Here is a 55820-nt window from a genome sequence, read left to right on the forward strand (position 1 = left end):
TGACCGGGGCGCTGCTCGACGACCCGCTGATGTTCGGCTACTGCTACACCCAGCTCACCGATGTCTTCCAGGAGCAGAACGGGGTCTACCGCTTCGACCGGAGCCGCAAGCTGGACGTGGAGCGGCTGCGCGCGGCCCAGCAGCGCCCCGCCGCGTTCGAGCGGCCGGCCGGTGAGGAGGGGCGATGAGCGGACTGTCACGGCGTGGTCTGCTGAGAGGCGCGGTGTACGGGGCGGGGTCCGCGGCGTTGGCATCCGCGCTCAGCGGCTGCGGTTCGATCGCCGGAAGCGTGGCGAGCGCGGACGAGATCCAGTACTGGACCCTCTTCACCGGCCCCGACGGCGAGCTGATGAAGACCATGACGCGGAACGTGGAGAAGCGCGTCCCGGATCTGAAGGTCAGGACGACGGTGCTGGACTGGGGCCCGCCGTACTACACCAAGCTGGCGATGGCCTCGGCCGGCGGCCGCTCGCCGGATGTGGCGATCATGCATCTGACCCGGCTGGCGGGCTATGCCCCGGGCGGTCTGCTCGACCCCTGGGACCTGGATCTGCTGGCCGAGTTCGGGCTGAAACAGGAGGACCTCAACAAGACGCTGGTCAAACGGAGTCTGTACCAGGGCGACCCGTATGCCATTCCGCTGGACACCCACCCCTTCGTGGTCTTCTTCGACCGGGACGTCATGGACAAGGCGGGTCTCCTCACGGGCGACGGGCGGCTGGTGCCCTTCGAATCGCCGAAGCACGCCCTGGAGCTGATGGACAAGCTCCGCAAGGACAGCGGCAAGCTGGGGCCCGTCTTCGGCCACGCCAACGACGCGGCGATGGGCTGGCGGATGTTCTGGACGCTGTTCAGCCAGACCGGCGCCACCTTCGACCTCACGGGCGAACGGGCCGAGATCGACGAGGACACCGCCGTCGAGGTGGTGCGCTTCATGGCCGACCTGGCGCGCGACAGCCGCACCATGGACGTCTCGACGGCCATCGCCGCCTTCGCCAACGGCCGGTCGCCGATGATCTTCTCGGGCGAGTGGGACATGGCCACCTACAAGGCGGCCCTGAAGGACAGGCTGGGCGGCTCTCCCATCCCCACCTTCTACGACCGTCCGGCGGGCGCGTCGGACAGCCACGCCCTGGTGCTGCCGCACCAGGACAACCCGGATCCGGAGCACCGGCGGCGCACCCACCAGTTCGTGGCCGAGCTGGTCCGGTCCGGGCTGACCTGGGCCTCGGCGGGTCATATCCCCGCGTACACCCCGGCCGTCTCATCCGCCGCCTACGCCAAGCTGCGTCCGCAGTCGGAGTACGCGGACGCCGCCAAGCAGCTCGTACTCGACCCGCCGGTGTGGTTCGCGGGCTCCGGCTCGGACTTCCAGACCCGGATGTGCCAGGCGCTCGATCCCGCGCTCGGCGGTTCGTCGTCCGCCCAGAGCGCGGTGCGCACGATGGTCTCCCAGATCAACACCCTGCTGGCCCAGCCGAATCCGGCCTGATCGCGCGGAATCGCAATGGAAAGGAGCGATGTCATGGCTTCCGTCTCCACCCCCGCGCGGCAGGCCGCGACCGGATCCCGGCGCGCCGGATTCCGCCGGGCGACCGCCACGGACCGGCGCCGGTCCCCGGGCGGCGCGGGGTGGCTCTTCGCCACCCCCTTCCTGGTGTTCTTCACCCTCTTCCTCATCGTGCCGATCGGCATCGGCCTGTGGATGAGCTTCACCGACGCCAGTCTGACCGGGCACGGTGACAACGCCTTCGTCGGACTGGACAACTACACCGAGGCGTTCGGCGACAGCCAGGTGTGGCAGACCCTCGGCAACACGGTCTGGTTCACCGTTCTGACCACCGTCCCCCTCGTGGTCATCGCCCTGGTGATGGCCCTGCTGGTGTACACGGGGATGCCGGGGCAGTGGCTGTGGCGGCTGGCCTTCTTCGCCTCGCATCTGCTGCCGGTCGCGGTGGTCTACCAGATCTGGAGCATGCTGTTCCAGCCGGACCGCGGGATGCTCAACAGCCTGCTGGGGATCTTCGGCATCGATGGGATCGCCTGGCTGACGGACGAGAAGTACGCGATGTGGTCCATCGCGCTGGTGACCCTGTGGTGGACGGTGGGGTTCAACTTCCTGCTCTACCTGGCCGCGCTCCAGGCGATCCCCGACCATCTCTACGAGGCCGCCGCGCTCGACGGCGCCGGTGCGTGGCGCCGGCTGTGGTCGGTCACACTGCCCCAGCTGCGCCGGACCACCGCGCTGATCGCGGTGTTGCAGCTGATGGCCTCGCTGAAGGTGTTCGACCAGATCTATCTGCTGACCAAGGGCGGCCCGAACGGGGCCACCCGGCCGATCCTTGAGTACATCTACGACACCGGCTTCACCAACTACCGGCTCGGCTACGCCTCGGCGGTGTCGTATGTGTTCTTCGGGCTCATCATCATCCTCTCGATCGCACAGCTGAAGATCTTCTCGCGCAGGGAGGACTGATCGCACCATGACCACCGAAACACTCTCCCCCCGTACCCCCGGAAAACACCGCTCGACCATGCCCCGGGAGGTGGTCCGGCGGCGCCGCTACGGCGGCCATGCCTGGCATCCCACGCTCGGGACGGGCCCGCTCCCCCGGGTGCTGACGCTGCTGGCGCTGGCGCTGATGACCGTGGTCTGGCTGGTGCCGTTCGGATGGGGGGTGGACACCTCGTTCAAGACGGAGGTCGACGCCAGCGCGTCGGGCGCCGACTGGATCCCCAAGGCGGGCTTTACCCTCGAGGCATACCGGACCATCTTCGGTCAGGGCAATCTGCCAGTGTGGGCGGTGAACAGCGTTGTGATCGCCGTATGCGTCACGGCGATCACCGTGGCCGTCTCGGCGATGGCGGCGTACGCCTTCTCGCGCACCCTCTTCCGCGGCCGCCGTGTGCTCTTCGCCGTCACCGTCGCCTCCATCATGGTGCCGCCGCAGATCCTGATCGTGCCGCTGTTCCGGCAGATGCTCGCGATGAACCTCGTCGACACCTACGCGGCGGTGATCCTGCCGCAGGTGGTGGCGCCCGCGATGGTGTTCATCCTGAAGAAGTTCTTCGACGGCATTCCGCGGGAGCTGGAGGAGGCGGCCCGGATCGACGGGGCGGGCAGCTTCCGGGTGTTCTGGAGCGTGGTGCTGCCGCTGTCCCGCCCGATCCTGGCGGCCGTGGCGATATTCGTCTTCATCAACACCTGGAACAACTTCCTCTGGCCGTTCATCAGCACAAGCGATCCGCAGCTGATGACGCTGCCGGTGGGGCTGTCGACCGTGAAGGACTCCACCGGGCTGCGGAACGCCCAGGAGTCGGCCGCCTCGATCCTCGGCTCCATCCCGCTGCTGATCGTCTTCATGCTGTTCCAGCGCCAGATCGTCAGGTCGGTGGCCACCACGGGTCTGGGAGGTCAGTGAGCGACCCCGGTGACACCGCCCTCGGTGGACTCGCGGATGTGGAGCGTATGTCCGACGACGACCTCCTGGGCCGGACGGTCCGGTGCCTCGATCCGCTCCAGCAGCAGATCGACGGCGTGCCGGGCGATGGCGGCCTTGTCCGGCGCCACGCTGCTCAGGCTCGGTGTGCTGTAGCGGGCGGCCTCGATGTCGTCGAAGCCCATCACGGCCATGTCGTCCGGCACCCGCAGTCCGCGCTCGTACAGGGTCCGCAGCGCGCCGAGGGCCAGCGCGTCGTTGAAGCAGAACACGGCGTCCGGCGGCTCCGCGTGGTCCAGCAGAGCCGCCATCGCCCGTGCCCCCTCGGCCAGGTGGTAGCGGGGGGTCTCCCGCTCCAACCGGGGGTCGGGCGGCAGCCCGGCCTCCTCCAGTGCCTGCCGGTAGCCGGTCCTGCGCAGCAGCGGTGTGCCGATGTACGGCTCGGGCTGGACGCCGATGGCGGCGATCCTGCGGCGCCCGCCGGCCACCAGATGGCTCACGGCCTCCTTCGCGGCGGCGACGTTGTCGATCACCACATGGTCGGCGAGGCCGCCGCTGGGGCGTTCGCCGATGAGCACGAGCGGCACGGTGCCGAGGTGGTCCGCGAGCGCGCTGCCGTGCAGCGCGAGCGGGCTCACCACCATGCCGTCCACGACCTGGTCGCCCAGGCCGTGGATCACCGCGGCCTCCCGCTCGCGGTCGCCGAGGGTCTGCTCGATCAGCAGGGTGCGGCCGTGTTCCTCGGCCGTGGTGAGGAAGTGGCGCCCCAGCTCGGCGAAGTACGGGACGTCCAGCTCGGGCAGGACGAGACCGAGCATGCCGGTGCTGCCGCGGCGGAGGTTGCGGGCCACCCGGTTGGGCCGGTAACCGAGCTCTCTGATGGCCCGCTGGACCCGCTCCCGGGTCGCCGGGGACACATGCACAAAGCCGTTGATCACATTCGACACGGTCTTCGGGGAGACCCCGGCGAGCGTCGCCACGTCCTTGACGGTGGCGCTGCGGGCGGCACCGTCCGAGCGCTTCCGCCCCGGTGCCGCTTGGTCCCTGGTGGTCTGCTGCTTCACGGCGGTCACCGACCGATCCTAGAGCGTGACGGTGGCGGGCCGCACCGCCGGGCCCGCCGTGGGCCCCGCCGCCTCAGGTGACGGCCGGTCGCGAGGGCGCGGGCAGCGCCTGCTCCGTCCAGATGCACTTGCCCGTCGCCGTATAGCGCATGCCCCACCGATCGGAGAGCGCCGCGACCAGCTGAAGCCCGCGCCCGCCCTCGTCGGTCTCGGCGGCGCGGCGGATCCGCGGGGTGGTGAGGCTGCCGTCGGAGACTTCGCAGATCAGTGTTCTGCCGTACAGCAGGCGCAGCCGCGGTGGGCCCTTGGCGTGCCGGACGACATTGCCGACCAGCTCGCTGACCAGAAGCTCCGTGGTCATCGACAGCTCGTCCAGATGCCACGCCGACAGCTGTTCGGTGACCCGGCGGCGGGCCTCCGCGGCGGCGATGGGGCCGTCCGGGAGCGCCCAGCACACCACCCGGCCGGGCGCCAGCGACCGGGTCCGGGCAATCAGCAGCGCGGCGTCGTCGTGGGTCGCGGCCTGCTCCGGCACCAGTGCGCTGATGAGGGCGTCGCACAGGCGGCCGGGATCGTGCAGCGTGGTGGGGGCGGATTCGGTCCCGGGCGGTTCGGGCGGGGGTGCGACGACCCTGCTGAGGGCCTGAGCCAGGCGGTCCATGCCCTCGTCGATGTCGACCGTGGACGACTCCACCAGGCCATCGGTGTAAAGGACCAGATGGCTGCCCTCCGGCACCCGTACCTCATGCGTCTCGAAGGGCGGGCTGGCGGCGCCGAGCGGCGGATCGGCGTCCACATGGGGGAAGTGGGCCGTGCCGTCGGGGTGGACGATGGCGAGCGGTGGGTGCCCGGCGCTCGCGAAGGCACAGCGGTTGGTGACGGGGTCGTAGACCGTGTACAGACAGGTGGCGTAGAAGTCATCGCCGAGGTCGCCGACCAGTTCATTGAGGTGGCTGAGGAGCTCATCGGGGGGAAGTTCGAGATCGGCGAGGGTGTGGACGGCCGTGCGCAGCCGGCCCATCGTCGCCGCCTCGGACAGCCCATGGCCCATGACATCGCCGATGACCAGGGCGACCCGTTCACCGGACAGCGGGATGAGGTCGTACCAGTCGCCGCCGACCTGCACGCCCTCGGTGGCGGGCAGATAGCGCGCCTCGGCGGCGACCGCCGGGACGGCGGGCAGCGTACGGGGCAGCAGCCCGCGTTGGAGCTCCTGGGCGCGGGTGTGCTCGGCGTCGTACAGCCGGGCCCGCTCCAGCGCCTGGGCGACCAGTCCGCTCAGGGCGATGAGCAGGGAACGGTCCTCCTCGGAGAAGTGGCGCGGCCGTGCGAAGCTCACCACGCAGTAGCCGATCTGCTGGTCGGAGGCGATCAGGGGGAGGAAGGCCCATGCGTTCATCCCGCTGCGGTAGAGGTAGCCGAGGGCGTCGGGGTGCTGTTCGGCGTACTCCCGCGGGGTGGACAGGAAGTGCGGGGTGCGGGAGCTGAGCACCTGCACGATGGCGGACATGTCCGAGACCATGAATGTCTGGACGGTCTCCAGGAACTCCTCCGGATACCCGGCCGAACCGACCATCCGCAGCCGCCCGTTCTCGATCAGCTGGCAGATCAGGCCGGTGGCGCCGAACGGTGGAAGCATCCGGTCGGCGACCGCCTTCACCACGTCCTGGACGGTCAGCGCCTCGGCGAGCGCCGAGGTCAGCTCCCCCATGCGCATGACCCGCTCCGCCGCGGTGCGCTGAGCCGCGGACCGCTCGGCCTCCTGTGCCCGGCGTTCGGTGATGTCCGTGATGTGGATGACCAGCCCGTCGGGGACGGGGTCGAGACGTGCGTGGTACCAGCCCGCCCTCCCGGGCCAGCGGGTGTCGAAGCCGGCCGGTGCGCGGTTGGCCAGGGCCCGCCCGTGGCAGGCGGCCATCCCGGTGTCGCGGATCACCGGGTGGTCCCACAGCACGGTTCCCAGCGCCTCCTGGGCGGAGGCCCCCAGCAACTTCAGGGCCGCGGCGTTGGCGAAGGTGAGCCGCGCCTGATGGTCGAGAGCCAGCAGACCGTCGTTCATCCGCCATACGGCACTGCCGACGGCCTCGCCGCCGAGCGGCTCCCCCGCCTGCCCGGTGTCCGTGGCGGCGGGGCTGACGGGCCGCAGGTAGTCGGCGGCCCAGTCGGCCACCATCCGCAGGAAGGCACGTTCCGCACCGCCGATCTCACCCTGCGCCTCCACCAGGACGGACAGCGCACCCACCGGCTGCCCATCGGCCGTGAGCACGGGCACGGACGCCACACCGCTCCCGGGCGGCAGCGTGCCGGCGCGGGGCGAGAAGTCCTCAGAGGAGGACCGGCCGGACGACGGGGGAGGCGCCCGGTGCGGCACATCGGGCGGGGGCGGCGACCAGACGTGGGTGCGGTAGCGCAGACAGGACACGGGGGCCGCGCTGTCCTCTTCCGTGAGGACCTCCCAACCCGCGATCAGGTGGTCCGGGAGCCCCATACTGGCGACGAGGCACATCTCTCCCCGGCGCGGATCACGCACATGGATCATGCCGCCCAGAGCGCCGGATCCGGCCACCGCCTGCCCGAGCGCGAGTCTCAGCGGCCCGGTGCCACTCAGCTGGCCGCCCGCGGAGCCCAGCAGCCGAAGCCGCGTCCGCGCCGACCGGGTGATCCGGGTGTCCGCGCTGTGTGGGTGCTGCTCATCCACACCCATGGCGCCACCTGTCATCTCCCTGGGAGCCCGGTGTCGTACGGATCGCAGGCCGGCCGCGTCCCATATAGCCCGAATATAACCCTTACCCCGAGGCGAGTCCCGCCCGATGCGTGCGGCCCCGGCGCATATCGCCGGAGCCGTCACCGAGAGCGGAAGGGCCGTGCCCCTACGCGGCGATGCCGCCGACGCGGACGGGTCCGCCGGTGGTCACCGACTCGATGGCCGCGAGCGCGACGGACAGGGCGGCGCGGGCGTCCTGTCCCGTGACGGACGGGGCGCGTCCGGTGCGCACACACTCGGCGAAGTCGGCGAGCTCGGCCACGTAGGCGTCGTGGAAGAGATCCTGGTCGTAGCTGACGCAATCGGCGGCGATGCCGTCCGGGCCGTAGGCGGTCAGATGGCCGCGGCGGATGTCGCCCATGGTGAGCATCCCCGCCGAACCGAACACCTCGCCACGGACGTCGTATCCGTACACCGCCTGGAAGTTCGCCTCGGCGGTGGCGAGGGCGCCGTTGTCGAAGCGGATGGTGACCACGGCGGTGTCCAGCAGTCCGCGGTCCTTGAAGTCGGGGCGGACCAGGGCGTCGGCGAACGCGAAGACCTCCACCGGCGCGGCGCCGGGGTTGAGATGGCGCAGGGTGTCGAAGTCGTGGATGAGGGTCTCCAGGAAGATGGTCCACGGCGGGATACGGCCCGGATCGGCCGGCTTGGGGTCGCGGGTGAGCGAACGCAGCAGTTGCGGAGTGCCGATGGCGCCCGCGCGGATCTTCTCGTGGGCGGCGTGGAAGCCGGCGTCATAGCGTCGGTTGAAGCCCACCTGGAGAGGGACACCGGCGTCGGCCGCGGCCGCGATGGCGCGATCCGCCTCGTCGAGGGTGACGGCCATGGGCTTCTCGCAGTAGACGGCCTTGCCCGCCCGGGCCGCGGCCTCGACCAGCCCGGCGTGGGTACGGGCGGGGGTGGCGATGACCACCGCCTCGATCCCGGGGTCGGCGAGCAACTCGGCTATCTCGGTGTACGCCGTGGTGCCGCCCAGCCGGTCGCCGAGCCCTCGCGCGGCTCCCGGGGCCGGGTCGGCGATGGCGGCGAGACGGACGCCGGGGAGACGGCGGGCGAGGGTCTCGGCGTGGAAGGAGCCCATGCGTCCGGCCCCGATGAGACCGATGGGGAGGGGGTGTCGCGTGGTCATGCGGATGCTCCGTTGGTTACCTGGTTCCGTGGGGTCTGTGGGTTCCGTGGGTTCCGTGGCCCCTGGGCGAGATCGGGTGCGATCGGGTGCGATCGGGTGCGATCGGGGTGGGGCGGCGGCGCGGCCGCGCGCTCAGCGGGCGAAGGCGGAGCGGAAGCGCTCCAGGGCGAGGTCGCTGTCACCGGAGGCCCACGCCTCCATGGCCACCGTCCCCGCGTAGCCGAGGTCGGCCAGGGTTCGGGCGAGCGCCGGGTAGTTGATCTCCCCGGTTCCGGGTTCACAGCGACCGGGTACGTCGGCCACCTGGATCTCACCGATCAGGCCCCGGCCATGGGCGCGGCGGACCAGCTCGATCAGGTTTCCCTCGCCGATCTGCGCGTGGTACAGGTCCAGGTTCATCCGCAGCCCCGGCCGGTCCACGGCCTCGACCAGGGCCAGGGTGTCGGCGGCCGTCGCGAACGGCACTCCGGGGTGGTCGACGGCGGTGTTGAGGTTCTCCAGGGTGAAGGTGACCCCGGCGCGTTCGCCCAGCTCGGCGAGGCGGGTGAGGGTGCGGTGGGCCGCCATCCACATCGGGCCCGTGGCCGCGCCCGCCACCGGCACCACCGGCAGACCGTGGCCGTCCAGCCCGGTGCCGTGCAGATTCAGCCGGGGGCAGCCGAGCCGTTCGGCCACCTCGACCGACTCCTCGGCGGTGCGCAGGAGTTCGGCCGCACCGTCCTCGTCCGTCAGGCCGCCGCGGAGATAGCCGGTCATGGAGGAGAACACCGCGCCGGTCCGCTCGAGGGCGGTCAGATCGTGTCGGCTCCAGTCCCAGATCTCGACCTGGAAACCGGCGTCGTGGATGCGCCGTGCCCGTTCATGGACCGGCAGATCCCGGAAGACCATCTCGGCGCAGACCGCCAACGTGTACATCGCTGCTCGCCCTCTCTCCGGCCCCAACTGGAACGTTCCGGCCATGAGCCTTCCGCGATCACTAGAACGTTCTAGTAGTGAGCAGCAGTACGCCAGCCGTCGGCCACCCCTGTCAAGGGCCGGCGGCCGAACGACTAGAACGTTATAGAAGCGCGGACCACCACACATCGCGCCCTGGGCTACGATCGTCGCCCGGAAGGCGAAACCCCCGACCGTGGACGACTCGACCAGGGAGACCAGTGGTGCCATCGACGCCGGCCGTCCCCCATGGGAAGCGCCCCACCCTCGCGGACGTGGCGGCGCGGGCAGGTGTGTCCACCGCGCTGGTCTCCATCGTGATGCGGGACGCCAAGGGCGCCGGCGCCGCCACCCGGGAACGGGTCCTCAAGGCCGCCCAGGAGATCGGATACCGGCCGGACGCCAGGGCCCGGCTGCTGCGCAGCCACCGATCCCATCTCCTCGGGGTGCAGTTCGGCCTTCAGCACCCCTTCCACTCCGATCTGCTGGAGGGCATCTACGCGGTGGCCGAGCCCGCCGGGTACCAGATCGCGCTGAGCGCCGTGGCCGCCGGACGTGGTGAGCAGCGTGCCAGCGACACCCTGCTCGCCGACCGCTGCGAGGCCCTGATCCTGCTCGGCCCACAGGCCCCGGCCGCGCGCCTGGCCGAACTCGCCCAACAGCTCCCGGTGGTCTCCGTGGCCCGCCGGCTGCGGGGCTCCGCCCCGGGTGTGGAGGTGGTGCGGACCGCCGATGACGAGGGCGCCCGCCAGGCCGTGGACCACCTGGTCGCCCTCGGCCACCGCGACATCGCCCATATCGACGGCGGCCGGGCACCCGGCGCCGCCGACCGGCGCCGGGGCTACCGCACCGCCATGAACCGCCACGGCCTGGCCGACCGCGTCCGCGTCCTGCCCGGCGGCCTCACCGAGGAGGACGGCGCCGCGGGCGCCCGCGCCTTCCTCGACGCCGCCACCCGGCCCACCGCCGTCCTCGTCTTCAACGACCGCTCGGCCACCGGCGTCCTGGACACCCTCCTCCGCGCCCGGGTGGCCGTCCCCGGCGAGATCTCCGTCGTCGGCTTCGACGACAGCCATCTCGCGCGCCTGGCCCATATCGACCTCACCACCGTCGGCCAGGACATCCCACGCCTCGCCGAACTCGCCGTCGGCCGGGCCATCGCCCGCCTGGAGGGAGCGCCGACACCCACCGGGGAGGCCGTGGTCGCCCCCCACCTCGTCGTCCGGGGCACCACGGCCACGCCCGCCTGAGGGGCAACGCCGAGGTCAGACGCGGCCCCGTTCACCTGAGGCGGTGACGACGGATCAACCGAGCTGCTTGAGCAGTTCGTCCGCGAGCGGGCCGGAGGAGGCCGGGTTCTGGCCGGTGACCAGGTTGCGGTCGACTTCCACATGCGGGGCGAACGGCTCGCCGACCCGCACCGTCAGGCCCGCCTCGGTCAGGCGGTCCTGCAAAAGCCACTTGGCCTTGTCGGCGTTGCCGGCCATCTGCTCCTCCTCGTTGGTGAAGGCGGTGATCCGGTAGCCGGCGTAGGCGTGGGAGCCATCTTCCGCGACCGCCGCCAACAGCGCCGCGGGGCCGTGGCAGACAACGCTCACCGGCATACCGCGCCGCACCGCCAGGGTGAGGATCCGGCCCGAGTCGGCGTCGACCGCGAGGTCCTCCATGGGGCCGTGGCCACCGGGGACATGGACGGCGTCGTAGTCGTCCAGGTTCACCTCGCCGAGCGCGACGGGCGCATGGAACTCGGCGGCGGTCTCGGCGACGTTCCTGATCCTGGCGGCGTTCTCCGGGCCGCCGTTGACCTCGGGGCTGAGGCTAGCGGCGTCGACGGGCGGGACGACACCTCCCGGGGTGGCCACCGTGATGTCGTGGCCCGCGGCCTTGAACGCCTCGTAGGGGACGACGGCCTCATCGGCCCAGTAGCCGGTGGGGTGCTTCGTACCGTCGGCCAGTGTCCACTGGTCGGCACCGGTCATCACAAACAGGATCTTCGCCATGCTCACTCCTCGACGCGATCACACGCCGTGTGATCGCCTGCTTCTCCGGGGCGTGGTCGCCGCCCCGACGTGGCGCCGCCGTCCTGACGGCGTGGTCGAAGGTAGATCCACTGGGCATCGACATGCCAATAGGTGAGTCGATCGACGGCATCGGGATTCCGATGGAAGGAAACGCCGTGGGGCTTTCTATGCTGGCCGCATGGAGGACGGGACACAACGAACCGGCGATATCGTCATCGGTGGCGGGCGGACCCCGCCCCATGCCGATCTGAATCTGCTGCGCACCTTTCTGGCCGTCTACCGCTCCGGCTCGTTCACCGCCGCGGCGCCGTTGCTCGGACTCTCCCAGCCGACCGTCACCGCCCAGATCCGCGCCCTGGAGCAGCAGACCGGGCGGGAGTTGTTCACCCGGCTTCCGCGCGGGGTGGAACCCACCCACCTCGCCCATGATCTGGCCGGACAGATCGCCGGGCCGCTCGACGCCCTCGCTTCCCTCGGGGGCCGGAGTACCGTACTCACCGGGCGCACCACCCCGGTCCACCTGGCGGGCCCGGCCGAGTTTCTGTGCACCCGCGCCCTGCCCGCACTCGCCCCGCTGGTCGCGGAGGGGGTACGGCTGCGAATCACGATGGGGCTGACCGATCCGCTGCTGGAGGCGCTGCGGGCGGGCCACCACGACCTTGTGCTCGCCACCAGACGCCCCGGCGGCCGCGCGCTGACCTCGCTGCCGCTGGCGGACGAGGACTATGTGCTGGTCGCCTCGCCCGACTGGGCCCGGCGCATCGGGGGGCGTCTGGCGGCGGACGGGCCGTGTGCCGCGGTCCGTGATGTACCGCTGATCACCTACGCGGAGGACCTCCCCATCGCCCGCCGGTACTGGCGCAATGTCTTCGGCAAGCGGCTCACCGCCCAGGCCGCGGTGACCGTGCCGGATCTGCGCGGGGCCGTGTCCGCCGTCGCCGCCGGCGCGGGCTACAGCGTGCTCCCCCGCTATCTGTGCCAGGACGAACTCGCCTCCGGCGGGCTCGTTCTGCTCCATGAGCCCGAAGAGCCACCGCTCAACACGCTCTTCCTCGTACAGCGGCCGGGGGCCGACGCCAATCCGGACGTCGCCCGGGTCCGCGAGCGGCTTCAGCGCGCCGCCCGCGCCTGGTGACGGGCGCACATCTGCGGAAACCCGCACACCTCAGCGGATCTGCCGGGTCACCGCCCGCCGTTCGGCGAGGACTCGTCCACCATGCCGTGCTCCCAGGCCCAGGCGGCGATCTCGACGCGGTTGCGGGCGGCCAGCTTGCGCTGGACGTTGCCGAGGTGGGTCTTGACGGTGGACAGGGTGACATGCAGATCGGCGGCCACCTCCTCATTGGTACGGCCGCGGGCGACCCGCCGGACGACCTCGGCCTCGCGCTGGGTCAGCGGCTCGATCAGATCCCCCGGCCCGCCCTTCCCCCGGCGGGCCGGACGGGCCTCGGAGCGGGCCGGCCGATCGCGGTGGGGTGCCATATGCGCGAGCAGACGGACCGTCACCGACGGGGAGATCAGCGAGTTGCCCGAGGCCGCGGCCCGTACCGCTTCGGTGAGCAGACCGGGCGCGCCGTCCTTGAGCAGAAAGCCGCACGCACCGTTGCGCAGCGCGCGGTAGACGTATTCATCGAGGTCGAAGGTGGTGGCGATGAGGACGTTGAGCGGATCGGGCACATCGGGTCCGGCGAGGAGCCGGGTGGCCTCCAGACCGTCCAGCTCGGGCATGCGGATGTCCAGGAGGCAGACATCGGGCCGCAGGCGGCGGGCCTGGTCGACGGCCTCGAGGCCGGTCGCCGCCTGGGCGATGACCCGCATGTCCGGCTGGGAGTCGAGGATCATGCGGAAGGCGGCACGGACCATCTCCTGGTCGTCGGCGATGAGTACCTGGATCGTCATGTCACGCATGATCGCAGGCGGGCCGGCCGTCAGCCGGAGGAGGCCACGTTCGGGGCCGCCTTGCCGAGGGTGACCTCCGCCGGGGCCTTCTTGTCCGGTGTCGCTTCGTCCGGTGTCGCATCGTCCTGGGTCGCCTCGTCCTGGGTCACCCTGGCCGAAGCCGTGTCGGGAGCCACCTTGTCCAGGGGGAGGACCGCCAGGACGTGCCAGCCACCGCCGTCCCTCGGCCCCGCCGTGATACGCCCGTTGGCCTTCTCGACGCGCTCGGCCAGGCCGATCAGACCGTAGCCGCTCCCCTCGGCCGACCGTTCGGCGGCGGGCGAGGCGCCGCCTTGTCCGTCGTCGACGACCGACACCTCCAGCCGCTCCGGGTCGCCGGGCCGTACACCGATCCGCACCTCGATCCGGCCGGCCCCGGTCGCGTGCTTGCGGACGTTGGTCAGGGACTCCTGCACCACGCGATGGACCGTGGTGGTGATACCGGGTGGCAGCGGACGGTCGGCGACTTCGGGGGCGAGGATCAGCTCGGCGGGCGGCCCCGCCTCGGAGAACTCCTGGATGAGGTCACACAGACCGCGAAGGCCGCGCAAACCGTTCAGGCCCGCCGGATCACCCGTGGGCCGGGTCGTGGCGGCGGCGGTGTGGTCGCGCAGGCTGGAGACCATGGCGCGCATCGAACCCAGCGCCTGGGATCCGGCCCGCTCGATCTGGGCGAGCATCCGGTCCAGGTCCTCCGGGGACTGGGTGTGTCCGGCCGCGGCCGTGAAGCGCGCGGCTTTGGTCTGCGCGACGATCGCCGTGACGTGGTGGGCCACGAAGTCGTGCAACTCCCGGGCGTGCTCAAGGCGTTGGGACTGCCGGATGGCCTCCCGCTCCCGCTCCCGCAGCGTGTCGTACAGACGCAGACACAGCCCCACCAGCACCATGAACGGCACGGCGCAGACCGCGATGACGGCGATCAGATTCTTGAGGTGGTCGTCCCACACCTCGATCCGCAGGGGGAGGACCACGGCGGCGAGTGCGGGTCCCGTGGCCAGTCCGACCGCTCTCAGCGGCGAGCAGCGCCGCACGGCGCGGGTGATGAGCAGCAGCAGCGCGATCAGCTCCACCATGCCCGGGGTGTTCGGGGGACGCTCGGACAGCTGTGCCTCCGTGAAGGTCAGCGCGCATGAGACGGCCGCCGAGCCGATGGCGCAGGGCAGAAAGCGGCGTTCCGGCACGGCGAGCGCGGCCAGACACACCACGCCGGACACCGTCGTCGCCGCGGCCATCGCCGGATGCGGCGCGTTCAGCCCCTCCAGGACCACGAGGACGACGAGGCTGACGCCGACCAGGCCCAGCCGGAGGTGGCGGAGGCGGAAACGGGACCGGAACTCGGAGATCATGGCAGGTCACGCTACGGCCCGGCCGCCGTCGCCACATCAGACTTTCGGCCGAGGAAACCGGGGAAGGGGCACGGACGGCTTCGGCATTCCGGTGGATCCGCCACTCCGCGCCGCCGCGAAGGATGACACCAGGGGCGGCCGGAGAGCGCTGGAGCGCGCCGCGCCACGCCCCTCCCCGACCGTTCCCCCTTCCGAAGGCCGTCGATGCTCCGCACCGCCCTGCGCACCCTCCGATCCCATCGGCTCCGTTTCGCGATGCCCGCCCTCGCCGTCGTACTCGGCGTGGCCTTCGTGACCGGTTCGCTGCTCTACGGCGACTCCGTCAGAGCGGCCGTGAACCGCGCCCAGTCCAACTCCCAGCCCGACACGTCCGTCTCGATCACCGCGGACCCCGCTGACTCCGACCCGCACCGGCTCGATGACACGCTGCTGCGGCGACTGCGGGCGCTGCCGTCGGCGACCGCGGCGCGCGGTGTGGTGGAGGGCCGCTCGTTCCTCGTCGGCTCGGACGGCACTCTGGTGGGCGATCTGTTCCAGGCCGCGGGCGTCAACTACGTGCCCGACGCCAGCGGTAAGGACATCCGCTATCCGCTCATCGCGGGCCGCGGCCCCCGTGGCGCCGCCGAGATCGCCGTGGACCGCAGGACCGCCGAGCGCGCCGGGTACCGGGTGGGCGCCCGGGTGCGCATCGTCGTGGGCGGCACGGCCCGTGACGCACGGCTGGTCGGTGTCTTCACCGCCCATGACAGCCGGGTGGACTCCGGCGGTACGCTCACCGCCTTCGACACCGCCACCGCCCGACGGCACTTCGCCCCCGCGTCGATGAGCTACTCGGCGATCACACTGACCGCCGCCGATGGCACGTCGGATGCCCAACTCGCCCGGCGGGCACAGAAGTTGCTGCCGACAGGACTTCGGGCGGTCACCCGCGCGGACCTGGAGTCCGGTGCCGCCTCGGACGGGGACACGGACAAGCTCACCACACTGTTGCTGAGCTTCGCCGGCGTCGCCCTGTTCGTGTCCACCTTCCTGGTCGCCAACACCTTCACCATGCTCAGCGCGGCCCGCGCCCGGGAACACGCGCTGCTGCGGGCGGTCGGCGCCACCAGGAGCCATGTGCTGCGGATGGTCCTGGCCGAGGCCGCCCTGGTCGGCACCGCCGCCTCGGCCATCGGCTACGGGCTGGGCATCGGCGTGGCGCACCTGCTGGGCAGCCTGTTCGACGCCTCCGGGGCGGGGAGCGCCGATGTACCGCCGCTGTCCGCCGGGCCGCTGCTCGCGGCCTTCACCGTGGGCGTCGGGGTCACCGTACTCGCGGCCTACGTCCCGGCCCGCCGGGCGGCCGCCGTACCGCCCGTGGCGGCGCTGCGGACCGTCCAGCCGTCCACCGCCACCTCGCTGCGCCGCCGCAACACCATCGGTCTGATCGTCACCGCGGGTGGCGCGCTGCTGGTCGCCGCCGCCGTCGGCGCGCCGGACCTCCTGTTCGGCGCCGCGCCCCTGCTGCTCGTCGGCCTGATCGTCCTCACGCCGCTGCTCGCGCTGGGCGTCACCGGGCTGCTGCGCTCGCCCCTGACCCGGCTGGCGGGCGTCCGGGGCAAGCTGGCGGTGGAGAACGCCCGCCGCAATCCACGGCGTACGGCGGCCACGGCGACCACCCTGATGGTCGGTCTGGCGATGGTCACCGCCGTCACCGTGGCCGTCACCTCGGTGAACCGCTTCGACGAGGAGGAGGCCGACCGCTCCATGACCTCGGACCTGCGCATCACGGCCGTGGACTTCGGGGAGATCGGCGAGGGCACGGCCGCCCGGGTGAGGCGGCTCGCCGGCGCCGAGGCCGTCACCAATGTCATCCACACCTATCTCGACCTCGCCGACAAGAGCTCCTTGGCGGTCACCGCGGTCGACCCCGCCGCGGTGGAGCGCGCGGCGTCGCTCACCGTCCGCGAGGGGTCGCTCGACCGCCTCGGCGAGGGCATCGCCGTCACCGAGGAGCTGGCCGCCGCCCACGGCTGGCGGCTTGGCTCCCGTGTCACCGGTGCCTTCACCGGCCCCGGCACGGACACCTCGGGCAGCCGTATCCGGCTGCCCGTCGTCGCGATCTACGACGGCCCGGAGGATCTGACCCCCGCCCTCGTCTCCGATCGCGCCCTGCCCCGTCCGGCCAGTGCCGAGGACCGGCCGAACATCGACTCGGTCCTGGTCAAGGCCGCCCCAGGCCGCACCGCAACGCTCCAGGAGGAGATCCGGCGCACCCTGGACAACCCGGCGCTGCTCGTCCAGGACCGCGCCGACGCGAGGGCCGCCGCCACCGCGCGGACCGCGCCGTTCCTCAACATCATGTACGCCATGCTCAGCGTCACCGTGCTGATCGGCGCCCTCGGGGTGGTCAACACCATGGGCATGGCCGTCTTCGAACGGGTGCGGGAGATCGGGCTGCTGCGGGCCATCGGGCTGGACCGCGGTGGTGTCGGGTCCGTGTTGCGCCTGGAGTCGGTGACCATCTCCCTCTTCGGCTCCGCGCTCGGGGTCGCCACCGGTACGGCCATCGGCGCGGCGGCCGTCCTCGGCCAGGAGGTCGTTCCGCTCGTCATCCCCTGGGGCAGGACGGCCGTCTTCTTCCTCGCGAGCGCCGCGATCGGTGTCCTGGCCTCGCTCTGGCCGGGGCGTCAGGCGGCGCGCATGCCGATGCTGAAGGCCATCGGCGCGGACACCGAATGACGGTCGTGGGGCAACCGACCGGCTTGCCCCACCACCCGGCGTGTCGCGACCGGGAAACCACCGGAAGACGACGGAGGTGGGTAAAGGTGTTTTTTTCGGGAGGGGGTCTCAGCGACGAGTGAGGAGCGCCCGTGCCCGCTGTCGACCAGCATCCGTGGCAGCCGGCCGCGGCCGTGGTGAGGGATTGGCTGGCGGGCCCGGCCACGTCCGGCGATCTGTCGGCGGCCCGCGCCCAGATGGGTTTCTCACTCGCCTGGCACATCATCCTGGCCTGTCTGGGCGTGGGGCTTCCGCTGCTCACGCTGATCGCCGAGTGGTGGGGGGTGCGCACCGGCGACCCCTCGTACCGGCTGCTCGCCCGGCGCTGGGCGCGGGCCATGGGGGTGCTGTTCGCCGTGGGCGCGGTCTCCGGCACGATCCTCAGCTTTGAGATGGGGCTGCTGTGGCCGGGGCTGATGGGCCGTTACGGGCAGGTCATCGGGCTGCCGTTCGCCATCGAGGGGATCGCCTTCTTCATCGAGGCCATCTTCCTCGGCATCTACCTCTACGCATGGGACCGGCTGCCGCCGCGCGTCCATATGCTCACCGCGGTCCCCATCATCGTCGCCGGTATCGCCTCGGCGTTCTTCGTGGTGTGCGCCAACGCGTGGATGAACGAGCCACGTGGCTTCACCGTCCGCGACGGCCGGGTCGTGGATGTCGATCCGCTCGCCGCGATGTTCAACCCCGCCAGCCCGCCGCAGACCGTCCATATGATCCTCGCCGCGCTGATGGTGGCGGCCTTCCTGACCGCGAGCGTGTACGCGGTCGCCCTGCTGCGCGGCCGCACCGACCGCTACCACCGCGCGGGGTTCTTCATCCCGTTCATCCTCGGCGCCGTCGTCTCGCCCGTCCAGCTCGTGGTCGGCGACTGGATCGCCCGCTTCGTGGCCGACCACCAGCCGATCAAGCTCGCCGCCATGGAGGGCGTGTTCACCACCTCCAGCCATGTGCCGATCACCTTGGGCGGCATCGCGGGCGACCACGGCATCAAGTACGGTCTGGAGATCCCGAACGGCCTGTCGCTGCTGGTCGGTTTCAGCCCCAACACGGTCATCGAGGGGCTGAACCAGGTTCCACCCGCGCTGCGGCCCCCGGTCACCGGCACCCATCTGTCGTTCGACCTGATGGTTCTCGGCGGACTGTTCCTGCTCGGGCTCGGGGTCTGGCTGCTGCTGGCCTGGTGGCGCACCCGGCGCCGGGGCGAGACCGACCCGCTGGCCCGCCGGGGCACGCGCCTGTTCCTGTGGCTGGCCTCCCTCAGCGGCCTGGCGTCGGTCGTCTCGCTGGAGTGCGGCTGGGTCGTCACCGAGGAGGGCCGCCAGCCCTGGGTGGTGCAGGGGATCCTCAGTGTCCGGGACGCGGTGAACCCCGCCCCCGGCCTGATGATCGGGCTGTGGCTGCTGCTCGCGGTGTACGCCGCGATGACGGTGGCCACCGTCTATGTGCTGCGCCGGCTCGCGGGCGAGCGCCCGGTCCCGGTGGCCCCGCAGGAAGCCGATGTGACCGGCTATCCGGTCACGTGAACCGCTGGAGGTCCTGATGCTCGCGGACACCGTCCTGGTGGTGATGTGGCTGGGTCTGATGTGCTACGCCCTCTTCGCCGGGGCCGACTTCGGGGCCGGGCTGTGGGATCTGGTGGCCGGTGGCAGCCGTCGTGGACGGCCGCAGCGCGCACTGATCGAGCACGCCATCGGACCGGTCTGGGAGGCCAACCATGTATGGCTGATCTTCGTGCTGGTGATGTTGTGGAGCGCTTTCCCCGAAGTGTTCGCCGCCGTGATGTCCACCCTCTATCTGCCGCTGACCCTTACGGCGCTCGGCATCATCGCGCGCGGCGCCGCCTTCGCGTTCCGCAAGGCCAGCACCGAGCTGTGGCAGCAGCGGCTGTTCGGGGGCTGCTTCGCCACCTCCTCGGTCATCACGCCCTTCTTCCTCGGCGCCGTCGCCGGTGGTGTGGCCTCCGGGCGCGTACCGTCCGGGCTGGCCGCGGGCAGTACGGTCACCAGCTGGATCAATCCGACGTCCATGCTCGGCGGTGTGCTGGCCGTGGTGACCTGCGCCCATCTGGCCGCCGTCTATCTGTGCGCGGACGCGGCCCGCGGCGGCGGGCCCGAGCTGGTACGGGCGTTCCGGCTGCGCGCCCTGGTCAGCGGGCTGGTGGCGGGCGCCGTCGCACTCGTGGGCATCGCCGTGCTGGACGCCGACGCGCCCCGGCTGTTCCACGGACTCACCCATCGCGCCCTGCCGCTGGTGGTGCTGTCCGCCGTCGCCGGAGTGGCCGGACTGCTCCTGCTGCTGCGGTCGCTGTGGGGATGGGCAAGGGCCGCCGCCGCCCTCGCCGTGGCCCTCATCCTCTGGGCCTGGGGCGTGGCACAGTACCCGCTGGTGCTGGAACCGGACCTCACCGTGGCACGGGCGGCCGCTCCGCCGTCGGTGCTGATCGCGGTGCTGATCGTGTTCCTGGCCGGAGCGCTGCTGCTGATCCCGTCCCTGGGGTGGCTCTACACGCTCTTCCAGCACCCGAGGACCGGTGCCGCGGCGGGCGCCGAGGAGGCGCGCTGAGCGGTCAGGCGGCGTCGATCAGCGCCAGGTCCGGGGGGACGAGCGTGGTCGACATCATCAGGGCGCGGATCAGATGGTCGTTGAGCGCGTTCCCGACCGGTTCGCCGACCTCCTCGCGGGTCAGCCAGGGCACTCCGTCCCGGGAGAGCATCATGCGGACCCGGTTGACCAGGTGCTCGACGCGCTTTTCCCGCCAGCCCTCATCGGGGCGCAACTCCGCGAGCTGGGCGGCCGTCTGCTTCCAGGTGAGGGGCTGCGGCCGGGGTTCGTGGAGCAGATACCGCTGGCCGAGGACGACGAGCGCCAGCTTCTCCTCGTCGGTGAGCACCCATACACGAGGCGGGCGGGTGACGTCCCCGGGCAGCGGTACGGGCCGCTCGGCCTCGGGGCCGCTGACGAAGACCTCCAGCAGATGCTCACGGTCGCGCGAGCCCCGGACGAACAGCGGGGTGTAGCCGGTTTCGAGGGGCAGTGGCTCCTCGCCCGTGAAGAGCAGCCGCGACGGGAAGCGGAGGGGCAGCCGGCCGTTGTTGGCGACCCACCACCGGCCGTGGCGGTGGGTCAGTCTGCCCTGGCAGCGGCTGACCTGGGGGTCGTCCTCGCCCACACAGACGTGCACCTCGGGGCGGTTCCGCCCGAAGAGCAGTTCACGCCCGTCACCGGGGCCCAGGGTGATGCCGCCGGTCAGGGCGAGGGCGAAGGCGGTGCCCGGCACCGGCGCGGTCACACCGCGGGCCAGGCTGCCGTGCGCGGCGGGCAGGAGACGGCCGCCCGCGGCGGGGCGGCCGGGGGCGGGGCGACGGGCGGCGGGGGCCCGTCCGGTGGCGCGGCGGTCGCTGCCGGGAGGTGTGCTCATGATGTCGGTAGTTTCTTCGCGGCCGTGGCGGCGAGCGCCTTGGCGGAGTGGCAGAGCGTTTCGGTGGACTTCGGCCCGTAGACGTTCAACGACACCATCTCAACGGTGTCGTCACCGAGGGAGTTGCGGTACGAGCGGTGGAGCATCCGGACGAGGCATGAGTCGTCGTCCCACTCGTTGGGCGACACGACGCTCCGATTGCCCGCGATCACCGCCCGCTGACCGCCCTCCGAGGTGAACTGATTGTCCCGGTTGAACACCAGCTTCACCCCGGCGTCGCCCGAGCCGTTCGTCCACTCGCACTGCCAGTCCCCGAAGCCCGCCTCATGGTCCTCCACCTGGACACCGGAGGCCCGCTTGATCTCATCGCCGTCCAGCACCCGGCATGCGTGTCCCCGCAGCAGAGAACTCGCGGCCGGCTGCCCCGCGCGCCGGGGCACCTGGCCGCGGTCCAGCACGCTCACCGCGTAGTCGGTGGCGGCGTCGCCCAGTTGGCACGGGTCGGGGGCCGGGGTGTCGAGCCGCTCGGTGATGATCCAGATCTGCTTGCGGTCGGCGGACGCGATGTTCCGCAGGCACTCGTCCCCCTCGCGCTGGAACGCGCCGACGGTGACATTGCCGACCCTTCTGGTGGGCACATCGCCGCCCGGCTCCGGCGGTTCGGAGGAGAAGTTGAGCTGGACGTCGGCGATGTCATCGCCGCTTTTGCCGTGCAGCAGGACATCGCATCGATCGATCTCGCCGTAGTCCGGGTCGAGTACGGTCTCGCCGAAGCGGCTGAGCGAGGCGGGATTGAGCAACTTGCAGGGATCGGCCGTCCGCGCGTCGCCCACGGTGCCGGCCGGTCCGTGCGGGGACACCGAGTCGGTCACCCCGGACCCGCCGCGCCCGCCGTCCTTGCCGGACCCGCGGCTCTCATCGGATCGCCCGCCGCTCCAGGGTCCGAAGAGGGCGGCCCAGGCCACCAGGACCGCGGCGGTGCAAAGCGCGGCCGCGGCGATCACCACCCGGCGGCGCGGGCGGCGCCAGGACCCTCGGACCAACGGCCTCACCAGCCGCATCGTGAAGGGGGTGCGGTCCAGCGTCTCGCCGTCGCGGGGGTCCTCGGCGCTGTCGAGGCCCTCGATGTGCGGGGATGCCGGGGCGACCCGGCGCAGCAACCGCACGGCCTGCTGGGCGGCGGGGCGCCGCTTCGGCTCCACGTTCAGCAGCGCGGTGAGCGTGTCCACCAGCGGACCGGCCCGGTGCGGGGTCTCGATATAGCCCTCGATGGCCCGCGCCACATAGGCCATGGGATGCGATGCCTCGCCGTACGGGGACCGGCCCTCGATCACCGCGTAGAGGGTCGCGCCCAGCGAGAAGACATCGGACTTACGGTCGGCCGCCTCCCCCCTGGCCACCTCGGGCGGCAGATACGGCGGCTTGCCGCGCACCCCGCCCGTCCTGGTCATCGTGGCCTCGCTCCACAGCGCCCGGGAGATGCCGAAGTCGGTCAGCTTGGCGACCCCGTCCTCGGTGATCAGCACGTTCTCCGGGGTGACATCGCCGTGCACCACGCCCTCGGCATGCGACTTCGCCAGCGCGGCGGCGATCTGGCAGCCGATGGAGCCCGCCTCCTCCGGGGAGAGCGCGCCCCGGCTGCGCACCATGTCCGCGAGGCTGCCCCCGGACACGTACTCCATGACGATCCAGCAGACCTCGCTCTCGTCCACGAAGTCGAACACCGACACGATATGCGGATGGTGCAGCCGTGCGGCGTTGCGCGCCTCGTTGGTGAGTCGCAGCACCGCGCGGTCGTCGTCCGGACGCGCGCACTTCACCGCGACCTGGCGGTCCAGCAGCTCATCGTGGGCCCGCCAGACCACTCCCATCCCGCCCCTGCCGATGGGCTCCTGGAGGAGATATCGGCCGGCGACCCTGTCACCGGCCTCCGCCATCACCCGCACCCCCGCTACCCCGCTTCTTCGCACCAGTCACGTTCCATTGTCGCCACGGAGAGTACTTGCCCATGACGTCAGTGGGTAGCGCTTCCGGCGGATAGCCCCGGAAAGAGGGAAGCCTCCGGCGCACGGCGGTCGCTTCCGCAACGGGGCGGCGGACGTTGGCCGGTGGAGCGCCATCGCGCGCCTGCCCATGTCACCCCTGCCCCGGACCGGCGTTCCGGTGCAGGGGTGATGTCATCAAGTGGCCGAGACGGGTGGCCCCACCCGGGTCACGGCACGATTTCCTCCTTGACCACGATGTGGCCGGAGTCGGGGTCGAGGACGCCGCCGAGCCGGGCGTACGCCCCGTCGGTCAGGTCGAGGCACTTGGGCACCGACGGGGTCCACGCGAAGGTGCCGCGGTCGTTGATCCGCACGACCAGCGACGCGTTGTTGGCGAGGTTGGTGACCTTCACCCGGGTCCCGAACGGCAGTTGCGGATCACGGCTCAGCGAAGTCGCCGCGGTGTCCGCGTTGTTGTCGAAGAGCTCGCCGCTGGCGGTGTAGGCACCGGGAGGTATGTAGCCGTAGTGCGTCGCCCAGCAGGGCTCACCGGCCGGCGGGGTGTCGCTGGTGGCGGCGGTGCTCGCCGGGGCGACCCCCAGCACGGCGGTCAGTGCGACGGCCGCGGCCGCCACTCGGCCGATCAGCGTTCCCTTGCGCATGGCGAAGGACCTCATTCCGGGTTGTCGTGGTGTGGGGTGGGCGCGGGAGGGCCGTTCGTCAGTCGGCCGCGCGGTAGGCGGCGCCCGACTGGTTGGGCGTCGCGCCGTTGTAGAGCCCGGTGCCGCCGCGATCCGCGGACAGCGTGAACCACGCGTACCGCTCGACGAAGGACAGCCCCTGGAGCATGGCGGTGGACTTCGTCACGAAGTCGGCCTGCTGGGCCTGGGGCGGATACCTCGGCGTACCGGTCGAGAAGTCGATCAGCGCGTACTCGGTGAGCCAGATCGGCTTCTTGTAGCGGTCGTACGTGGCCTGGAGATAGCTCCGCAGCTGGTCGGTCGCGCGGGTGGCGTCGAAGTCCCCGCCGTACCAGTGCAGCGGGATGAAGTCGACCTTGTGGCCACGGTCGGCGGCGCCCTTCATGAAGCGGTCGAGCCAGCCATTGGCGACGTCGCCGCCGTAGGCCACGGCGGGCGCGCCGAGCCGCATACCGGTCGACTGGAGCCGTGGCCACAGGTCGAGGGCCTTCTCCACGGTCATATTGGCCTGGCCCGCCATGTCCGGTTCATTGAAGCCGAGCAGGGTCGTGCCCTCGCTCTTGGCCCGGTTGAGTTCGGCGTCGGTCACCGAGCCCGAGCCCCAGATCATGGGCACGAACTCGACACCGGCAGGTGCGTTGATCTGCTCCCTGCCCGAGGCCCAGGTGTAGAACCAGCCGACCTTGGCATCGGACATCGCGGCGGTGACCCCGTTGAAGTTCCAGGCGCTGACGCCCTTCTTCTTCGCCACCGCGGCGGTGGCGGCATCGGTGGCGCCCGCCTGGCTGCCCGCGGTCAGCAGGGTCAACACCGCGAGCAGTACGGTCAGCAGGCGTACCCCGCGTGCTCCGCGTACCCCCCGAATCCCGTGTGCAGCGCGCATCCTGTGCACTTCGTCTCTCCCTTCCTCTCCTCATCCGGCCTGGTGGGTCAAGTGGCGGACCGGCCGGTCAGGCGGCGCTGTGGAAGGTGACGGTGAAACCGCTGCACCGGGCGCACTGCTGCATCACCTGGTTGCCCGGCTCCTGGTCCTGCTTGGACCATCCGTAAGCCTTGGGGCAATGGGCTGCGATCATGTCGCTGTAGGGCGTCTTGGCGTCCCGGTTGGGGCTGGTGCACAGCATCGGCTCGCCATCCGGCCAACTGGTCAGATCGCCGGGAGGACACAGCGGCAGCAGGTTCTCCGAGCAGCCCATCGTGCCGCACCCTCCGCCGCCCGCGGCATCCTTGGGGGCGATGGTGACAGGCTGCGAGAACGCGTTGACGTAGCTGACGTTGTACCAGGGGGCGAGCGTGTCCTCGGTGTCGAAGTTGAACTCCGCGAGGCTCGTGGGTTGTTCACCGGACTCGCAGTGGTCGGCGAACTTGCCGCAGTCCCCCACCAGGCAGTGGAAGGTGCTGCCCGATGCCCCGGTGCATCCTTGGCGTGCGAAGAACTTGCCACGCCAGTGGCCGGGTTCCGCCGTCTCGGGAATCGTCACCGTGCCCGACTGGCCCGGCTCCAGGATGGGTAGCGTGGCGAACGGCTTGGATCCGTCGTTGTTGACATCGCTGCCGATCCACACCTTCTTGCCGGTGTCGTTGACGAACGTGACCGTGTGATCGGCCGCCGTGGCCGCGGCCGGTGCGGCATCGGACAGCGTGTGCGCGCCGGTGCCGGGGGTGGCGCCCGCGCCGGTCCCCGCATCGGGGCTCAGGGCCACCAGGACCGCTACGGCCGTGGCGGCCATGGCGGTCACGACTTTCCGCAAGGCGCCGTAGCGCTCCCATAAGCCGAATCTGTCACGATCATGACAATCTACACGCACCGGGAACTCTCCGAGGTCCGGCCTCAGTTGAGGACATCAACGTGAGGACACGCTCCAGGGCTGACGGTCCCCCATGACAGCGTCCCGGGCCGAATACGTCAATGGTCTGGACCAAATTCGGACACCGGGAAGCATGGAGGGAACGCGTCGAACCGTAGCCCGGCACGCCATGAGCCGCTCCCCGATTCGGCAGATGTCACGCCACGCCGCTGGGGCGGAACTGGATGCTGATCCGTGGACCGGTGGCGCGGGAGGATTTGGGGATCGCGTGTTCCCAGGTCCGCTGGCAGGAGCCGCCCATCACCAGGAGGTCGCCGTGACCGAGCGGCCGTCGCAGGGCACTGCCACCGCCACGCGGGCGGAGCAGCAGGTCCCGGGGCGCGCCCACGGACAGGATGGCCACCATGGTGTCCTCGGTGCCGCCGCGCCCGATGCGGTCGCCGTGCCAGGCCACGCTGTCCCGGCCATCGCGGTAGTAGCACAGCCCGGCCGTGGTGAATTGCTCCCCCAGCTCGGTGGCGTAGTACGCGGAGAGCGCCTCCCGGGCCTCGGAGAGGACGGGGTGCGGCAGCGGGTCCTCGGCGCCGTAGAAGGCGAGCAGCCGGGGGACGTCCACCATCTGCTCGTACATATGCCGCCGCTCGGCCTTCCAGGGGACCTCGGCGACGAGCCGGGTGAACAGGTCGTCCGCTCCCCTCAGCCACCCGGGCAGCAGATCGATCCAGGCCCCGGACCCGAGCTCGGTCCTGCGCGTCCCGCGCAGCGAGCCGAGGCCGATGTCATCGGCCTGGTCGAAGAGCGAGCCCTGGAGATACGCACCCATATGGGCAGCGTACCCGCGTAATCGAGCAAGCGTTCCACAGATGGACATAGGGGGCGGACTCACTGTTGTTATGGCGGTGATATCGCAGGTCAGAGGCTGTTCGCCACGGCCAGGCGCCAACGACGACACCGTCCGAGCCGTCGCGGGACACTTGGACCCTGACGAGTTCCCTTCCGCGTCGGCCGGGGGCCCATGACCATGCGCACACCACGCGGCACACCGCGTCCCGCCGCCCCGGCGGCGCCACTCCCGGGGCTGGGGCCCAGGACCTGGGGCGAGGTGCCGCGCCGGTCCCGGCAGGTCCTGGTGGTGACGGGCGGCGACCGGAACGCGCCGGTGTCCACGGCGGTCCTGTACGAGCACACCGGGGCCGGCTGGCGGGCCGGACCAGGCCAGCCGGCACATAACGCGCTCAACGGCTGGACCGACCACCACCGGGAAGGCGATCTGCGCTCCCCCATCGGCGTCTACACCCTCACAGACGCCGGCGGACGGCTCCCCGACCCCGGCACCCGGCTGCCCTACGACCGGTCTGCCGACTTCAGCGTGGGCGGCACGGGCTTCGCGGGCGAGCCCCTGGCCGGCTCGTTCGACTATGTGATCGCCATCGACTACAACCGCCGGCCCGGCACCTCGCCCCTGGACCGGACCCGCCCCCTCGGCCCGGAGCGCGGCGGCGGCATCTGGCTGCATATCGACCACGGCGGCCCCACACACGGCTGTGTCAGCCTCGGGGCGGACGCCATGAAGGAGCTGCTCCGGACGCTGGACCCCGACCGCGGGCCCGTCGTCGTCATGGGCGACGCGGCTTCCCTGGAACGCTGAGGGCCGTCCGCGGCGGAGCGCCGGTGCGCTGATGGCCGTCACGGGCCCGGATCACTCCGGGAAGCGGCTGCGGTGGGCACAGCGCGTCAGCGGCTCGGCGATGGCCCGCACCAGCCAGTCCAGTTCGGCCTGATGGGCCCGTACCGGGTTGCGCAGGGTGCCGACCCCCTCGATGGAGATCTCCACCACGTCCCCGGCGCGCAGCGTGAAGTCGAGCGCGGGCACGATGCCGGTGCCGGTGGACAGCACGGCGCCGTCGGGGAAGGGCTGGGAGCGCCACAGGTGGTCCACCAGCCCCTGCGGAGTGCGGTGGAACGCGGCCGTGGAGGTGGCCGCCTGATAGGCCGCCTCGCCGTCGCGCCACACCGCCATGGTGATCTCCAGCGCGTCGGGGGCCTCGATCTCCCAGGCGGGCACGATGGCGGAGGACACGGCGGCGCTTCCGGCGTAGATCTTTGCCTGGGGGAGGTAGAGCGGGTTCTCGCCCTCGATGGACCGGGAGCTGACGTCGTCGGCGACCAGATAGCCGACGGTCTCGCCGTGCCGGTTGAGGACCAGCGCCAGCTCGGGCTCGGGGACGTTCAGCTCGGAGTCGTCCCGTACGGCGATGGGCTCGCCATCGGTCACCACGCGCCAGGGCGGCGATTTGAAGAACAGCTCCGGGCGCTCGGCGTCGTAGATCCGCTCGTACACCGACTGCTCGGTGCTCTCCTCCACCCTGGCCTCGCGTGAGCGTTCATACGTCACCCCCGCCGCCCACAGCTCCATCAGCCCGTCCAGCGGCGGCAGCGGCAGGACGTCCCGCTCATGGACGGCCGCCGGGCCGGAGGCGGTGTGCTCCACCAGGGCCCGCAGCTCCGCCATGGACAGCCGCAGCAGCTCGGCGATGAGCGGCGCCCCGGGGAAGGCCCGGATCCCTCCGGTGTCGTCGGCCACTCCGGTCCGGACGGTCCCGGTGTCATCGGCGAAACGCACGATGCGTGTCATCTGTCGCCCTCTCCTCTCGTGACGATGTGACCGGGCCTCCCTGCGGACCACACCGTCTCGCGGAAACATCTGTTCGCTTTCCCTCGCCCTTCTGCCCTCAGGAGGGCGCGCCGACCCCTCGTGCCGTCGATGCCGAGATCACCGATGTCCGCTTCCCGACCTCCCGGCACCTCGACGGCTCCGACGCCATGAACGACGCCATGAACACCGACGAGGCCACGCGCGACCGGCTCCCGGAGCGGATCGAGCGGGGTCAGATGTCGCGCCGGGCGAGGAAGCCCAGCAGTGTACGCAGCTCCGCGCCCGCCCGGGGCGCCAGCGGCAGACTCGCCAGGCATGTCTCCACGGCGGCGATGTGGCGGTCGGCCTCCGCCAGGGCCGCGGAGCGGCCACCGGCCTGCTCGATCAGGGCGGCCGCTCGGCGTGTGGTGGCGTCGTCCGGGGTGTCCGGGGACTCCTCCAGGAGCGTGGCCAGCCGCTCGGCGGCCGGGGCGCCGGGTCCGCCGGCGCCCAGCGCGGCGAGCACGGGGAAGGTCTTCTTGCGCTGCCGCAGATCGCGGTGGACGGGTTTGCCCGTGACCGCGGGGTCGCCCCAGATGCCCAGCAGATCGTCCACCACCTGGAACGCCACGCCCATGTGCCGTCCGGCCCGGTCCAGGGCGGCCACGGTGCTCTCCGGCGCCCCGGCGAGTTCGGCGCCCAGGGCGGCGGCGCAGCCGAGCAGCGCGCCGGTCTTGTGCTCGACCATCGTGCGGTACTCCGCCGGCCCCACCGCCGTGGGCCCGGTCCAGGGGCGCGACTCGAAGAGCAGGTCGTCCGCCTGACCGCGGACGAGGTCGCCCAGTGCCGCGCTCAGGCGCCGCACCGCGGCCGCGGCTCCCGCGCCGTCCACGGCGGCCAGCGCCTCCACGGCCAGCGCGAACAGGGCGTCACCGGCGAGTACGGCCGGGCCGGTCCCGTACGCCTTCCACACGGTGGGGCGGGTGCGGCGGGTCTGGTCGCCGTCCATGATGTCGTCGTGCAGCAGCGAGAAGGTGTGCACCAGCTCCACCGCCACCGCACCGGCGACCGCCGCCTCACCGGATGCCCCGGCCGCCTCCGCGCACAGCACGGAGAGGGCCTGCCGTATCCCCTTGCCGCCCGCCCCCTCGGCGGGCGTGCCGCCCACATCGCACCAGCCGAAGGAGTACGCGGCCATCTCGGCCACCCAGGGGTGCAGCCGCCCGACCGTCCCGACCAGGGTCGGGCGCACCAACTCCCGGCAGCGGCCCAGGATTTCGCCCGCGGTCGCGGTGGTCTCGTCCGCCCCGAGGAGCACGGGGAACGCCGTTGTCACAGCGCCACCTCCATGACCTCCGTGAGACCGAACTCCTCCCGGGCACGGTCCACCATCCGGCAGGCGTGCCGCAGCCCGATCCGCTCCAGCTCACCGGCCAGTTCGGACAGGTCCTCGGCGGTACGGGCACGGTCGCGGCCCAGCCGGGCCAGGGACTTGATGAGCCCGAGGCGGGCGAGCCCCTCGCCGCGCGGCTCGCTCATGTCGCGGAACTCTTCCAGCGCCTGCTCGTACATCGCGCGGGCCGCCTCGTAACGGCCCGCGCGGTAGAGCACATTGCCGCGCATCTTGTGGTTGTAGGCCAGCGCGCTCACCAAGTTCATCTCACGGCAGGTCAGTTCGGCCTCGGAGAGCAGCTCCAGCGCGCGCTCCACGTCCCCGTCGCGTACGGACACGATGTCGGCCATGCCCCGCAGCGCCCATGCGTGTCCGCGCCGGTCGTCGGCCTTGGCGGCTATCTCCGCGGCCTCCTGGAACATCGCGTGGGCCGAGTCGTACGACCCGGTGTTGCGGTGCATCTGGGCGATGCCCTCCAGCGCCCATACGGTGTGGCGTGCCTCGCCGCGCTTCCGCGCCTCGGCGAGGAGCCGCTCGTGCAGTTCGCCCACGGCCTCGTAGTCGCCCTGGATACGGCCGGTCTCCGCCATCCCGGCCAGCGAGTAGCCGCGGACGACGATGTCCCCGCCGCGTTCGCCGAGGTCGGCCGCGAGTCCGAGCAGCCGCCACGCCAGCGCCAGCGCGCCACGCTGCCGGGCGAGCGTGCCTCCGCTCCACAGCGCCCACGCCATCGCTCCGACGTCACCCGCCGCACGGGCCGCGCGGTAGCTGGCCTTCCACTCGCGGTCGGCCTCGCCCACCTGCCCCAGTCTCCGGTACGCCTCGGCGACCGCGAGCCCCGCACGGGCCGCCTCACCCGGGGAGCCGCCCCGCTCGGCCGCCCGCAACTGCTCGGTGCCCGCGGCCAGTACATCGGCCAACGAGGAGTTCACGGACAGGGTGGTGAGGGAGCCCTGGTACTCGGGTGCGAATGCCTTGCCGTACATGGATGCCTTCCGTCTGTTGTCCCAGGAGCGCGCGACCGCATCTATACACGGGATGTATACGTCGAACGTATACATCGCAGGTATGCGCCCCATGTATACACGCCGCGTATAGGCGCCGGGAAACCGGCCCCATCAGGAGCAGCACTGCTGCGCGTTCGTTGTGGATCAAGACGCCATCGGACCCGTTGAGGTTTACCGCGCGGCTCCGGGAGTGGCAAAAACTTATGGAGCCGGTCGCGCGCCGTCCGCCACCTCGCGCTCGATCCAACGGCAGATCACATCCACCGCATAGGTCCGCTCCGCGCGGGTCAGCTCCCGCCCCTTGGGGATCTGGTGCCAGCGCTCGAGGCAGGTACGGCAGCAGGTGGCGGTCGCATGCTGGGCGACGAACACGGGGTGGCCGCGGTAAGGCGTCTGCTTGCCGTCTTTTCGGGGCTCGGCGGGAGCCAGCCGCTTGGCGATCACGTCATACGCGTACCAGCGCATCGCCGACGGACCGCTCAGCTCGGCCGTGGCCAGGTCACGACCGCGCAGATGGAACTTCGCGCGGAACGGGTGGCGCGCGATGGCGGCCAGCCGCTGGTCGAGCGAGTCGGACATCAAAAGCTCCCGGAGACGACAAAAGCCCCTTTCGATCCTATGACGGCGGGCCCGCACCACCATTGGCCGGTGCCCGGCCTTGCGGGTCGGTGGGGCCAGGGGCACCGTGACGGCCATGGTGGACACGCAGTTCTCCGATCGCCGGCTGGCCGCGCTCTACGACCTGTTCTGCCCCTGGGACGAGCGCGGCGACTTCGCGTTCTACCTGCCCCTGGTGATGTCCGCCCGCTCCGTCCTGGACGTGGGGTGCGGAACGGGCGCGCTGTTGCGCAGGGCGCGGGAGGACGGACACACGGGGCGGCTGTGCGGACTGGACCCCGGGGCGGGGATGCTGGAGGTGGCGCGGGAGTGCCCGGATGCGGAGTGGGTGCTCGGTGACCTGCTCTCGGCGCCGGGGTGGAGCCGTGAGTTCCAGCTGGTGGTGATGAGCGGCCACGCCTTCCAGGGGCTTCTCGGCGACGATGAGTTGCGCGGTGCGCTGGCCGCGGTCGCCACAGCGCTGACCGACGACGGCCGCTTCGTGTTCGAGACCCGCAATCCGCTGGTGCGGGAGTGGGAGGACTGGAACACGCGGTACTCGGGCGAGGTGGTGGACTCCGCGGGGACCGTGGTGCGCTGCGTGTGCGAGGTGGAGACGCCGGTGCGCGGCGATCTCGTCTCGGCCACGTACACCTACACCGGCGGGGGCTGGGAGCGGCCCCTGCTGAGCCGCAGCACGCTGCGGTTTCTCGGCCCGGACGCGCTGGCGGAGCTCCTGGACGAGGCGGGACTGGTCGTGGCCGAGCAGTTCGGGGGCTGGGACCGCGGGCCGCTGACGGACACCAGCCCGGAGATCATCACCGTCGCACGCCGCCCCCGCTGACTCGGCGCCCGGCCGTCAGTGCTGGTCGCCGCAGCGGTGACGGTGATCGTCATGGGCTACCGCAACCCCGCAAAGTCGCGAACTATCGCATCTGGCCCCGAACGCGTACTATCGCGTTCGGGTTGATCGTGACCGCCCAACTCCCCCCGCACGCCTTTGAGTTCCCCGAGGAGCACTCCCATGCCCACGCTGCTGGACCCGGTCCTGGATCTGCTGATGCTCCGTGGCACCGTCACCGAGGCCGAACCGATCACCGCCCGTATGCGCCGACTGCGCATCGAGGGCGACACCCTCGCCGGGCTCGCCGTCCGCCCCGGGCAGCAGGTGCGCGTCCTGGTTGGCTCCGGACTGACCCGTCGTACGTACTCCGTATGGCGCTACGACCCCTCCGGTGCCGTCGAGTTGTGCGTGCTGGACCACGCCGGAGCGGGACCGGGAGCACAGTGGGGCAGGAGCGTCGAGGTCGGCGAGCGGGTGCGCCTGGGCAAGCCCGAGGGGTCGTTCACACTCCGGCCCGAGGCCGCGCACCACGTCTTCGTCGGGGAGGAGACGGCATCCGTCGCCTTCGGCGCGATGCTGACCGCACTGCCGACCGGGGCGCGCGTCTCCGGCTGTGTGGAGACGGAGACGGCCGCGGACCGGCTGCCCCTGCCCCACTCGGACCGCCTCGACTGGCTGACCAGGGGCGGAACTTCACTCCCGGACGCGGTACGACGCCTCGCCCCCGAGCCGGGCGGGATCGCCTACGTGGCCGGGGAGGCCCGTACCGTGCAGCAGGTGCGGCAGGTGCTCGTCCGGGAGGCGGGCTGGGACCGTCGCGCGGTGCTCACCAAGCCGTTCTGGGCGCCGGGAAAGCGGGGACTGGAGTAGGACGGCCAGGTCCCGCGCCCACCGCACACCCGCCGGGCGGAAGGGGCCGTCTCCGCCGACGATCCCGGGCGGCCGGACCGCGACACCTCGGCGCCCGGCGCTGCGAAGCCTGCCGCGGCAGCTCAGGCGGCCTCGGCCCGGGCGCGGCGTGCCTCGTGGAGGAGTTCGCCCCACCACAGCAACTCGTCGAGCATCGCCTTCGCGGCGCCGTTCGGGCCCTCCGGGTCCCGTAGCCGGCCCTCCGGGCCGAAGAGCTCGTAGTAGCGGGGGAACGTCACGGCGTTGCGCACCGTATGCGCCTGGAGCTCGGCGAAGACCTGGCGAAGCTGCTCGATGGCGAGCAGGCCGCCGCTGGCTCCGCTGTAGCCGACGAAGCCGATCGGCTTGGCCTCCCACTCCGTGTAGTGCCAGTCGATCGCGGCCTTCAGGGAGGCGGGGAAGCTGCGGTTGTAGTCGGGCGTCACCACGACCACCGCGTCGGCCTCCTCGAGCCGCCGGGTGAGGCCCGCCATCCCGGCGGGACGGGCCATACGGGGTTCGAGGGCGGGTGGCACCGCCGGGAGGGCCAGTGGCAGGGGTGTGTCGGCGAGATCGACGAGGTTCACCGCGAAGCGGCCGTACTCCTCGGCCCGTTCCGCGAACCACTTGGCGACCACCGGGCCGAAGCGGCCCTCTCGGACGCTGCCGATGACCACGGCGAGGTTGAGGGGTTCACCGTTCCGGGGCTGACCGTTCATGGGCTCAGTGGGCATGGTGGTTCGGCACCTCTCCTTGTGCTGGGGTCCGTTGGATCGCCTTCGAATCTGCCGTGGTTGCCGGGTGCCAGGAAGGCCGGGCCGAGGCTGGTAGTGGCAGGGCCACGATCCGGACGGGCGCGGCTGTTACGTTCACGGGGTGAGCGACAAAGAGCTGGGTCTCTTCCTGCGCAGCCGCCGCGAGGCCGTCGCCCCCGCCGACGTGGGCCTGCCCACCGGGCCGCGCCGCCGCACGCCGGGGCTTCGCCGGGCCGAGCTGGCCACGCTCGCCGGGGTCAGCGTGGAGTATGTGACCCGGCTGGAGCAGGGGCGCGACCGCCGGCCGTCCGCGCCCGTGCTCTCCGCCCTCGCCGACGCGCTGGGGCTGACCGCGAGCGAGCGGGTCCATCTGCACCGGCTCTCCAAAGGGGCCGAGGGCGGGTTCACCTGCCGGGGCGGGGCGGTGCCCGGTCGCGCGGTGCGGCCCACCGTGCGGGCGCTGCTGGACCGTCTCGAGCCCGCCCCGGCCGTGCTGCTCAACGGGCTGGGCGAGCTCCTGGTCTGGACGGAGGCGTACGAGCGACTCACCAGGCCGCTGGGGCTCCTCGACGCGCACGGGGCGGACGAGGGGCCGCCCAGCCTCGTCCGCTACATCTTCACCGACGCGCGGGCACGTACCGCCTACCCCGACTGGGACCGGGTCGCCGATGACCAGGTGGCCGCGCTCAAGCAGGGGCCGTTCCGCGCGGACCCCCATATCGCGGCGGTCGCCGACGAGCTGACCGTGACCGCCGGCCCGGACTTCACCGAACGGGTGACGACCCTGCCCGGTCTGCCGAGGGCGAACGGCGTCCTGCGTCTCATCCACCCCGAGGAGGGGGAACTCCGCCTGGCGTACGAGACGCTGGAGCTGCCCGCCGACGACGATCAGCGCCTGGTGGTGCACATCCCCGCGCGCCTCCGCCGCCGCCCTGGACCGGCTGACGGGCCGCCGCTCCGGGGCGCTGCGCGCGGTGTCCGGCTGAGACCGCCGGGGCCCGCGCACTCTTCGAGATCGGCTCGCTCGGCGTGCCCCGGGGGGGCAGCGGCTCGGGGGCGCGGCCACGGTCAGTCAACAGCTACCACCACTCCTGGGCTTGGGGCCGACCCCGAGCCCAGGAGCCGTGGTCTATCGGGATGCGTCGCCGGGGTAGGCGGCGGTCGCACGGATCTCGACGAGGAGTCCCGGGCTGGCGAGACCGCTCACCCCGATGATCGTCCAGGTCGGGTAGGGCGCTTGGACGAGGCGCTGTTTGGCCTCGACGAAGCCGGGCAGGTGCTGGCGGATGTCGACGTGGTAGCTGGTGACGTCGACGAGGGCGGACAGGTCGAGGTTCTCCAGCCGAAGGATCTCCTCGATCTTCCGGATGGCGATCTCGGTCTGCTCCTCGATGGTGTCCGGGATGGTTCCGTCGGCGCGGCGCCCGATCGTTCCGGCGATGAACAGGAGTCCCTGCGCGCGGACCGCGGCGGAATAGCCGAAGCTCGCGAAGGCGCTGGTGGTTTGCCCGAAGACTGCGTTGCCCTCGGGGATCTCGACGGTGTGGACGGTCATTGCGGTGCTTCCCTTTTCTTCGTTGAGGGGGTTCTTTGTTGCGGGGGTCGTGTTTCTTCGTCGAGGGGGTCGTGGAGCCCGTGGGCTCAGTTGCCCCAGCGGGACGAACGGCAGGCGTGCTCCATCCGGGTCCGGCCGAAGGTCTCGCGTTCACGGAGGAATTCACCGGGAAGCGCGTACCGGGGTGCGTTCTTCGGGTTTTTCGCGGCTTGCGCGACGATCGCGTCGGTGAGTGAGCGGATCATTTCCAGCCGTGGGTAGGCGGCGTGGACGGCATCGGCCTGCTCGTCGGTGACGGCATCGACGTGGTTGGCTCCGAGCGCGCCGCCGAAGTCGAGCGCGACGCCTTCGCGCACGAGCACGCACAGCGTGCCGCGGCGTTCCGCGATGCCCGGGGAGGTGTGCAAGGCGATGGCCTGCCAGACCTCGTCGGCGGCCGCCGCGGGCACTCCGCGGTCGACGAGGAATGCGGCTGCCCGGTCGGCGCCTTCGACCTCGAACCGCTGACTGTGCGGGCCGTCCGATGCCACGCCCAGGTCGTGCATCGCGCACGCGGCGAACAGCAGGTCGTCGTGGTAGTCGTGGCCGACGACCAAGCCGAGCCGGTCGGCCACCAGCCGGGCGAACAGATAGCTGCGGACGCTGTGGTTGAACACGGACGGCGTTTCCACCGGTCGGATGAGGTTCACGACGGCGTCGGCAAGCGGTGTGCCGGGCAGCGTGATCAGGTCGGCGGTCGCCTCGCGAGTAGGTCCGGTCATGTTTTGAGTCTGACCGCGACCGCCCTGACCAGGCGAGAGGCAAAATTTCCTCGCTTCGATAGAATCTTGCCATGGTGCATCGAATAGCGGTACTGGCGCTGGACGGGGTCACCCCGCTCGACCTGGCGATCCCGACACAGATCTTCACTGCCCGGCCGGAGACTCCGTATGAGATGACCCTGTGTGCGCTCGACTCGCAGGTGGCCACCACCGCGGGTTTCGCCCTGGTCGCCGCTGGGGGCCTGGAGCAGGTGCGCGCCGCCGACACGGTGATCGTGCCGGGATACGAGCCGCTCCTGCGGCCGCCGGAGGCCGCGCTCGGCGTGCTGGCCGAGGCCCGTGATCAAGGCCGGCGGGTGGTGTCGATCTGCACGGGCACCTTCGCGCTGGCCGCGGCGGGCGTGCTGGACGGGCTGCACGCCACGACCCACTGGAAGCACATCGATGCCCTCGAGCGGGACTTCCCCGCCGTCAAGGTCGACCGCGACGTGCTCTACGTCGACGAGGGAGACGTGCTCACGTCGGCCGGGGTGTGCTGCGGCATCGACCTGTGTCTGCACCTCGTCCGCCGCGACCTGGGGGCGGTGGTGGCCAACCAGATCGCTCGCGGCCTGGTGGCCGCCCCGCACCGCGACGGCGGGCAGGCCCAGTACGTACCGGCTCCGGTCGCGGCGGCCGGCGAGGCGTCGCTCTCCGATACCCGGGGATGGGCCCTGCGCCGGCTCGACGAGCCCCTCACGCTGCGCGTGCTCGCCCGGCACGCGGGCGTCTCGCAGCGCACCTTCATGCGCCGCTTCACCGAGGAGACGGGCACGACCCCGTTGCAGTGGTTGCTCAACGCCCGTCTCGGCAAGGCCCGGGAACTGCTGGAGACCACGGACCACTCGGTGGATCGGGTGGCGCGGGACTGCGGGCTGGGCACACCCGCCAACCTGCGGCTGCACTTCCGGCGGGCGCTGGGCACCACCCCCACCGCCTACCGGCGCACCTTTACGCGATGACGACGGCCGGAACATCCACGCTTGGGTCCCCCCGCGTAGGGCGAGTGCTCACCGCGCACATGCCGATGTCTCGGGCGCCACGCGCGGAAACGGCAGTCAATCAGGCCATCGTCTTATCGTGCTGTCGTCGCACCATCTCGGTGATCCAGATGGGCGCGAACGGAGAGGGATTCAGCCTACGGCGGACGTCGGCCTCCCGGCCTGGGCGCCGGCCCTACGGCATGGGCTTGAGCGGCTTGGTCGGCCGACGCATCGCCGGGGAGGCCATGGAGCCCCGCCCGGCGGCCACGGGCCGGTCAGGAGGGGACGGCGGGCCCGGTCTGCTCCAGCCGCGAGCGCAGGGTGGCGGCGAACTCCTCGGCGCGGGCCAGCTGACGGTGCAGCTCCTCGATCTTCCGGGCGGCGACGAGGCCGGGGCCGACGTGGCGGGCGGCGACTGCGGTGAGCGTCGGGGGCGGGCCGGTACGGCGGGCGAGTTTATGGGACCCGGTACGGTGCCCAGCCGTTTCCCGGCCGTCCGGCCGTCAGCCAGCCGTTCGGCGATCAGCTACACCGCATTCGCCGTCCGCACGCCGCCGCTGCCGCTCCGCCACCGGTCGGCGCGCCGCTCAGGACGGCGTTTCGCCTGCCCGCCACTCCGGTGCGAGTACCGCCCAGATCTCCATGTCGTGCCGGCTGCCACGGTGCACATAGCTCTGCCGCAGTACCGCCTCCCTCTTCATCCCCAGCCGCCGGGCCACGGCGATGCTGGCCTCGTTCTCCGCTTTCGCCCACCACTCCACGCGATGGATGCCCCGCTCCACCACGGCCCAGTCGATGATCACGCGCGCGGCCCGGGTCACCAGCCCCTTGCCCACCGCCGACGGCTCCAGCCAGCAACCCGCCTCCGCGGTGCCCTGGTTGATGTCCATCGTGCGGAAGAGGACTCCGCCGACCAGCTTGCCGTCCGCCCAGATGCCGTAGATCCGCCCGGCGTCGGCCGCCGCCTTGTCCGCGTACCCCTGGAGGAACTTGCGGGCCGACTCCAGGTCGGCGACGGCGTCCGCCAGCGCGATGTACCGCCCGATGAACTCCCGTCCCCGGTCCATATGGGCGAGGAACTCCTCGGCCTGCCACGGCTCCAGCGGGCGCAGCTCCGCGCCGTCCTCACCCAGGGGTATCGCGTACATCGTCACCTTCCACGGTTTCCACGGTCCGATCCAGCGCGCACTTACGCCGGGATCCTCTCACCGAGGGAGCCGTCCGCGCGTTCCCTTTTGTACCTACTAGTATGTAAGATCCAGGTCATGGACACCCGGGAACGACTCATCGCAAGCACCCGTGAACTGCTGTGGGAGCGCGGCTATGTGGGCACGAGCCCGAAGGCGATCCAGGAGCGATCCGGGGCGGGCCAGGGAAGCATGTACCACCACTTCCGCGGCAAGCCCGATCTGGCGCTCGCCGCGATCGGCCGCAGCGCCGAGGAGTTGAAGGGCAGGGCGGAGGCCGAGTTCGGCGGACCCGGCACGGTGGTCGAGCGGATCACCGCCTATCTGCGGCGGGAACGGGACGCCCTGAAGGGCTGTCCGGTCGGCCGCCTCACCCAGGACCCCGATGTGATGGCGGACCCGGACCTGCGCCGACCGGTGGAGGAGACCTTCGCCTGGCTCACCGACCGGCTGGCCGGGCTGCTCGCGGAGGGCCGGGCGAACGGTGAGCTCGACGCCGGGCTCGACCCGGTGGCCACGGCCACCGCGCTGGTCGCGGTGTTGCAGGGCGGCTATGTGCTGGCCCGCGCCGCCGACTCGGCCGAGGTGTACACCCGGGCCATGGACGGAGCGCTCGGCCTGCTCACCGCGCACGTCCGCTGACCTTCCACCGGACTTCCGCCGGACTTCCGTCGGCCTTCCGCCTGTCTTCCGCCTGTCTTCCGCCGACCGACTCGCCCGAAAGAGAGTCCCGACATGCCCTTCGTGCGCATCGACGCGCTACGGGCCCGTACGTCGACGGATGACCGAGTCGCTCCCTGGCTTATTGGCTGAGCCAATAAGCCACCAGGCCACTAGGCAACCCAGCCCCCCACATGGCGAGAATCCGTTGACATCTGTCGTTCCAGCCCCTGGGTGATCTTCTCTCGGCTCTCTAGCGTGAGGCGGGCACCACCCGGCCCACGCTCGAAAGGAGACACCGGTGCCTGCCACATCCGACAGGCGGCCGGACGCCACCCGATGACCAAGATCCTGCTCTCCCTGCACGTCCTGGCCGCCATCGTCGCGATCGGTCCCGTCACCGTAGCGGCCAGTATGTTCCCGCCCGCGGCGCGCAAAGCACACGCCCCCGCCGAGGGCGAGGCGGACCTGGGCACGGTCCGGCTGCTGCACCGCATCTGCCGCATCTACGCCAAGATGGGCCTGGCCGTGCCCGTCTTCGGCTTCGCCACTGCCGCCGCGATGGGTGTTCTCAGCAGCGGCTGGCTCACCGCCTCCATCGCCCTGACAGCCGCGGCCGCGGGCATCCTGGTGGCTTTCGTCCTGCCCCGCCAGGACGAACTCATCGACGCTCTCGGTACACACAAGGCCCTGGAGCGGTCCGACACCGTCCAACTGGCCATGTTCACGGGCGTGTTCAATCTGCTGTGGGCCACGGTCACCATTCTCATGATCGTCCGCCCGGGCTCGACAACAGGAGCCTGACCCCGCCACGCCACGGAAGCCGACCCCGGCCGAGGGTGGCCCCGTCGCAGCCCGTCGCGGCGCGGGATAATGATCGGGAGTGCCGGGGCCAGGAATCGGAAGGCGGTGCGGTGAATGCACGGTGAGTACAAGGTGCCGGGCGGCAAGCTGGTCGTCGTGGATCTGGATGTCCACGACGGCACGCTGCGCGAGGTGCGGGTCGCGGGCGACTTCTTCCTGGAACCGGACGAGGCACTGCACACGATCGACCGGGCCCTGGAGGGCGCCCCCGCCGACGCGGACGCGCAGGCGCTGGCCGCGCGCATCGACGCGGCGCTGCCCACCGGCACCGTGATGTTCGGCTTCTCCGCCGAGGCCGTGGGCATCGCGGTGCGACGGGCGCTGGCCCATGCCACCGACTGGACGGACTACGACTGGCAGCTGATCCACGAGGGGCCGCAGGACCCGGCGCTGCACATGGCCCTGGACGAGGTGCTGACCGACGAGGTCGCCGCCGGGCGGCGGCCGCCCACGCTGCGGGTGTGGGAGTGGGATCGTCCGGCCGTCATCATCGGCAGTTTCCAGTCGCTGCGCAACGAGGTCGACCCGGCGGGCGCCGAGCGGCACGGGGTGACCGTCGTCCGGCGGATCAGCGGCGGCGGGGCGATGTTCGTCGAACCGGGCAACACCATCACCTACTCGCTGTACGTACCCGACTCGCTCGTCTCCGGCCTCTCCTTCGCCGACAGCTACGCCTATCTGGACGACTGGGTGCTGGGCGCACTGGGCGAGATGGGGGTCAAGGCGTGGTACCAGCCGCTGAACGACATCGCGACGGAGGCCGGGAAGGTCGGCGGGGCCGCGCAGAAGCGGATCGCGGCGCACGGCGGCGCAGTACTGCACCACGTGACCATGTCGTACGACATCGACGCCGCCAAGATGCTCGAGGTGCTGCGCATCGGGCGGGAGAAGCTGTCCGGCAAGGGCATCGCCAGCGCCGACAAGCGGGTGGACCCGCTGCGTCGCCAGACCGGGCTGCCGCGCCACGCCGTCATCGAGCGCATGGTGGCCTCGTTCCGCGGCCGGTACGGGCTCACGGACGGCAAGGTGACGGACGAGGAGTCGGCGGCGGCACGGCGGCTGGCGGCGGAGAAGTTCGGTTCACCGGAGTGGACATCTCGGGTGCCGTGAGCCGGGCCGTGGCGAGGTATCGCCCCGTCCGGGGTCGCGGCACGTTTCCGCTGAGATGGTGGCAGGGGCGTGCCCTGGGGTCAGTTGCTGTAGACCCGCTCGGGGTGGACGAAGACCGCGGCACGGCCCTGCTCGACCATCACACGGTCGTAGGCGGCCCAGTCGTCATGAGTGCCGCCCGCGGCAGTGAAGATCTCGCGCAGCAGCAGACGCAGTCGCTCCTGGTCGACCCCTGGGAACGGGTCGTCGGGCCCAGCGATCTCGGTGCGGCCCTCGACGGCGGCCCAGTTCCATCCGGCGCGGAAGACCACGGTGGCGCGCGGCCGTGCCCGTAGGTGGGCGAGTTTGGCGCGGCCGTAGGTGACGAAGGCGACCACCGGCTCACCGGACACCGGATGGCCGACGATCCCGGCGTTGACCACTGATGCCTGGACCGAGCTGTCGGCGCGCGTCGTCGACACGACCGCCAAGTGGTGGTCGGCCGCGGCGATGCGGTCCACTTCCTGAAGATCCGTCATCGAGTGCCTTTCTGGGCGGACCGGTCCCCCCACCATGGCATCCCCGGGGCGTGGGCGCACCCTGCTCGCGTCCATGCCGGTCAATCCCGGGTCGGGGGTGGGGTGTAGCGGGCTCCACCGTCGAAGGGGCGGCCCGCTCTCCCGCGCCTGCCCGGACGGTCTTCTAGCCTCGTCGGCATGGGTAGGACGATGCGCCACTCGGCGCGGGCCACTGCCGTGCTGACGTCGGCGCTCGCCTTGGCGCTCGGCGCGTATCTGCGTCACCGGCGGCCCGGCCCGATGGACACGGCCGTGTACATGGACAGGGGCACAGCCACGGCCACGGCCACGGATATGGATATGGACACGGACACCGCGCGGCTGGCCGAGCGGGTGGCGGAGCTGGCGGAGACCCGGGCGGGCGCCGTCGCGGCACACGGCGCCGAACTCCGCCGTATCGAGCGGGAGTTGCACGATGGCACCCAGGCCCGGCTGGTCTCCCTGTCCCTGCGGATCGGGCTGGCGAAGCGGGCGTACGACCGGGATCCGACAACCGCGCGCGGGATGCTGGACGACGCACAGGACCTGGCCGAAGAGGCGCTGACCGAGCTGCGCCACGTGGTGCGCGGCATGCACCCGCCGGTCCTCACCGACCGTGGCCTGGCCGGTGCGGTACGGGCACTCGCCGCGAGCAGCGAGCTCGATGTCACCGTGCGGGTGGACGGTCTTGCGGAGGGGGTACGAGCACCGATGGCGGTCGAGGCGGCCGCGTACTACGTCGTGGCGGAGGCGCTGACGAACGCGGCCGGGCACAGCGGCTCCGACCGGGCCGAGGTCCGGCTGGCCCGCACACCGAGCGGATTGTGGGTCTCGGTGCGTGACGAGGGACGGGGGGCGGGCGGCGCCGAGGCCGCCACCGGCGTGTCCGGCGCCCACGTATCCGGCGCCGGGGAGACGGGTGGCTCCGACCCTGGCCCGCAGCTCGGCTTCGAGCCCGGCTCCGGCACCGGCCCCGGCCCTGGCTCCGGACTCCTCGGGATACGCCGCCGCGTCGCCGCGCTCGATGGAACGGTGACGGTGACCAGCCCGCGTGGCGGCCCGACGGTCGTCGTGGTGGAGCTGCCCTGCCGTTGGCGATAGCCCGGCAGCCCGCGTGGCCACCGCCGCTACGGCTGGCCGGACGCCTCGAGCAGGTCGCGCAGCTGGGAGCGGGCGGTGACACCGAGTTTGGGGAAGCTGCGGTAGAGGTGCGAGCCGACGGTGCGCGGGGAGAGGAAGAGCCGTTCGCCGATCTCGCGGTTGCTCAGGCCCTGCGCGGCCAGCCGGATGATGTGCTGCTGCTGCGGGGACAGCGAGGTGAGGGCATCGGGCGTGGCGGGGGCGGATTCGACGCCGGCGGCACGCAGTTCGGCCTGGGTACGGTCGATCCACGAGCGGGCGCCGAGGCGGCGGAAGGTCTCCAGCGCGGTGTTCAGCTGGTGGCGGGCCTCGGTGACGCGGTGGCGGCGGCGCAGCCATTCGGCGTGGTCCAGCAGGATCTGCGCCCGCTCGAAGGGCCATTGGCGCCCCTCGGGCTCGGCGAGGGCCGCGGTGAAGTGTGGCTCGGCCCCTGACGGTTCGAGCAGCGCACGGGCGCGGTGGATCAGGATGCGCATCCGGGGCGAGGGGTCCTCGGCGAGCCGGTCGGCGGTGCGCTCCACGATGGCGGCGGCCTCGGCGCCGTTGCCGGTGCGGACGGCCGCGGCGGCCAGTTCGGCGAGCCCGGCGTAGGAGCACGCGTAGTGGACCGGGTCGCCGTCGGCGGTGAACAGCAGCCGGAACTGCTCGTACGCGCCGACATGGTCGCCGTCGGCCACCGCGGCCATGCCCAGCGCCCACCGGGCCCGGACGGCGACCGCGCGGCTGCGGTGCGGATCGACGAGGGACAGCGCGGCCGAGCCCGCGGTGCGGGCCGCATCGGTCCGTCCGGCCAGTGCGAGGGCCGCGGCCTCCAGCGACCGCGCGGCGGCGTCGAGGTGCGGCAGCCCGGCACCCGCGGAGCTGGTGTTCACGGCGGCGGTACGGGCCTGCGCCCACAGCCCGTGATCCAGGTACGCCCACCCGGCCGAGCAGCCGAGACCGATGGGCAGGGTGCCGCCGAGCCGCCAGCGGTGGAGGGCGTCGTCGAAGATCCGTACCGCGAGCGCGGTCTCGTCGAGCAGCCAGGCCATGGCGCCGAGCGAGATGAGCCGGGCGGGGTCGCCGTCCGCCCGCTCGACCAGCGCCGGGATCGCCGCCACCCGCTCGGAGCGGTGTGCGGTGGGATCGGTCACCGAGAGCGTCCAGGGGTCGTCCTGTGCCCGCGCCCGTACGGCGAGGCGGTACTCCTCGTCGCCCGCGTAGAAGCCCGCGACCGACGCCGAGGCGACCGCGGCCCGGCGCAGCCTGGGGTCCTCGGCCGCCCGCAGCAGCAGGGACATCGCGGTGTCGTGCTCGGTGCTCAGTGTGAGCACCTGGCCCACCCGCAGCGATGCCTCGGCCGACAGCGCCGGGTCGTCGGTGAGCGCGGCGGCCCGCGCGGCCAGCCGGCGCACCCAGTGCGGCTGTCCGGTGGACACCGCGGCACCCGCCGCGGCCACCAGGCGGCGGGCGCGGTCGTGCCGCTCGGGGCTCAGCTCGGCGGCGCGTTCCAGCGCGGTGGTGGCGGCGGTGTATCCGCCGCGCTCCCGGGCCCTGGCCGCCGATGCCTCCAGGGCCACGGCGATCTCCTCGTCAGGACCCTCCGCGGCGGCGGCCAGATGCCAGGCGCGGCGGTCGGGTTCGGCGCTGAGCAGCGCGGCGAGGTCGCGGTGGGCCTGACGGCGGGCGGCCAGCGGTACGGAGTGGTAGATCGCGGACCTGATCAGCGGATGGCGGAAGCGGGCCCGCGAGCCGTCGCGTCCGCCGCCGGTGATCCGCAGCAGCCCGGCGGCCTCGGCGGGGGCCAGCGCCTCGATCCGGCCCGCCACCGCCCGGTCGTCCGCGGCGGCCAGGAGCAGTGCCCGCCGGGTGGGCTCGGGCAGGGCTTCGAGGTCGGCGGCGAAGACCCGCATCAGACGGTCGGTGGGCGGCAGGAGTTCCGCGTCGGCGGAGTCGGCCGAGTCCGCGTCGCAGGCGCCGTTCGCCCGGGCCAGTTCGATCAGCGCCAGCGGATTTCCGGCGGCCTGGTCGAGGATGCGGAGCCGGCGGCTGCCGGTGGGCGGATACGGCTGCCGGTCCAGCAGGAGGCCCGCGGCGGTCGCGTCCAGCGGAGCGAGCGTGAGCAGGGGAAAGCCGGAGAACGGCGTCGTGGCCCCGCCCCGGATGCCCTCGCGTGCGTCCCGGGTTCCGGCCAGCACGGCGAGGGGCTCGTCGCCGATGCGCCGGGCGGCGAAGGCGAGCAGCTCCAGCGATCCGGCGTCGATCCACTGGAGGTCGTCGGCGACCACCAGGACGGGCGACTGCCGGGCGAGGTCCGACAACAGGGTGAGCAGCGCGACCCCGAGCAGCAGCCGGTCGGGCGGGCCACCGTGGCGGCCGCCTTCGCGCCCGGTGCCCTCGGAGCCGGTGTCGCCGCGGCCAGGATCCCCGAAGCCGGAGCCCTCGAAGCCGCCATCCGCCAGGCCGACGGCCCCCAGCAGCGCCGACCGCTGCCGCCCCGGGAGCCGGGTGGTCTCCCCCAGCACCGGCCGCAGCAGCTGGTGCAGCCCCGCGAACGTCAGGTTGGCCTCGCTCTCGCTGCCCGTCATCCGCAGCACCCGGCCCCGGTGACGATCCGCCGCGAGGCCCAGCAGGGTGCTCTTGCCCGCACCCGGTTCACCCGTGAGGACCAGCACACCGCTGGTCAGATCGAGTACGGCCGCGCTCTCGCTTTCCCGCCCGACCATGGTCATCCCTCGACTCTAGCCCGTGGTTGCAGTCATATGACCGATACCGCCGACGCCCGCCGACGAGCAGGCTGGAGTCATGGACACCATCACGCTTGGAAACGTCGAGATCACCCGCGTGGTAGAGGTGACCCCGAGGGGTCTGGCACGCGACTTCATCTTTCCCGACGTGGCCACGGAGCACTGGCGCGCGCACGAGAGCTGGCTGGTCCCCCAATTCCTGGATCCGGCCGCCGATGAGATCAACACGATGATCCAGACCTGGCTGGTCCGCAGCGAGGGCCGGACGATCCTGATCGACACCGGCGTCGGCAACGGCCGGGAGCGGCCGCATATGCCGCACTTCCACCACCTCCACACGAACTACCTGGGGGAACTGGCCGCGGCCGGGGTCCGCCCGGAGGATGTGGACCTGGTGATCTGCACCCATGTGCACGGGGACCACGTCGGATGGAACACCTCCTGGCAGGACGGTGAGTGGCGGCCGACCTTCCCCAACGCGGAGTACGTCATCCCCCGCATCGACTTCGACTACTGGAACCCGGAGAACGGGCACCGGACCCGCTCCGGCCTCCGCATGATGAATGTGTTCGAGGACAGTGTCACCCCCGTCCACCAGGCCGGGCAGACCGTGCTGTGGGAGGGCGGCCACTACGACATCGACGGCGGGCTGCGCATCGAGCCCGCCCCCGGCCACACGCCCGGCTCCTCGGTGGTGCGGCTGCGGTCCGGTACGGATCGGGCGATCTTCGCGGGCGATGTGCTGCACAGCCCGCTTCAGATCGTCGAGCCGGACGACTGCCCCTGTTTCGACGAGGACGAGCCCAGGGCCCGGGTCAGCCGACGCCGGGTGCTGGCGCAGGCCGCGGACCAGGGCGCGCTGCTGTTCCCCGCGCACTTCCCCGGCCCCGGCGCGGCCGAAGTGCGGCGTGATGGCGAGCGGTTCGCGGTGAAGGAGTGGGCGGCATGGCGATGAGTGTGTTCCGGAACATCCCGTACGCGGCCGCGCCGACCGGCGCCGCGCGGTTCGCCGCGCCGACCCCCGTACACGGTGCGCCCGGCGCCGATGGGCCGGGGCCCACCGCTCCGGCGCCCGAGCGGCCGTTCGCGGTGGATCTGAGCCCGGCGATCGGTCAGGGCTGGGTGCGCGGCGATGACTATCTGACGCTCAACGTCTGGACACCGCGGACCGACGGAAACGCCCCGGTGATGGTCTTCGTGCACGGCGGCGGTTTCCTCTCCGGCACCGGCCAGGCGCCGCTGTACGACGGAGCCCCCTTCACCCGCGACGGCGTGGTCCTGGTCACCCTCAACTACCGTCTGGGCGCGCCAGGTTGGCTCGATCTGCCGGGCGCCCCGCGCAACCGCGGGCTGCTGGACGTGCTCACGGCGCTGCGGTGGGTGCGCGAGCACATCGCGGACTACGGCGGGGACGCCGACCGGGTCACGGTGTTCGGACAGTCGGCGGGCGGGATGATCGTCAGCGCGCTGCTGGTGACGCCCGAGGCCGCCGGGCTGTTCCGGCAGGCGATCAGCCAGAGTGGTGGGCTCTACGCCCTGACCGGCGCGGAGGCGGCGGAGACGACCCGGGCCCTGGCCGACCGGCTGGGCGTACCGGCCACGGTCGAGGCGTTCGCCACCATCCCCGACGAGCGCCTGGTGTCGGAGCTCGCGGGGCTGCCCCAGGCGGGGCGGCGGCTGTCGCCGCTCGGCGTGGTGCTCGACACGCTCGACGACACGCCACCGCCGCATCCGGTGGAACTGGTGGCGGGCACGAACACCCAGGAGTCACGGCTCTACCAGCGGCCGGAATACAGCGCGGCCATCGACGCGATGTTCCGCGACGCCCGGGAGCGGCTGGTGTCCCGCTACGACAAGGCGTTCACCTACGACTTCGACTGGCGGGGCGGGCCGTTCGGCGCGTGTCACACCGCCGAGCTGCCGTTCGTCTTCGACAACACCGCTCTGCCCGCGCTCCGTTCGGCGAACGGACTGCTCGGACCGGACATCCCGCCGTCGCTGGCCACGGAGATGCACGGTGCGTGGGTGCGCTTCGCCACCACCGGGGATCCCGGCTGGTCGGGAACACACCGGTTCCACTGAGCGCTTGAGCGCTCCCCCCGGAAGCGCGCCGAACTGCCCGCCTTCCGCCGAGCTGCCGAGGTCCCATGGGGTGTGGCGGGGCGGCCGGGGCGGTCGCGGCCGGTCCCGCCTCGCCCCGGACCGGCCGCGGGTTCACCATGGGCGGTACTCCTGGCCGCCGTGGGGTGGGGCCGGGCGGCTCTCCCGGGCCCGAACAGGATCGTCCGGCGGCCGGCTCGGCCAGACCGGACGAGGCGGTGGCGGCGGCCGACGGCGGCTGTCCGCCTGCTTCTCGTTCCACTCCCCCTCGCCCAGCACCAGCAGCGGATCGAACATGATGATGGTCCCCGCGATCACGAGGAAGACCACCGGACCGATCAGCAGGGGGAGGATGAGCGATACCGGCGCCTTGCCACCCACGGAGGCGCTGAGCACATCGTCCAGCCGCACTCTGACCGCTGCCATGCCCGTGTAGTGCATCCCGGTCGCCGCGACCCCCATCACCATGCTCGACCCCAGGCTGGCGCGGAAGCCGTGGATGGTGACGGCGGCCCAGAGCGCGGCGGTTCCGGCCACGACCGCGATCAGGACGGAGAGCAGGACGGTCGGCACGGAGTACTCCAGATGCCCCTGCATACGCATCGCGGACATCCCGATGTAGTGCATGCCCGCGACGCCGAGCCCGGTGAACACACCGGCCGGGAGCAGCACCGCTCGGGAGGTGCCCCGGTAGCCGACCATGAAGACGCCGATGCCGACGACGACGATCGCCACCGCGAGGCTGAGCAGGGTGATCGGTATGTCGAAGCTGATCGGGGTCTCCTTCACATGGAACCCCATCATGGCGATGAAGTGCATCGTCCAGATGCCCGAGCCGATCGACGCGGATCCGAGCGCGAGCCAGCCCGGCTTCCAGGAGGGCCGGTTGCGCACCGACCGGGCGGTGCAGCGTAAGCCGAGGGCCGCCCCGAGACAGGCCATGAGGTAGGCCGCCACCGGAGTGGCGGCCCCGTAGCTGAACCCGTCGACCGTGCCGTACATGTATGCCACATCCTTCTCGCCGCGGGAATCCTGTGCAGAAATGTTGAACGTGCGGCGAGAGTAGAGCGCGGTCGAGCACGCCACCCACACATTTGGTCACGCATCGATAAAGGTGTCTCACCTGGCGTGACGGGATATCACGCCATTCACCCCATGCCCCTTTTCTCTTGATCACGAGGCGGGCGGTGTCATGCCGGGGGCATGTGCCGGACAGGAGGCGACACGGGGGCGGCCCGGGAGCCATCCGTGGCACCCGCGCCATCCGCGCCGCCCCGGAGCTTCTAGGTCGCGGACGAGTCCTCCGGATGTCTTACGGCCTTCTTCACCGCCCGCTCCACCTCGAATCTGCTCAACCCGGCCGACGTGGCGTGTTCGGTGATCGCCGCCTGCACCCGCTCCGCCGCCACGCGCCACCGCTCCCACTGGGCCCGGCGCTCCTCGCCGTCCAGCCCGGACACCCGCTGATGTTCGGCATCAGCGGACTTTTGCAGGTCAATCAGCTCATCGGTCACCAGATCAGACATGCGAGCGATTCTAAGGAAACCGTGTGAAGAAGAGCGGAGGCGCCGCGGGAGTTTCCACGCGGCCTCCGGCGTACGGATCCGACCGGGCGATTCGCGGACGTCTTCCGGTCGGTTTCCGGATGGACCGATCAAAAGACTCCTGCGCTCGTGCGCAGGGGCGGATGATGAGAGGGGCACAGCACCGGGGGACGGGGGGACGTTTCATGCACGGCACGGATCTCGCGGCGTTGCGCGACCGAGCGGAACGGGCCGCGACCGACGCGCTGGCATGGATCGTCCCTCCCCCGTCGAACGACCCCGCGGCCAAGGGCCCGCCCGACGGCACTGAATCGCGGAGCTCGTCCCACGGTCCGGGGGCCGAGCGAGCGCCCGACGACCCGGCGGCCAAGGGCTCCCCCGACGCCACTCGCCCGTCCGACGGCGCCAACCCCGCGGCGCTCGACCGCTTCATCACCGAACTGGCCGAGCTGGAGACCGCGTTGGCGGCGGCCGTGCCGGACGAGGACGCGCTGCTGTGCACCGTACGGGCCCGGCTCGGCGGCCTGTACGCCGACCGCTACCGGCGCCATCCCACGGACGACGACCGGAGTCGGGGCCTGCGGGTGCTGCGGGCGGCGCGCGCCCCTGAGGTGCTCGACCCGAGGGACAAGCGGGTCTCGGCCCTGCACCTGGTGCCGTTGCTGCTGACACCCAGCATGGTCGCCGGATGGGACGGCACGCTGTCCCGCCTCCTGGAGTCGTTCGCCCTGGGGCGCCAGGTGGTGGTGGGCGACTCCGAGCTCAGCGCCGATCTGGCCGAGCTGCGCGGTCTGGTGGCCGAGGTGGCGCCGACCCTGCCCGAGGCCGTCGCCGAACCCCTGTTGTGGGCGGCCGAGGCGCTGGAGCGGGTGCCCGCCGCCGCGCGCTCCGGGGACTTCGAGCAGATGGCCGACCTGGCCGCGCAGCTGGCCCAGCGGATGCCTGGCCACGGCTCCGAGCTGGTGCGGGCCCTGAGCGGGATGGCCGCCGAGTTCGCCACGGCCGGGGCGGCCGGAGGCGGCGATGCGACCGATCCGCTGGAGGAGCTCACGGAGGAGGAGGCCGCCCTCACCTTCGCGCAGGCCGCGCTCATGCTGGAGATCGAGGTGCCCGGCACCATCCGGGCGGAGGATTTGACCACCCTGGTCGACGAGGTGAGCAAGGGACCGGCGGGCGAAGAGGCGGAGACCGCGATGCGGGCCGCGATGAGCCGTATGGCGCACGGTGTGCGCACGGGTGACGCCGATCGGCTGGCCGAGGCGGCCGAGTTGATCGGGGCGGCGGCCGGGAAGGGGTCCGGCCGGGTGGGCTGGATGGCCGGGCTCATCTCGCCGGGGCTGCTGGCCGCGGCCAACACCCTCGGCGGCAACCTCACCGACCGCGACCAGGCACGGGCCCGTCTCGACGCGCTCTTCGGCCCCGCCTCCGCGGTGTTCGACTCGGCACACGCCACCGGGCCCGGCGCCGAGGGGCTGCGGATCTGCAACCGGTGCATGCACCTTCAGCTGCGCATCACCGAAGCCCTCGCGGAGGAGGACACCGACAAGCTCGAGGATCTGCTGGACGAGCTGCTCGACCTGCTGGAGGAGACCGAAGACTGCGAATGGCAGTTCCTGGTCCTCTTCCTGCTCGGCCAGGCCCAGTTGAGCCTGGCCACGCTGGACGGCGGGGTCACCGCACTGCGTACGGCCGTCGCCTATTTGGAGGAGGCGGCGGGGCATCCGAAGGTCCCCACGTTCGCGCGGCCGCTGATGGACGCGTGCTGGGCGCCCGCGCTGGCCCTCTCCTCCCTGATCGAACCGGATCCCGGGCGGGTCTCCGAGGCCGTGACCCGGGCCCGCGGGGCGCTGGACGGCCCCGCCTCGACGCCCGACCAGCATGTGCGCGTCCGGCAGGCCGTCGTGTACGCGCTGCTGGCCATCCACCGCTCGACCGACGACCCGTCCGTGCTGGAGGAGGCGGTCGGCGAACTGGAGCGGGCCCGCCGCGACCTCACCGAGCGCACCAGCCCGGACATCCGGCAGAAGGTGCTCTGGGAGCTGGCCGAGGCGTACCGGCTGCGCGGCGACCGGGGGCGTGACGACATCGATGCCGCCCTCTCGACGGCACAGGAGTCGCTGCGGGTGCTGGCCGAGGACGTACTGCTGCAACTCGGCGCCGAGCACGGCCTCGAAGTGGCCAGGGCGGGCGCCAGCCGCGGGCTGCTCGCCGCCCACTGGGCCGCGGTGGACGGCCGGATCGAGGAGGCCGTGGAGTCGCTGGAGAACGGGCGGGGCCTGGTGCTGCGGGCCGCGGCCGCGGCCGCCGGGGTCCCCGAGCAGCTGGCCGCCCGGGGCGAGGCGGAGCTGGCCGAGCGGTGGCGTACCGCCGTACGGGACCTTCCGCCCCGGGCCGCGCCGACCGGCGGCGGACTCGCACCCGGCGTCGGTGGCGGCACTCCGGAGGAGGTCCGGACCGCGCTCGCGCGGGTCCTGCCGGCCGAACTCGACCCCGGTCTCGCCATCCCCAGCACCCTGCGCCGCCGTGCGCTGGAGGCGCTGCGGCGGCCGGACGGCGGCTCCGAGGCGCTGCGCGGGCTGCTCGGCGCGCCCGGTATCGCTCAGTTGCGGGAGGGGCTGTGCGCCACCGGCGCCGACGCCCTGGTGTATCTGGTGCCCGGGCAGGGCACCGCCGACGGCGTGGCCGTCCTGGTGGGGAGCGCCGGTGACCCGGCGGCGCTGCCGCTGCCGGGGCTCGGCGCGCTCGGCCGGGAGCCGCTGGAGCGCTATCTGGACGCGGGCGCCCGGCGGTCCGCCGGGTCCGAGCGGGGCATGGACGCCTACGCCGAGGCCCATCGCCACTGGGAGGCGGCGCTGGAGGGGCTGTGCGACTGGGCGGGCCCGGCGGTCCTCGCGCCCGTACTGGACGCGCTGGGCGCCCGGGCGGAGGGCGGGCGCGGGGCACACGACGCGCCGGTCCGGCTGGTCCTCGTGCCGTGCGGCAACCTCGGTGCCGTTCCCTGGCACGCCGCCCGGCTCCCCGGGGCACGGTCCGGTGCGCCGCGCCCGTACGCGTACGCCTGCGAAGCCGCGGTCATCTCGTACGCCGCGTCCGGGGGTGAGTTCCTGCGGGCCGCCCGGCGCGGCCGGATGCCCGCGGGCGAGCGCGCGGTGCTGGTGGCCGACCCCAGCGGGGATCTGACGTGGGCGCAGGACGAGGTGACGGCCCTTCGTACCGCGTACTACACCGGGGCCCTGCTCTACGGCTGGCACGAGGACGCGCCCGAGAGCGCGCTGGGCACCCCCGAGGACGTGCTCTCCCACCTCCCCGGAGGCCCGGCGGTGCCCGCCGCCTCACTGCTGCATCTGGTGGTGCACGGCCTGGCCGGGCTGCGGCCGACCGATTCGGCCCTCCACCTGGCCGGCCCGGAGGACCCCGCGGACGCCCCGGACCTCGCGGACACCCCGGATCCGGGCAGGCTGACGGTGACGCGCATTCTCGACGTGCCCGCCGCGGAGCGGGCCGCCGCCGGGCCGCTGATCGTGCTCAGCGCCTGCGAGACGGACCTCAGCAGCCGCGACCACGACGAGGCGCTGACCCCGACCACCGCGCTGCTGGCGCGTGGCGCCACGGATGTGGTCGGCTCGCGGTGGAAGGTCTCGGACAGCGCGTCCGCAGCGCTGATGGTGGTCTTCCACCACCAGCTGACCGTCGCCGGGCTGGCCCCGCCGGACGCCCTGCGCGCCGCCCAGCTGTGGATGCTGGACCCCGACCGCCGTCCCGTCCCCGGGCTGACCGGGCTGCTGCTGGCCGAGACGCAGGGCGACGCGGGGGGCCTGGCCCGGGTCGTCTCCTGGGCCGGATTCATCCACCAGGGCAGCCCCGCTCCCCACGCATCCGCGGAAGGACGACAGCCATGACCACCGACGATCTCCTGGAGCTGCTGCGCCGGCATCTGCCGGAGATCCGCGCGTCGCTCACCGCCGCGCAGTTCAGCGGGTTCCAGGACGGCGTGCTGCGGCTGCGGGCCGCCGGAGACGACACCAGGGCCGTGCGCGGTGCGCTGCGGGAGGTGCGGCTGGCGCTGCTGCCCCTCCCCCGCGAGATGGAACTGCGCAGAAAGCTGGACCAGTTCAGGTCCGGCGGCGCCGCCCCTTCAGCGGTGCTGCCGGACGCCGACCGGCTGGCCGAGCTGATCCGGCTGCTGGAGTCCGTGGACTGGCCCGCGCTGGACCCCGTGAGCGCCGAGATCGCCCGGGCCGTACAGCAGCGGCTGCTGACCGCCCCCGCTCGGGGCCCTGAGCGGCTCACCGGCGCCGCCGCCGAGGATCCCGCCGGGGCCGGGCTGATCCGTCTGTCCGACCCCGAGCGCGGCGACCGCTACCCGGACTTCCAGTTCGACCCGGACACCGGTGAGCCACGGCCGGTGGTGCAGCGGATCAACCGGATGCTGCTGTCGGACCAGGACCCCTGGGGCGCCGCGGACTGGTGGCTCGGCGGCAACACCTGGCTGCGCGACGCACCGGCCGCCCTAGTGGGGCGGGTGCCGGACGCGCGGCTGACCGAGGCCGCCGCCGCGCTGATGGGAGAGGGCGGATGGTGAGGCAGGCGCCCCCCGAGGGCGCGCGCATGAGCCCGAACCTGTCCGTTCTGAGCGCGGGCACCGAGCTGTGGAGGTGCCATGAGACCGCCTACGCCTGCACCGAGTTCAACCCGAAACCCGCGCACTCCTTCTTCGGCGGCAACCGCTTCGACGCCACCGCCGAGGACCGGTACGGGTATCTGTACGCGGCCGTGGAGCCGACCACCACCCTGGCCGAGGTGATGCTGCGGGACATGGAGTTCACCGGGCCGGAGGGACGGCGTCAGGTGCCGTGGGCGCTGGCGGCCACCCGCTCGCTGTCCAAGGTGCGGGTGACCGAGGATCTGACCCTGGTACGGCTGGTCGGGGAGGAGGACCTGGCCGCGGTGTTCCAGACCTCCTGGCTGCTGGAGACCGACGACTACGCGCAGACCCGCGCCTGGGCGCGGGAGATCCGGCGCCAAGTGCCGGGCGCCCATGGGCTGATGTGGCAGTCGCGGCGGCACCGCCCGCACCCCGCCCTGGTGCTGTTCGGCGACCGCTGCGGGGAGGAGCCGCTGAAGGCGGTGCCAGGACAGACCCACAACCTGGGCACGTTCGAGGGGGCCAATGTGGCCAACCGGCTGCTGGCACCGCTGCGGGCGGTCGTCATTCCGCCCGGTATGCGGACATGAGCGCGCGGGGCGGCACGGGGGTTGCCGCCCCGCGACACCGCCCGGCACCGGCTCAGCCGGTGCCGGGCCCCGGTCCGTACAGCCGTACGGTGAAGCTGATCCGCAGCCCGAGCCGCAGCTGGTCGCCGTCGCGGACGGGGGTGCGCACGCCCGCCGCGATCCGGGCGCCGTTGAGATATGTGCCATTGCGGCTGCCCGCCTCGGGCTCCTCGGCCCAGGCGGTTCCGTCCGGCTCCACCGTGATGGACACATGGCGCCGGGAGACCTTGTTCCAGCCGGCGAACGCGGCGGCGGTCCGCGGCGCCCAGTCCGCGTGACGGCCCAGGCGCAGCGGAGGGCCCGGGCCGTGTCTGAGCTCCAGACAGGGCTCGGAGCAGACCAGCAGCACATGGGTGCGGGCCCGGCCGCAGGACGCGCAGCGGGTGTCCCTGGGGGCCACCGGGGCACGGCAGTTCCAGCAGGGCGCGGACACTTCGACGCCGTCCGGGCCCGGCGCGGGCCCGGACGGGGAGGTGGCCCGGGGATCCGGCTCCTGGGTCTCGTGCGCCTTCTCCGTCCGCTCCGCTTCCGGTGGTTGTGATGCCTCCGGCGGGCGCGACGGCGCTTCCGCTTCCTCGTCGTCCGGTTCGCGCCACCACCCCGGGGGAGCGGTTCCTTCGCTCATCGGCCGCCGCCCGGGCCGAGGCCCTCGGCCCCGGTGCGCACCGCCCGCAGGTCCAGCGCCACCGTGCCGTCCCCTACGGGCCGCACACCGGTGACGGTGACCGCCGTGCCCGCCAGCCGCTCCTGGTCGAACAGCGCCCGTGCCAGCGGGTTGATCAGATGCGTCTCCAGCAGCATGCCGATGCCCCGGCCGCCGTTGTCGACATCCGCCGTGCAGTAGGTGGACAGCGCCTGATGTGCCTCGTCGGAGAGGCGCAGATGGACCCCCTGCTCCTCCCGCAGCACCCGCTGGATGTTGCCCACCTGCGAGTCGAAGATCTCGGCGGCCACCTTGGCGTCGATGTAGTCGAAGACCACCACATTGCCACCGAGCCGGTTCATCAGCTCGGGGCGGCCGATCTCCTCGACGAAGTGTTCCTTCACATTGGCCAGGATGATCTCCTCCAGCTGGTGGTACGGCATACCGGGCTCGGCCACCCGCCCTTCGCGTCCGCCGCCCTCGCCGGTCCGCTTCCTGACCCCGAGGTTGGAGGTGAAGATCAGCACGCATTCGCTGAAGTACGTGGTGACGCCCTGCCCGTCGGTGAGCCGGCCGTCCTCGAGCACCTGGAGGAACTTGTCGAGCACCCCCTTGTCGGCCTTGTCGATCTCGTCGAACAGCACCACCCGGAAGGGGTCGTTGCGCACCGCCGTGGTCAGCTCGCCACCCGCCTCGTAGCCCACGTATCCCGGCGGTGCGCCGAGCAGCCGGTCCACCGAATGCGGTGCGGAGAACTCGCTCATGTCGAAGCGCAGACACGCGTCCTCGGTGCCGAACAGCAGCTTGGCCACCGACTTGGCCAGCTCGGTCTTGCCGGTGCCGGTCGGCCCGGCGAAGAACAGCACACCGCGCGGCCGGCTGCCGGGGTGGGACGCCTGGGCGCCGGAGAGGCCGAGCGCCGCGCGCTTGAGGATGTCGAGGGCCTTGCCGACCGCCTTCTCCTGGCCCTTCACCCGGGCCCGCAGGTCCGCCTCGCCCCGTTGGATCTGCTCGCGGATGTAGTCCGCCTGCCACGGGTTGTCCTTGACGCCGAGCTGGTAGACCCGGACCGCGTCCCGCATCTCGGCGAACGACAGCCCGCGGTCGAGCGCGATCCGGGCGCTCTCCCGCATCGCGCGCAGGGTCAGCCCGGCGGTGGCCCGGGCGAAGGTGTCGATATCGTGCTCGTCCGGCCGCCGTGGCTTGCCCAGGCTCACCGGCCCGTCGTCCTCGGGTGCGGAGGCGGCGGTGTGCTCCTCGGCCAGCAGC

General features: G+C 72.1%; 47 protein-coding genes and 3 pseudogenes (2 of these 50 cut by a window edge). 23 read left to right on the forward strand and 27 right to left on the reverse strand.

What is annotated here, in order from left to right; all coding sequences use genetic code 11:
• The 4 genes in view from AB0E24_RS30230 to AB0E24_RS30245 are tightly spaced (at most 33 nt apart) and all read left to right on the forward strand, a layout consistent with a single transcriptional unit that may run on beyond the window.
• Nucleotides 1–188 carry the 3' end of a glycoside hydrolase family 2 protein gene (locus tag AB0E24_RS30230; RefSeq protein ID WP_359381702.1) on the forward strand. Its footprint begins 1708 nt before the window's first position, so 188 of the gene's 1896 nt are visible here — the last part of the coding sequence; its start codon lies beyond the left edge, outside the window; the stop codon is at nucleotides 186–188.
• The gene (locus tag AB0E24_RS30235; RefSeq protein WP_102933598.1) at nucleotides 185–1492 is read left to right on the forward strand and encodes an extracellular solute-binding protein; all 1308 of its coding nucleotides are present in this window, start codon (nucleotides 185–187) and stop codon (nucleotides 1490–1492) included. The genes AB0E24_RS30230 and AB0E24_RS30235 overlap by 4 nt, the downstream gene beginning before the upstream one ends.
• A gap of 33 nt (nucleotides 1493–1525) precedes the next feature.
• On the forward strand, nucleotides 1526–2476 hold the full coding sequence (locus tag AB0E24_RS30240; RefSeq protein ID WP_069867676.1) for a carbohydrate ABC transporter permease: 951 nt from the start codon (nucleotides 1526–1528) through the stop codon (nucleotides 2474–2476).
• Between the two features lie 7 nt (nucleotides 2477–2483).
• Complete coding sequence (locus tag AB0E24_RS30245) at nucleotides 2484–3422, forward strand: carbohydrate ABC transporter permease (protein ID WP_087684149.1); 939 nt, start codon at nucleotides 2484–2486, stop codon at nucleotides 3420–3422.
• Here AB0E24_RS30245 and AB0E24_RS30250 read toward each other — a convergent pair.
• From AB0E24_RS30250 to AB0E24_RS30265, 4 genes are all read right to left on the reverse strand, one after another.
• On the reverse strand, nucleotides 3416–4513 hold the full coding sequence (locus AB0E24_RS30250; protein WP_079153248.1) for a LacI family DNA-binding transcriptional regulator: 1098 nt from the start codon (nucleotides 4511–4513) through the stop codon (nucleotides 3416–3418). The genes AB0E24_RS30245 and AB0E24_RS30250 overlap by 7 nt on opposite strands.
• Nucleotides 4514–4577: 64 nt before the next feature.
• The gene (locus tag AB0E24_RS30255; protein WP_359381707.1) at nucleotides 4578–7208 is read right to left on the reverse strand and encodes an ATP-binding SpoIIE family protein phosphatase; all 2631 of its coding nucleotides are present in this window, start codon (nucleotides 7206–7208) and stop codon (nucleotides 4578–4580) included.
• A 166-nt stretch (nucleotides 7209–7374) separates the two neighbouring features.
• Nucleotides 7375–8397: a Gfo/Idh/MocA family oxidoreductase gene (locus AB0E24_RS30260; RefSeq protein ID WP_359381710.1), complete on the reverse strand. Its 1023-nt coding sequence runs from the start codon at nucleotides 8395–8397 to the stop codon at nucleotides 7375–7377.
• Nucleotides 8398–8529: 132 nt separating this feature from the next.
• Entirely contained in the window at nucleotides 8530–9312 is a 783-nt protein-coding gene (locus AB0E24_RS30265; protein ID WP_147966663.1) for a TIM barrel protein, read from the reverse strand.
• 242 nt (nucleotides 9313–9554) lie between these two features.
• Here AB0E24_RS30265 and AB0E24_RS30270 point away from each other — a divergent pair, with 242 nt between their 5' ends.
• Nucleotides 9555–10580 (forward strand): LacI family DNA-binding transcriptional regulator, encoded by a 1026-nt coding sequence (locus tag AB0E24_RS30270; RefSeq protein ID WP_359381713.1) that lies wholly within the window; start codon nucleotides 9555–9557, stop codon nucleotides 10578–10580.
• A 54-nt stretch (nucleotides 10581–10634) separates the two neighbouring features.
• Here the strand turns inward: AB0E24_RS30270 and AB0E24_RS30275 are convergent, their stop codons facing one another.
• Entirely contained in the window at nucleotides 10635–11330 is a 696-nt protein-coding gene (locus AB0E24_RS30275; protein WP_359381715.1) for a type 1 glutamine amidotransferase domain-containing protein, read from the reverse strand.
• Between the two features lie 199 nt (nucleotides 11331–11529).
• On the opposite strand from AB0E24_RS30275, the gene AB0E24_RS30280 reads away from it, so the two are divergent.
• Complete coding sequence (locus AB0E24_RS30280) at nucleotides 11530–12486, forward strand: LysR family transcriptional regulator (protein WP_359381718.1); 957 nt, start codon at nucleotides 11530–11532, stop codon at nucleotides 12484–12486.
• 47 nt (nucleotides 12487–12533) lie between these two features.
• Here AB0E24_RS30280 and AB0E24_RS30285 read toward each other — a convergent pair whose 3' ends face one another.
• Nucleotides 12534–13250, reverse strand: a complete 717-nt coding sequence (locus AB0E24_RS30285; RefSeq protein ID WP_102935399.1) for a response regulator transcription factor — start codon at nucleotides 13248–13250, stop codon at nucleotides 12534–12536.
• A gap of 29 nt (nucleotides 13251–13279) precedes the next feature.
• Nucleotides 13280–14635: a sensor histidine kinase gene (locus AB0E24_RS30290; RefSeq protein ID WP_359381720.1), complete on the reverse strand. Its 1356-nt coding sequence runs from the start codon at nucleotides 14633–14635 to the stop codon at nucleotides 13280–13282.
• A 255-nt stretch (nucleotides 14636–14890) separates the two neighbouring features.
• Here AB0E24_RS30290 and AB0E24_RS30295 point away from each other — a divergent pair, with 255 nt between their 5' ends.
• From AB0E24_RS30295 to AB0E24_RS30305, 3 genes are all read left to right on the forward strand, one after another.
• The gene (locus AB0E24_RS30295; RefSeq protein WP_359381722.1) at nucleotides 14891–17356 is read left to right on the forward strand and encodes an ABC transporter permease; all 2466 of its coding nucleotides are present in this window, start codon (nucleotides 14891–14893) and stop codon (nucleotides 17354–17356) included.
• A gap of 131 nt (nucleotides 17357–17487) precedes the next feature.
• A complete protein-coding gene (locus AB0E24_RS30300) occupies nucleotides 17488–18921 on the forward strand; it encodes a cytochrome ubiquinol oxidase subunit I (RefSeq protein WP_370685110.1) in 1434 nt (477 codons plus the stop codon).
• Nucleotides 18922–18937: 16 nt separating this feature from the next.
• Nucleotides 18938–19960, forward strand: a complete 1023-nt coding sequence (locus AB0E24_RS30305) for a cytochrome d ubiquinol oxidase subunit II (protein WP_079256351.1) — start codon at nucleotides 18938–18940, stop codon at nucleotides 19958–19960.
• A 4-nt stretch (nucleotides 19961–19964) separates the two neighbouring features.
• On the opposite strand, the gene AB0E24_RS30310 is transcribed toward AB0E24_RS30305, so the two are convergent.
• From AB0E24_RS30310 to AB0E24_RS30335, 6 genes are all read right to left on the reverse strand, one after another.
• Entirely contained in the window at nucleotides 19965–20816 is an 852-nt protein-coding gene (locus AB0E24_RS30310; protein ID WP_232636613.1) for an FHA domain-containing protein, read from the reverse strand.
• Nucleotides 20813–22753 (reverse strand): serine/threonine-protein kinase, encoded by a 1941-nt coding sequence (locus AB0E24_RS30315; protein WP_359381726.1) that lies wholly within the window; start codon nucleotides 22751–22753, stop codon nucleotides 20813–20815. Before AB0E24_RS30315 ends, AB0E24_RS30310 begins: the two co-directional genes overlap by 4 nt.
• A 275-nt stretch (nucleotides 22754–23028) precedes the next feature.
• The gene (locus AB0E24_RS30320; protein WP_231981586.1) at nucleotides 23029–23463 is read right to left on the reverse strand and encodes a septal ring lytic transglycosylase RlpA family protein; all 435 of its coding nucleotides are present in this window, start codon (nucleotides 23461–23463) and stop codon (nucleotides 23029–23031) included.
• Between the two features lie 58 nt (nucleotides 23464–23521).
• Entirely contained in the window at nucleotides 23522–24385 is an 864-nt protein-coding gene (locus tag AB0E24_RS30325) for a glycoside hydrolase family protein (RefSeq protein ID WP_359381730.1), read from the reverse strand.
• Between the two features lie 67 nt (nucleotides 24386–24452).
• Nucleotides 24453–25232 (reverse strand): thaumatin family protein, encoded by a 780-nt coding sequence (locus tag AB0E24_RS30330; protein ID WP_359381837.1) that lies wholly within the window; start codon nucleotides 25230–25232, stop codon nucleotides 24453–24455.
• 274 nt (nucleotides 25233–25506) lie between these two features.
• Nucleotides 25507–26133, reverse strand: a complete 627-nt coding sequence (locus AB0E24_RS30335; RefSeq protein WP_359381733.1) for an alpha-ketoglutarate-dependent dioxygenase AlkB — start codon at nucleotides 26131–26133, stop codon at nucleotides 25507–25509.
• A gap of 201 nt (nucleotides 26134–26334) precedes the next feature.
• On the opposite strand from AB0E24_RS30335, the pseudogene AB0E24_RS30340 reads away from it, so the two are divergent.
• Nucleotides 26335–26958, forward strand: a pseudogene (locus AB0E24_RS30340) (L,D-transpeptidase family protein); the annotation flags it as partial.
• Nucleotides 26959–27009: 51 nt separating this feature from the next.
• On the opposite strand, the gene AB0E24_RS30345 reads toward AB0E24_RS30340, so the two are convergent.
• The 4 genes from AB0E24_RS30345 to AB0E24_RS30360 form a co-directional block, all read right to left on the reverse strand.
• Nucleotides 27010–27945: a fumarylacetoacetate hydrolase family protein gene (locus tag AB0E24_RS30345; protein WP_359381739.1), complete on the reverse strand. Its 936-nt coding sequence runs from the start codon at nucleotides 27943–27945 to the stop codon at nucleotides 27010–27012.
• A gap of 253 nt (nucleotides 27946–28198) precedes the next feature.
• Nucleotides 28199–29281: a polyprenyl synthetase family protein gene (locus tag AB0E24_RS30350; protein WP_231981584.1), complete on the reverse strand. Its 1083-nt coding sequence runs from the start codon at nucleotides 29279–29281 to the stop codon at nucleotides 28199–28201.
• The gene (locus AB0E24_RS30355) at nucleotides 29278–30324 is read right to left on the reverse strand and encodes a tetratricopeptide repeat protein (RefSeq protein ID WP_069867663.1); all 1047 of its coding nucleotides are present in this window, start codon (nucleotides 30322–30324) and stop codon (nucleotides 29278–29280) included. Before AB0E24_RS30355 ends, AB0E24_RS30350 begins: the two co-directional genes overlap by 4 nt.
• A 222-nt stretch (nucleotides 30325–30546) precedes the next feature.
• The gene (locus AB0E24_RS30360) at nucleotides 30547–30924 is read right to left on the reverse strand and encodes a DUF4186 domain-containing protein (protein WP_359381744.1); all 378 of its coding nucleotides are present in this window, start codon (nucleotides 30922–30924) and stop codon (nucleotides 30547–30549) included.
• Between the two features lie 115 nt (nucleotides 30925–31039).
• Between AB0E24_RS30360 and AB0E24_RS30365 the strand changes: the two genes are divergently transcribed.
• The gene (locus tag AB0E24_RS30365) at nucleotides 31040–31786 is read left to right on the forward strand and encodes a class I SAM-dependent methyltransferase (RefSeq protein ID WP_359381747.1); all 747 of its coding nucleotides are present in this window, start codon (nucleotides 31040–31042) and stop codon (nucleotides 31784–31786) included.
• Between the two features lie 180 nt (nucleotides 31787–31966).
• Nucleotides 31967–32656: a siderophore-interacting protein gene (locus AB0E24_RS30370; protein WP_099012573.1), complete on the forward strand. Its 690-nt coding sequence runs from the start codon at nucleotides 31967–31969 to the stop codon at nucleotides 32654–32656.
• A gap of 122 nt (nucleotides 32657–32778) precedes the next feature.
• Here the strand turns inward: AB0E24_RS30370 and AB0E24_RS30375 are convergent, their stop codons facing one another.
• Nucleotides 32779–33408 carry an NADPH-dependent FMN reductase gene (locus AB0E24_RS30375; RefSeq protein WP_359381751.1) on the reverse strand — a complete coding sequence of 210 codons (630 nt, stop codon included), beginning with the start codon at nucleotides 33406–33408 and terminating at the stop codon, nucleotides 32779–32781.
• A gap of 142 nt (nucleotides 33409–33550) precedes the next feature.
• Between AB0E24_RS30375 and AB0E24_RS30380 the strand changes: the two are divergent.
• Nucleotides 33551–34415: pseudogene (locus tag AB0E24_RS30380) on the forward strand (helix-turn-helix domain-containing protein).
• Between the two features lie 143 nt (nucleotides 34416–34558).
• Here the strand turns inward: AB0E24_RS30380 and AB0E24_RS30385 are convergent.
• Both AB0E24_RS30385 and AB0E24_RS30390 read right to left on the reverse strand, forming a co-directional pair.
• Nucleotides 34559–34984: a RidA family protein gene (locus AB0E24_RS30385; protein ID WP_079256361.1), complete on the reverse strand. Its 426-nt coding sequence runs from the start codon at nucleotides 34982–34984 to the stop codon at nucleotides 34559–34561.
• 86 nt (nucleotides 34985–35070) lie between these two features.
• Nucleotides 35071–35745, reverse strand: coding sequence for an HD domain-containing protein (locus AB0E24_RS30390; protein ID WP_099012575.1), 675 nt, complete (start codon nucleotides 35743–35745; stop codon nucleotides 35071–35073).
• Between the two features lie 71 nt (nucleotides 35746–35816).
• Here AB0E24_RS30390 and AB0E24_RS30395 point away from each other — a divergent pair, with 71 nt between their 5' ends.
• Nucleotides 35817–36746, forward strand: a complete 930-nt coding sequence (locus AB0E24_RS30395; RefSeq protein ID WP_069867655.1) for a GlxA family transcriptional regulator — start codon at nucleotides 35817–35819, stop codon at nucleotides 36744–36746.
• Nucleotides 36747–37354: 608 nt separating this feature from the next.
• Here AB0E24_RS30395 and AB0E24_RS30400 read toward each other — a convergent pair.
• A complete protein-coding gene (locus tag AB0E24_RS30400; RefSeq protein ID WP_359381756.1) occupies nucleotides 37355–37915 on the reverse strand; it encodes a GNAT family N-acetyltransferase in 561 nt (186 codons plus the stop codon).
• Nucleotides 37916–38032: 117 nt separating this feature from the next.
• Here AB0E24_RS30400 and AB0E24_RS30405 point away from each other — a divergent pair, with 117 nt between their 5' ends.
• The 3 genes from AB0E24_RS30405 to lplAB all read left to right on the forward strand — a co-directional run bounded on the left by AB0E24_RS30405 (nucleotide 38033) and on the right by lplAB (nucleotide 40588).
• The gene (locus AB0E24_RS30405) at nucleotides 38033–38596 is read left to right on the forward strand and encodes a TetR/AcrR family transcriptional regulator (RefSeq protein WP_079256365.1); all 564 of its coding nucleotides are present in this window, start codon (nucleotides 38033–38035) and stop codon (nucleotides 38594–38596) included.
• Between the two features lie 357 nt (nucleotides 38597–38953).
• On the forward strand, nucleotides 38954–39418 hold the full coding sequence (locus AB0E24_RS30410) for a DUF2269 family protein (RefSeq protein ID WP_079256366.1): 465 nt from the start codon (nucleotides 38954–38956) through the stop codon (nucleotides 39416–39418).
• Nucleotides 39419–39532: 114 nt separating this feature from the next.
• On the forward strand, nucleotides 39533–40588 hold the full coding sequence (lplAB, locus tag AB0E24_RS30415) for a lipoate-protein ligase LplAB (RefSeq protein WP_099012578.1): 1056 nt from the start codon (nucleotides 39533–39535) through the stop codon (nucleotides 40586–40588).
• Nucleotides 40589–40668: 80 nt separating this feature from the next.
• Here the strand turns inward: lplAB and AB0E24_RS30420 are convergent, their stop codons facing one another.
• The gene (locus AB0E24_RS30420) at nucleotides 40669–41106 is read right to left on the reverse strand and encodes a TIGR03618 family F420-dependent PPOX class oxidoreductase (protein WP_069867650.1); all 438 of its coding nucleotides are present in this window, start codon (nucleotides 41104–41106) and stop codon (nucleotides 40669–40671) included.
• Between the two features lie 354 nt (nucleotides 41107–41460).
• Here AB0E24_RS30420 and AB0E24_RS30425 point away from each other — a divergent pair.
• Nucleotides 41461–42225 (forward strand): annotated as a pseudogene (locus AB0E24_RS30425) (sensor histidine kinase); the annotation flags it as partial.
• A 26-nt stretch (nucleotides 42226–42251) separates the two neighbouring features.
• Here AB0E24_RS30425 and AB0E24_RS30430 read toward each other — a convergent pair.
• Nucleotides 42252–44975: a helix-turn-helix transcriptional regulator gene (locus AB0E24_RS30430; RefSeq protein WP_359381760.1), complete on the reverse strand. Its 2724-nt coding sequence runs from the start codon at nucleotides 44973–44975 to the stop codon at nucleotides 42252–42254.
• A gap of 73 nt (nucleotides 44976–45048) precedes the next feature.
• Here AB0E24_RS30430 and AB0E24_RS30435 point away from each other — a divergent pair, with 73 nt between their 5' ends.
• Together AB0E24_RS30435 and AB0E24_RS30440 are read left to right on the forward strand one after the other, a co-directional pair.
• Nucleotides 45049–45945, forward strand: a complete 897-nt coding sequence (locus AB0E24_RS30435; RefSeq protein WP_232636631.1) for an MBL fold metallo-hydrolase — start codon at nucleotides 45049–45051, stop codon at nucleotides 45943–45945.
• The gene (locus AB0E24_RS30440) at nucleotides 45936–47072 is read left to right on the forward strand and encodes a carboxylesterase family protein (protein WP_283887842.1); all 1137 of its coding nucleotides are present in this window, start codon (nucleotides 45936–45938) and stop codon (nucleotides 47070–47072) included. The genes AB0E24_RS30435 and AB0E24_RS30440 overlap by 10 nt, the downstream gene beginning before the upstream one ends.
• 132 nt (nucleotides 47073–47204) lie before the next feature.
• Here AB0E24_RS30440 and AB0E24_RS30445 read toward each other — a convergent pair whose 3' ends face one another.
• Together AB0E24_RS30445 and AB0E24_RS30450 are read right to left on the reverse strand one after the other, a co-directional pair.
• Nucleotides 47205–48092: an MHYT domain-containing protein gene (locus AB0E24_RS30445; RefSeq protein ID WP_232636633.1), complete on the reverse strand. Its 888-nt coding sequence runs from the start codon at nucleotides 48090–48092 to the stop codon at nucleotides 47205–47207.
• Between the two features lie 281 nt (nucleotides 48093–48373).
• Nucleotides 48374–48616 carry a hypothetical protein gene (locus AB0E24_RS30450; RefSeq protein WP_079153244.1) on the reverse strand — a complete coding sequence of 81 codons (243 nt, stop codon included), beginning with the start codon at nucleotides 48614–48616 and terminating at the stop codon, nucleotides 48374–48376.
• 203 nt (nucleotides 48617–48819) lie between these two features.
• On the opposite strand from AB0E24_RS30450, the gene AB0E24_RS30455 reads away from it, so the two are divergent.
• The 3 genes from AB0E24_RS30455 to AB0E24_RS30465 are packed head-to-tail and all read left to right on the forward strand — an operon-like array spanning nucleotide 48820 to nucleotide 53869.
• On the forward strand, nucleotides 48820–52533 hold the full coding sequence (locus AB0E24_RS30455) for a CHAT domain-containing protein (RefSeq protein ID WP_359381766.1): 3714 nt from the start codon (nucleotides 48820–48822) through the stop codon (nucleotides 52531–52533).
• On the forward strand, nucleotides 52530–53216 hold the full coding sequence (locus tag AB0E24_RS30460) for a hypothetical protein (RefSeq protein ID WP_093700671.1): 687 nt from the start codon (nucleotides 52530–52532) through the stop codon (nucleotides 53214–53216). Before AB0E24_RS30455 ends, AB0E24_RS30460 begins: the two co-directional genes overlap by 4 nt.
• Nucleotides 53217–53242: 26 nt before the next feature.
• Complete coding sequence (locus AB0E24_RS30465; RefSeq protein WP_069867921.1) at nucleotides 53243–53869, forward strand: RES family NAD+ phosphorylase; 627 nt, start codon at nucleotides 53243–53245, stop codon at nucleotides 53867–53869.
• Between the two features lie 52 nt (nucleotides 53870–53921).
• On the opposite strand, the gene AB0E24_RS30470 is transcribed toward AB0E24_RS30465, so the two are convergent.
• Entirely contained in the window at nucleotides 53922–54533 is a 612-nt protein-coding gene (locus tag AB0E24_RS30470) for an FHA domain-containing protein (RefSeq protein WP_283887835.1), read from the reverse strand.
• A protein-coding gene (locus tag AB0E24_RS30475; protein ID WP_359381771.1) for an AAA family ATPase crosses the window boundary here: on the reverse strand, nucleotides 54530–55820 show its 3' portion. The gene runs 767 nt beyond the window's last position; 1291 of the gene's 2058 nt are visible here — the last part of the coding sequence; its start codon lies beyond the right edge, outside the window — the gene reads right to left on this strand; its stop codon occupies nucleotides 54530–54532. The genes AB0E24_RS30470 and AB0E24_RS30475 overlap by 4 nt, the downstream gene beginning before the upstream one ends.

The sequence above is a fragment of the Streptomyces malaysiensis subsp. malaysiensis genome (assembly GCF_040653035.1).
GTDB classification, from domain to species: Bacteria; Actinomycetota; Actinomycetes; order Streptomycetales; family Streptomycetaceae; genus Streptomyces; species Streptomyces malaysiensis.

What these genes read in the sequence shown, in the direction of transcription:
- AB0E24_RS30445 (WP_232636633.1), bottom strand. Translation starts at nt 48,092, where the DNA reads ATGTACGGCACGGTCGACGGGTTCAGCTACGGGGCCGCCACTCCGGTG.
- AB0E24_RS30405 (WP_079256365.1), top strand. Translation starts at nt 38,033, where the DNA reads ATGGACACCCGGGAACGACTCATCGCAAGCACCCGTGAACTGCTGTGG.
- AB0E24_RS30275 (WP_359381715.1), bottom strand. Translation starts at nt 11,330, where the DNA reads ATGGCGAAGATCCTGTTTGTGATGACCGGTGCCGACCAGTGGACACTG.
- AB0E24_RS30335 (WP_359381733.1), bottom strand. Translation starts at nt 26,133, where the DNA reads ATGGGTGCGTATCTCCAGGGCTCGCTCTTCGACCAGGCCGATGACATC.
- AB0E24_RS30375 (WP_359381751.1), bottom strand. Translation starts at nt 33,408, where the DNA reads ATGCCCACTGAGCCCATGAACGGTCAGCCCCGGAACGGTGAACCCCTC.
- AB0E24_RS30385 (WP_079256361.1), bottom strand. Translation starts at nt 34,984, where the DNA reads ATGACCGTCCACACCGTCGAGATCCCCGAGGGCAACGCAGTCTTCGGG.
- AB0E24_RS30420 (WP_069867650.1), bottom strand. Translation starts at nt 41,106, where the DNA reads ATGACGGATCTTCAGGAAGTGGACCGCATCGCCGCGGCCGACCACCAC.
- AB0E24_RS30435 (WP_232636631.1), top strand. Translation starts at nt 45,049, where the DNA reads ATGGACACCATCACGCTTGGAAACGTCGAGATCACCCGCGTGGTAGAG.
- AB0E24_RS30370 (WP_099012573.1), top strand. Translation starts at nt 31,967, where the DNA reads ATGCCCACGCTGCTGGACCCGGTCCTGGATCTGCTGATGCTCCGTGGC.
- AB0E24_RS30280 (WP_359381718.1), top strand. Translation starts at nt 11,530, where the DNA reads ATGGAGGACGGGACACAACGAACCGGCGATATCGTCATCGGTGGCGGG.
- AB0E24_RS30440 (WP_283887842.1), top strand. Translation starts at nt 45,936, where the DNA reads ATGGCGATGAGTGTGTTCCGGAACATCCCGTACGCGGCCGCGCCGACC.
- AB0E24_RS30235 (WP_102933598.1), top strand. Translation starts at nt 185, where the DNA reads ATGAGCGGACTGTCACGGCGTGGTCTGCTGAGAGGCGCGGTGTACGGG.
- AB0E24_RS30390 (WP_099012575.1), bottom strand. Translation starts at nt 35,745, where the DNA reads ATGACCGGACCTACTCGCGAGGCGACCGCCGACCTGATCACGCTGCCC.
- AB0E24_RS30450 (WP_079153244.1), bottom strand. Translation starts at nt 48,616, where the DNA reads ATGTCTGATCTGGTGACCGATGAGCTGATTGACCTGCAAAAGTCCGCT.
- AB0E24_RS30470 (WP_283887835.1), bottom strand. Translation starts at nt 54,533, where the DNA reads ATGAGCGAAGGAACCGCTCCCCCGGGGTGGTGGCGCGAACCGGACGAC.
- AB0E24_RS30290 (WP_359381720.1), bottom strand. Translation starts at nt 14,635, where the DNA reads ATGATCTCCGAGTTCCGGTCCCGTTTCCGCCTCCGCCACCTCCGGCTG.
- AB0E24_RS30395 (WP_069867655.1), top strand. Translation starts at nt 35,817, where the DNA reads ATGGTGCATCGAATAGCGGTACTGGCGCTGGACGGGGTCACCCCGCTC.
- AB0E24_RS30315 (WP_359381726.1), bottom strand. Translation starts at nt 22,753, where the DNA reads ATGGCGGAGGCCGGTGACAGGGTCGCCGGCCGATATCTCCTCCAGGAG.
- AB0E24_RS30455 (WP_359381766.1), top strand. Translation starts at nt 48,820, where the DNA reads ATGCACGGCACGGATCTCGCGGCGTTGCGCGACCGAGCGGAACGGGCC.
- AB0E24_RS30410 (WP_079256366.1), top strand. Translation starts at nt 38,954, where the DNA reads ATGACCAAGATCCTGCTCTCCCTGCACGTCCTGGCCGCCATCGTCGCG.
- lplAB (WP_099012578.1), top strand. Translation starts at nt 39,533, where the DNA reads ATGCACGGTGAGTACAAGGTGCCGGGCGGCAAGCTGGTCGTCGTGGAT.
- AB0E24_RS30310 (WP_232636613.1), bottom strand. Translation starts at nt 20,816, where the DNA reads ATGAGCACACCTCCCGGCAGCGACCGCCGCGCCACCGGACGGGCCCCC.
- AB0E24_RS30430 (WP_359381760.1), bottom strand. Translation starts at nt 44,975, where the DNA reads ATGACCATGGTCGGGCGGGAAAGCGAGAGCGCGGCCGTACTCGATCTG.
- AB0E24_RS30345 (WP_359381739.1), bottom strand. Translation starts at nt 27,945, where the DNA reads ATGACACGCATCGTGCGTTTCGCCGATGACACCGGGACCGTCCGGACC.
- AB0E24_RS30320 (WP_231981586.1), bottom strand. Translation starts at nt 23,463, where the DNA reads ATGCGCAAGGGAACGCTGATCGGCCGAGTGGCGGCCGCGGCCGTCGCA.
- AB0E24_RS30465 (WP_069867921.1), top strand. Translation starts at nt 53,243, where the DNA reads ATGAGCCCGAACCTGTCCGTTCTGAGCGCGGGCACCGAGCTGTGGAGG.
- AB0E24_RS30365 (WP_359381747.1), top strand. Translation starts at nt 31,040, where the DNA reads ATGGTGGACACGCAGTTCTCCGATCGCCGGCTGGCCGCGCTCTACGAC.
- AB0E24_RS30255 (WP_359381707.1), bottom strand. Translation starts at nt 7,208, where the DNA reads ATGGGTGTGGATGAGCAGCACCCACACAGCGCGGACACCCGGATCACC.
- AB0E24_RS30460 (WP_093700671.1), top strand. Translation starts at nt 52,530, where the DNA reads ATGACCACCGACGATCTCCTGGAGCTGCTGCGCCGGCATCTGCCGGAG.
- AB0E24_RS30305 (WP_079256351.1), top strand. Translation starts at nt 18,938, where the DNA reads ATGCTCGCGGACACCGTCCTGGTGGTGATGTGGCTGGGTCTGATGTGC.
- AB0E24_RS30260 (WP_359381710.1), bottom strand. Translation starts at nt 8,397, where the DNA reads ATGACCACGCGACACCCCCTCCCCATCGGTCTCATCGGGGCCGGACGC.
- AB0E24_RS30360 (WP_359381744.1), bottom strand. Translation starts at nt 30,924, where the DNA reads ATGTCCGACTCGCTCGACCAGCGGCTGGCCGCCATCGCGCGCCACCCG.
- AB0E24_RS30295 (WP_359381722.1), top strand. Translation starts at nt 14,891, where the DNA reads ATGCCCGCCCTCGCCGTCGTACTCGGCGTGGCCTTCGTGACCGGTTCG.
- AB0E24_RS30400 (WP_359381756.1), bottom strand. Translation starts at nt 37,915, where the DNA reads ATGTACGCGATACCCCTGGGTGAGGACGGCGCGGAGCTGCGCCCGCTG.
- AB0E24_RS30325 (WP_359381730.1), bottom strand. Translation starts at nt 24,385, where the DNA reads ATGCGCGCTGCACACGGGATTCGGGGGGTACGCGGAGCACGCGGGGTA.
- AB0E24_RS30330 (WP_359381837.1), bottom strand. Translation starts at nt 25,232, where the DNA reads ATGGCCGCCACGGCCGTAGCGGTCCTGGTGGCCCTGAGCCCCGATGCG.
- AB0E24_RS30285 (WP_102935399.1), bottom strand. Translation starts at nt 13,250, where the DNA reads ATGACGATCCAGGTACTCATCGCCGACGACCAGGAGATGGTCCGTGCC.
- AB0E24_RS30240 (WP_069867676.1), top strand. Translation starts at nt 1,526, where the DNA reads ATGGCTTCCGTCTCCACCCCCGCGCGGCAGGCCGCGACCGGATCCCGG.
- AB0E24_RS30355 (WP_069867663.1), bottom strand. Translation starts at nt 30,324, where the DNA reads ATGTACGGCAAGGCATTCGCACCCGAGTACCAGGGCTCCCTCACCACC.
- AB0E24_RS30265 (WP_147966663.1), bottom strand. Translation starts at nt 9,312, where the DNA reads ATGTACACGTTGGCGGTCTGCGCCGAGATGGTCTTCCGGGATCTGCCG.
- AB0E24_RS30245 (WP_087684149.1), top strand. Translation starts at nt 2,484, where the DNA reads ATGACCACCGAAACACTCTCCCCCCGTACCCCCGGAAAACACCGCTCG.